Annotated in this window: 44 protein-coding genes (2 of these 44 only partly in view); 19 read left to right on the forward strand and 25 right to left on the reverse strand. The window is 66.2% G+C overall.

Going from position 1 to position 57671, the window contains the following annotated elements; all coding sequences use genetic code 11:
* Positions 1–640, forward strand: partial view of a glycosyltransferase family 2 protein gene (locus HV773_RS00250; protein ID WP_129561219.1) — the 3' portion only. Its footprint begins 155 nt before the window's first position; 640 of the gene's 795 nt are visible here — the last part of the coding sequence; its start codon lies beyond the left edge, outside the window; the stop codon is at positions 638–640.
* Between the two features lie 38 nt (positions 641–678).
* Here the strand turns inward: HV773_RS00250 and HV773_RS00255 are convergent, their stop codons facing one another.
* The 6 genes from HV773_RS00255 to HV773_RS00280 form a co-directional block, all read right to left on the reverse strand.
* On the reverse strand, positions 679–2013 hold the full coding sequence (locus HV773_RS00255) for a THUMP domain-containing class I SAM-dependent RNA methyltransferase (RefSeq protein ID WP_129561220.1): 1335 nt from the start codon (positions 2011–2013) through the stop codon (positions 679–681).
* 133 nt (positions 2014–2146) lie between these two features.
* Entirely contained in the window at positions 2147–4330 is a 2184-nt protein-coding gene (locus tag HV773_RS00260; RefSeq protein WP_129561221.1) for a site-specific recombinase, read from the reverse strand.
* Between the two features lie 234 nt (positions 4331–4564).
* Positions 4565–5311: a PqiC family protein gene (locus HV773_RS00265; RefSeq protein ID WP_129561222.1), complete on the reverse strand. Its 747-nt coding sequence runs from the start codon at positions 5309–5311 to the stop codon at positions 4565–4567.
* Complete coding sequence (locus HV773_RS00270; protein WP_129561223.1) at positions 5308–6945, reverse strand: PqiB family protein; 1638 nt, start codon at positions 6943–6945, stop codon at positions 5308–5310. Before HV773_RS00270 ends, HV773_RS00265 begins: the two co-directional genes overlap by 4 nt.
* Positions 6938–7600, reverse strand: coding sequence for a paraquat-inducible protein A (locus HV773_RS00275; protein ID WP_129561224.1), 663 nt, complete (start codon positions 7598–7600; stop codon positions 6938–6940). Before HV773_RS00275 ends, HV773_RS00270 begins: the two co-directional genes overlap by 8 nt.
* 34 nt (positions 7601–7634) lie before the next feature.
* Entirely contained in the window at positions 7635–8432 is a 798-nt protein-coding gene (locus tag HV773_RS00280) for a paraquat-inducible protein A (RefSeq protein WP_129561225.1), read from the reverse strand.
* Between the two features lie 576 nt (positions 8433–9008).
* On the opposite strand from HV773_RS00280, the gene HV773_RS00285 reads away from it, so the two are divergent.
* Positions 9009–9491 carry a YceI family protein gene (locus HV773_RS00285; RefSeq protein ID WP_227875390.1) on the forward strand — a complete coding sequence of 161 codons (483 nt, stop codon included), beginning with the start codon at positions 9009–9011 and terminating at the stop codon, positions 9489–9491.
* A 98-nt stretch (positions 9492–9589) separates the two neighbouring features.
* Here HV773_RS00285 and secF read toward each other — a convergent pair whose 3' ends face one another.
* The 5 genes from secF to queA all read right to left on the reverse strand — a co-directional run bounded on the left by secF (position 9590) and on the right by queA (position 15757).
* On the reverse strand, positions 9590–10540 hold the full coding sequence (gene secF, locus HV773_RS00290) for a protein translocase subunit SecF (protein WP_129561227.1): 951 nt from the start codon (positions 10538–10540) through the stop codon (positions 9590–9592).
* Between the two features lie 15 nt (positions 10541–10555).
* Positions 10556–12613, reverse strand: coding sequence for a protein translocase subunit SecD (gene secD, locus HV773_RS00295; protein ID WP_129561228.1), 2058 nt, complete (start codon positions 12611–12613; stop codon positions 10556–10558).
* A gap of 163 nt (positions 12614–12776) precedes the next feature.
* Positions 12777–13106: a preprotein translocase subunit YajC gene (yajC, locus tag HV773_RS00300; protein WP_129561229.1), complete on the reverse strand. Its 330-nt coding sequence runs from the start codon at positions 13104–13106 to the stop codon at positions 12777–12779.
* Between the two features lie 293 nt (positions 13107–13399).
* Complete coding sequence (gene tgt, locus HV773_RS00305; RefSeq protein ID WP_129561230.1) at positions 13400–14599, reverse strand: tRNA guanosine(34) transglycosylase Tgt; 1200 nt, start codon at positions 14597–14599, stop codon at positions 13400–13402.
* Positions 14600–14695: 96 nt separating this feature from the next.
* Positions 14696–15757 (reverse strand): tRNA preQ1(34) S-adenosylmethionine ribosyltransferase-isomerase QueA, encoded by a 1062-nt coding sequence (gene queA, locus HV773_RS00310; RefSeq protein WP_129561231.1) that lies wholly within the window; start codon positions 15755–15757, stop codon positions 14696–14698.
* A 225-nt stretch (positions 15758–15982) separates the two neighbouring features.
* Here queA and recG point away from each other — a divergent pair, with 225 nt between their 5' ends.
* The 7 genes from recG to ubiA all read left to right on the forward strand — a co-directional run bounded on the left by recG (position 15983) and on the right by ubiA (position 23122).
* On the forward strand, positions 15983–18346 hold the full coding sequence (gene recG, locus HV773_RS00315; protein WP_129561232.1) for an ATP-dependent DNA helicase RecG: 2364 nt from the start codon (positions 15983–15985) through the stop codon (positions 18344–18346).
* Positions 18347–18538: 192 nt separating this feature from the next.
* Complete coding sequence (locus HV773_RS00320) at positions 18539–19498, forward strand: hydrogen peroxide-inducible genes activator (RefSeq protein ID WP_129561233.1); 960 nt, start codon at positions 18539–18541, stop codon at positions 19496–19498.
* Positions 19499–19699: 201 nt separating this feature from the next.
* Entirely contained in the window at positions 19700–19822 is a 123-nt protein-coding gene (locus HV773_RS37215) for a hypothetical protein (protein ID WP_257791184.1), read from the forward strand.
* A 30-nt stretch (positions 19823–19852) separates the two neighbouring features.
* Positions 19853–21310, forward strand: coding sequence for a catalase (locus HV773_RS00325; RefSeq protein ID WP_129561234.1), 1458 nt, complete (start codon positions 19853–19855; stop codon positions 21308–21310).
* Between the two features lie 89 nt (positions 21311–21399).
* Complete coding sequence (locus tag HV773_RS00330; protein ID WP_129561235.1) at positions 21400–21585, forward strand: hypothetical protein; 186 nt, start codon at positions 21400–21402, stop codon at positions 21583–21585.
* 26 nt (positions 21586–21611) lie between these two features.
* Positions 21612–22100: a Dps family protein gene (locus tag HV773_RS00335; RefSeq protein ID WP_129561236.1), complete on the forward strand. Its 489-nt coding sequence runs from the start codon at positions 21612–21614 to the stop codon at positions 22098–22100.
* 155 nt (positions 22101–22255) lie between these two features.
* Positions 22256–23122, forward strand: a complete 867-nt coding sequence (gene ubiA / locus HV773_RS00340; protein ID WP_129561237.1) for a 4-hydroxybenzoate octaprenyltransferase — start codon at positions 22256–22258, stop codon at positions 23120–23122.
* 85 nt (positions 23123–23207) lie between these two features.
* On the opposite strand, the gene proC is transcribed toward ubiA, so the two are convergent.
* The 6 genes from proC to HV773_RS00370 all read right to left on the reverse strand — a co-directional run bounded on the left by proC (position 23208) and on the right by HV773_RS00370 (position 30430).
* On the reverse strand, positions 23208–24023 hold the full coding sequence (gene proC / locus HV773_RS00345; protein ID WP_129561238.1) for a pyrroline-5-carboxylate reductase: 816 nt from the start codon (positions 24021–24023) through the stop codon (positions 23208–23210).
* Between the two features lie 22 nt (positions 24024–24045).
* Positions 24046–24744, reverse strand: a complete 699-nt coding sequence (locus HV773_RS00350) for a YggS family pyridoxal phosphate-dependent enzyme (RefSeq protein ID WP_129563272.1) — start codon at positions 24742–24744, stop codon at positions 24046–24048.
* A gap of 198 nt (positions 24745–24942) precedes the next feature.
* Positions 24943–26172: a glycolate oxidase subunit GlcF gene (gene glcF, locus HV773_RS00355; RefSeq protein WP_129561239.1), complete on the reverse strand. Its 1230-nt coding sequence runs from the start codon at positions 26170–26172 to the stop codon at positions 24943–24945.
* 18 nt (positions 26173–26190) lie between these two features.
* A complete protein-coding gene (gene glcE / locus HV773_RS00360; protein WP_129563273.1) occupies positions 26191–27279 on the reverse strand; it encodes a glycolate oxidase subunit GlcE in 1089 nt (362 codons plus the stop codon).
* A gap of 189 nt (positions 27280–27468) precedes the next feature.
* Entirely contained in the window at positions 27469–28974 is a 1506-nt protein-coding gene (locus HV773_RS00365; RefSeq protein WP_129561240.1) for an FAD-linked oxidase C-terminal domain-containing protein, read from the reverse strand.
* 40 nt (positions 28975–29014) lie between these two features.
* On the reverse strand, positions 29015–30430 hold the full coding sequence (locus tag HV773_RS00370; protein ID WP_129561241.1) for an FAD-binding oxidoreductase: 1416 nt from the start codon (positions 30428–30430) through the stop codon (positions 29015–29017).
* A 207-nt stretch (positions 30431–30637) separates the two neighbouring features.
* Here HV773_RS00370 and HV773_RS00375 point away from each other — a divergent pair, with 207 nt between their 5' ends.
* Complete coding sequence (locus tag HV773_RS00375) at positions 30638–31276, forward strand: cob(I)yrinic acid a,c-diamide adenosyltransferase (RefSeq protein ID WP_129561242.1); 639 nt, start codon at positions 30638–30640, stop codon at positions 31274–31276.
* Positions 31277–31447: 171 nt separating this feature from the next.
* Positions 31448–32653, forward strand: a complete 1206-nt coding sequence (gene hmpA, locus HV773_RS00380; protein ID WP_129561243.1) for an NO-inducible flavohemoprotein — start codon at positions 31448–31450, stop codon at positions 32651–32653.
* 94 nt (positions 32654–32747) lie between these two features.
* Here the strand turns inward: hmpA and aroG are convergent, their stop codons facing one another.
* The 4 genes from aroG to HV773_RS00400 form a co-directional block, all read right to left on the reverse strand.
* Positions 32748–33821 carry a 3-deoxy-7-phosphoheptulonate synthase AroG gene (gene aroG / locus HV773_RS00385; RefSeq protein ID WP_129561244.1) on the reverse strand — a complete coding sequence of 358 codons (1074 nt, stop codon included), beginning with the start codon at positions 33819–33821 and terminating at the stop codon, positions 32748–32750.
* A 416-nt stretch (positions 33822–34237) separates the two neighbouring features.
* Positions 34238–35704: a metalloprotease TldD gene (gene tldD, locus HV773_RS00390; protein ID WP_129561245.1), complete on the reverse strand. Its 1467-nt coding sequence runs from the start codon at positions 35702–35704 to the stop codon at positions 34238–34240.
* A gap of 108 nt (positions 35705–35812) precedes the next feature.
* Positions 35813–36685: a carbon-nitrogen hydrolase family protein gene (locus HV773_RS00395; RefSeq protein ID WP_129561246.1), complete on the reverse strand. Its 873-nt coding sequence runs from the start codon at positions 36683–36685 to the stop codon at positions 35813–35815.
* Positions 36686–36764: 79 nt separating this feature from the next.
* Entirely contained in the window at positions 36765–41165 is a 4401-nt protein-coding gene (locus tag HV773_RS00400) for a YhdP family phospholipid transporter (RefSeq protein WP_129561247.1), read from the reverse strand.
* A gap of 220 nt (positions 41166–41385) precedes the next feature.
* On the opposite strand from HV773_RS00400, the gene glnE reads away from it, so the two are divergent.
* Complete coding sequence (glnE, locus tag HV773_RS00405; protein WP_129561248.1) at positions 41386–44229, forward strand: bifunctional [glutamate--ammonia ligase]-adenylyl-L-tyrosine phosphorylase/[glutamate--ammonia-ligase] adenylyltransferase; 2844 nt, start codon at positions 41386–41388, stop codon at positions 44227–44229.
* 38 nt (positions 44230–44267) lie between these two features.
* Here glnE and recN read toward each other — a convergent pair whose 3' ends face one another.
* The gene (gene recN / locus HV773_RS00410) at positions 44268–45947 is read right to left on the reverse strand and encodes a DNA repair protein RecN (protein WP_129561249.1); all 1680 of its coding nucleotides are present in this window, start codon (positions 45945–45947) and stop codon (positions 44268–44270) included.
* Positions 45948–45954: 7 nt separating this feature from the next.
* The gene (locus HV773_RS00415) at positions 45955–46866 is read right to left on the reverse strand and encodes an NAD kinase (RefSeq protein ID WP_129561250.1); all 912 of its coding nucleotides are present in this window, start codon (positions 46864–46866) and stop codon (positions 45955–45957) included.
* A 239-nt stretch (positions 46867–47105) separates the two neighbouring features.
* On the opposite strand from HV773_RS00415, the gene hrcA reads away from it, so the two are divergent.
* From hrcA to pabB, 7 genes are all read left to right on the forward strand, one after another.
* Positions 47106–48125: a heat-inducible transcriptional repressor HrcA gene (gene hrcA / locus HV773_RS00420; protein WP_129561251.1), complete on the forward strand. Its 1020-nt coding sequence runs from the start codon at positions 47106–47108 to the stop codon at positions 48123–48125.
* A gap of 224 nt (positions 48126–48349) precedes the next feature.
* Positions 48350–49417 (forward strand): ferrochelatase, encoded by a 1068-nt coding sequence (gene hemH, locus HV773_RS00425; RefSeq protein ID WP_175193979.1) that lies wholly within the window; start codon positions 48350–48352, stop codon positions 49415–49417.
* Positions 49418–49455: 38 nt separating this feature from the next.
* Complete coding sequence (locus HV773_RS00430; RefSeq protein ID WP_129561252.1) at positions 49456–49863, forward strand: RNA-binding S4 domain-containing protein; 408 nt, start codon at positions 49456–49458, stop codon at positions 49861–49863.
* A gap of 515 nt (positions 49864–50378) precedes the next feature.
* Complete coding sequence (grpE, locus tag HV773_RS00435; protein ID WP_129561253.1) at positions 50379–50951, forward strand: nucleotide exchange factor GrpE; 573 nt, start codon at positions 50379–50381, stop codon at positions 50949–50951.
* A 251-nt stretch (positions 50952–51202) separates the two neighbouring features.
* Positions 51203–53146: a molecular chaperone DnaK gene (dnaK, locus tag HV773_RS00440; RefSeq protein ID WP_129561254.1), complete on the forward strand. Its 1944-nt coding sequence runs from the start codon at positions 51203–51205 to the stop codon at positions 53144–53146.
* Positions 53147–53472: 326 nt separating this feature from the next.
* Positions 53473–54606 (forward strand): molecular chaperone DnaJ, encoded by a 1134-nt coding sequence (dnaJ, locus tag HV773_RS00445; RefSeq protein WP_129561255.1) that lies wholly within the window; start codon positions 53473–53475, stop codon positions 54604–54606.
* 58 nt (positions 54607–54664) lie between these two features.
* Entirely contained in the window at positions 54665–56584 is a 1920-nt protein-coding gene (gene pabB, locus HV773_RS00450) for an aminodeoxychorismate synthase component I (RefSeq protein WP_129561256.1), read from the forward strand.
* A 109-nt stretch (positions 56585–56693) separates the two neighbouring features.
* On the opposite strand, the gene panB is transcribed toward pabB, so the two are convergent.
* Together panB and HV773_RS00460 are read right to left on the reverse strand one after the other, a co-directional pair.
* Complete coding sequence (gene panB, locus HV773_RS00455; RefSeq protein WP_129561257.1) at positions 56694–57509, reverse strand: 3-methyl-2-oxobutanoate hydroxymethyltransferase; 816 nt, start codon at positions 57507–57509, stop codon at positions 56694–56696.
* A 58-nt stretch (positions 57510–57567) separates the two neighbouring features.
* A protein-coding gene (locus HV773_RS00460; RefSeq protein WP_129561258.1) for a deoxynucleoside kinase crosses the window boundary here: on the reverse strand, positions 57568–57671 show its 3' portion. It continues 580 nt past the right edge of the window; 104 of the gene's 684 nt are visible here — the last part of the coding sequence; the start codon falls outside the window, past its right edge — the gene reads right to left on this strand; the stop codon is at positions 57568–57570.

Below are 57671 nucleotides of genomic sequence, written 5' to 3' on the forward strand. Positions count from 1 at the left end.
TACCGACCCGCGCGTGCGCTACTACTGGTCGAAGACGCCCATGTCGATCGGCGCGAAGCGCAATTTCCTCGTGGGCGAGTCGCGCGGCGAGCTGATCGCCCATTTCGACGACGACGATCACTACGCCTCGCACTATCTCGCGACCATGGCACGGCTGCTGCGCGAAAGCGGCGCGCAGCTCATGAAGCTATCGACGTTCTGGATGTACGCGCCGCATACGCAGTTCCTGGGCTACATGGACCTGAATGCGCGTGTGGGCCTGCATTACGTGCTCAAGGGCAAGGAAGTGAGCACGGTGACCTTCCACGAGAAGATGCAGATCGGCGCCGATTTCATTCTTTTCTACGGCTTTGCGTACGTGTACCGCAAGGCGCTCTTCGATATCGCGCGCTTTGACGACGTCAATCTGTGCGAAGACGAGAGCTTCATCCGTCGCGTGGTGGAGTCGGGCCAGAAAGTGCTTGCGGCCGAGGACACGCAGGCGAGCTGCCTGCATCTGATTCACCCGGCTTCCACGTCGCGCTGCTTTTCGCGTCATTCGCTGCCGGTTTTCCTGCTGCCGAGGCTTTTTCCGGAGTACGAAGGATATCCGCTGCCCGTCGAGCCGGGCGGCGCGGCGGTTGGGCCTGCGCGCGTCTGAAGTACGGACGCGGCGCAGGGGGTGCATCGCGCAGTGGCCTAGCTGTTTTGGTCGGCGCTGCCCGGGTTCTTGCCGGCGGCGACGTCCTGGCCGGCGCTGGCAGGACGCTGGCGCACACTGCCCGCGATCAGGTCGAAGCGGAACAGGCGGCATTCGAGCGCGCCGTTGAAGAGCGGCGTCTTGGCCGCTTCGCGCAAACGCAACTGCCCCGGCAGCTTGCGGTCCGAAGTCAGGAAGAACGCGCGCCAGCCCGTGAAGCGCTGCTTGAGCGCGTCGCCGAGCGCCTGGAAGAATTCGGCGTCGGGCGCGTCGGTATGGACGCGGCGGAAGGCTTCCTGCTCTTCGTAGTCGTCCCGCATCTCGCGGGGCGCGCGCGCTTCGCCGCGTGCGTTGCGTCCGCGCACCTCGATACGCTCGCCGTACGGCGGATTCGCCACGAGGACGCCGTTGCCAACGGCTGGCGGCGTCATGTTGCGCGCATCGAGCTGCTTGAGCGGCACCTTGCCGAGACCCGCGCGCGCGAAGTTGGCGCGAGCCTTCTCGAGCATGACGTCGGAAATGTCGCTGCCGAAGATGTGCAGGTCCGTTGCGCGGCTCATGGCCGAGTTGCGCAAGGTGTTCGCTTCGCTCTTCAGATGGCGCCACGCGGCGGTGTCGGCCTGCTTCAGACGTTCGAAGCCGAAGCTGCGCGACAGCCCCGGCGCAATGTCGAGCGCGACCTGCGCCGCTTCCGCCAGAAACGTGCCGCTGCCGCACATCGGGTCATAGAGCGGCATCTCGGGCGTCCAGCCCGTGAGGCGCAGGATGCCGGCGGCAAGGTTCTCGCGCAGGGGCGCGGCGCCCTTGTCCAGACGCCAGCCGCGCTTGAAGAGCGGCTCGCCCGAGGTGTCGAGATAGAGCGTGCAGTCGTTCGCGGTGAGGAAGGCGAACACGCGCACGTCGGGATAGGCGGTATCGACGCTCGGACGCGCGCCGGCCTTGTCGCGCATGCGGTCGCAGATCGCGTCTTTCACGCGCAGCGTGGCGAATTCGAGGCTGCGCAGCGGCGACTTGATCGCGGTGATGTCGATACGGATGGTCTCGTTCGGCGAGAACCACTTTTCCCACTGCTGCTCGCGCGCGAGCGCATAGATGTCCTGCTCGCCGCGATAGGGCCGCTGGGCGATTTTCAGGAGCACGCGGCTGGCAATGCGCGAATGCAGGTTCGCGGCCATGCCGCCGGCCCAGTTGCCGCGAAAATGCACGCCGCCGGGCACGTCGGCGCCCAGCTGGAGCGCGCCGGGCGGCAGGCGCCGCTGCGCGATTTCGGCCAGTTCGGCGGCGAGCGGGGCTTCGAGGCCACGAGGGCAGGGAGCAAAGAAGTCGAAAGACATGAGAAGAGAGGGGACGCTGCGGGGAAGGCGCTATTGTACGCGGGTTAGGCCTGCCCCCCTCAAGCGGCTGGCCGTGCGAGCGGCCTGATTCTGGGGCGAGGCTGCTGGCGGGCCTGCCTGGGATCCCACTGGGTCAATCGTTTCCTTCAGGCATCTTCGCCCGCCGGATCGGCCACACCAGATCGATCGGATGCCGCGTCACGCGTCGCCAGAACGCGCGCATGAGTGGACGCACGTCCTGGCGCGCGAGGTCACGCGAGCGCACTGCCATGTGCAGCGCGAGCGCGAAGCTCACGGTCACGTTGAGCACGGCCATGCTCGCCACGCCGGCCACGGCCCACCAGAGCTCGCCGGTTTTGAGCGGAGCGGTGCCGAGCACGCCGAGCGCCACGCCGATCGAGCCCGCCGAGAGCGTTACGTGGCGCACTTCGAAGTGGAACGCGACGGCCGAGACAATCGCCGGCACGAGGCCGAGCATCATCCCCAGCACGAGGTTCCCCCACACGCCCGCCGCATTTACGCGGCAAAAGTGCGCGAGGCGCGCGGCGCCCGAGGCGCCCAGCGTCATGCGCAGGCGCCGGTTCCACGCGAGCGCGTCCTCGACGCGATGCAGCACGAACCAGTTGTCGGCCCAGCCCGCGAACAGACTCGACGCCCACAGCAGCACGCCGGTGAGCGCGGCGTAGAACGGCGTCGGGCCGATCAGCGAGAACGACTGGAGCGTCGCGTGCGCTTTCGCCGGCGTGATGAGGTTGGCGTGGAACAGCCAGCCGAACGCGAGCTGGATCGCGAGACAGGCCGGAAACACGAGCAGCACGTTGCCGAGCACGGCGGCGGCCTGGGTGCGGATCAGCGCCACCACTGACGACACGAAGCGCGCGCGCCCCGCGGGCTCGTTGGCGCCGTCGAGCTCGCGCGCGAGCGTAGGCGCGGTCATCGCGGGCTGCTTGGTCGCGAGCGAAAAGTGGCAGAAGTGCATGACGAGAAAGCTCAGCGCGTAGTTGATGCCCGCGACGAGCCCTTCGATCATCGAGGGCAAGTGCGCGCCCGTGATGCCGAATTTCACGTAGACCGTCACCGCCGTGACGAGGCCGCCACCGGCCGCCATGCGCAGCATCGTGAGGTATTCGGCGCGGTCGCGAGCGATGTAGTGCTCGCCCGTGTCGGCGGAGAGTTCCACCACCTTGCGCGAGAGCAGCGCGAAGTTGCTGCGCACGAGGTGCGCCATGCTCTGGCTTTTTTGGTTCGCGCGCACGAGATCGGCAACAAGGCGCGCTTGCGTCGCGGGATCGTCGGCGGCCATCCACGCGTCGAGCAGACGCTCCGCGCGCACGATGCGCATGCGCATGCGCTGGACCTGGAACACCGTGTCAACGCGCACGCCGTGGCGGTAGAGGTGCGCGAAGACGTCGTCGGTGGCCTTGCGGCAATCGTCGAGCAAGAGGCGCAGCCATGTCACTTCCTGCAGCAGGCGCGTGGGCTCGCCCGCGTCGCGCGCGCTTTCCACCGCGAGCATCGCGCGCGTGAGGCGGAAGAACGACAGCTTTTCGACGGCGACGCGCGCGTCTTCGTTCGAAAGGCGGCTGCGCACCGTCGGCGAGAGACCGGTCGAGCTGATCTGGCAGGTCAGGTTGTGCAGCGCTGTGAGCAGGCCCAGCGAGAACTCGTTGGGCAACCTCACCGAAGCGGCGGGGCGAGCGGCGGACGCGCTGTCTTCGTCGGAGGCGCGCGCGGGGACGGCGGCGGTAGGGTTGGCTGCAGCTACAGCGTCTGGCTGCACCGCGCCGGGCTCGGCGATCAAGGTCCGCAGCCGGGCGAGCAGGTCGCGCGGCAGCGTGGCGATCCACTCGGGGTCGTGAGTCGAAGGGAACATCAGCGTGAAGAGCGCCGCGAGATCGCGGCGGTTCGGCGCGGGCGGGATCAACTGCGCCTGCATCCGGCCCACGAGCGCGCCAAACAGGTTCGAGTGGACCGGCATGCCCGCGTCGCAGAGCAGGGTGAGGCTGTCGCTCTCGCGCAGCAGCTTGCGCACCATCGCGCCGACCTTGGCTTTCCATGCCGGATTGCGGTCCAGCACGTGCAGCAGGTAGCGCACGCGCGCATGCTCGGGCGGCGCGCGCAGCGGCGCATCGGACGCGGCGGCCTCGGCGTCGAGCTGGCCGCGCCGATGGATCCAGTGTGCGAGCTCGATCAGCCAGTCGCTGCGCTCCGCGTAGGGGGCGTCGGCATCGGCGATGGCGAGCAGCGCATCGAGTTGTTGGATGGCGCTGCGCGACGCGCGCCATTTTTTCCAGAGCGTCTTGAACGAACGAAACATACTAATGCGCCAAGCAATAGGGTAAAGCGGCATTATCGCGGCTCGCGCGGATTGGGCGGTTCGAGTTGGACAGCGAGGGCGCGGAAGGGCGTGTGGGAAGCCGGTCCGCAGGGGCGGCGGCGAAACCGGTGGGCGCCATGGCGTGACCATGACGCAGGGGAGCGTGTGAGGCGCGCAAGAGGCGCGATACGGACGCGGCGAACCGCGTCCGTCCTCAGTTGTCCGCGCAGGGACTCAGCCCGCCGTTGCGGCGGTGGACGCGGCCTGCGGGCAGGCGATGCTGGTCATGGGCGACATGTGCGTCGAGGTTTTCGCGCCGTTCTTCGCCGTGGTCTTCGTGCTGGCAGTCGCGCTCGCTTGCGGCGCGGCGGCGAGCGCGCGCACGCCGCTCGCGATGGCCTGCGAGAGCGCCGCCACCGCGCGCCGGTGACCGATCACGAGCGCATCATAGCCGTCGCCGACGGGCTCGTTGAGCACGCTGCGGCAGGTCATGACCGTCTGCGAGTCGAGCGCACGCACGCTCCAGACCGCGTCGATGAGGGCATGCGAGCCCGGCCACGATTCGAAGCGCTGAACGTTTACGCTCACGCGATAGACCGGCACGCCCTCGGGATGCGGCGAGCCGTACACGTCGATGGCGCCGAGCTGCTGCGTGAGATCGCCGGAGAGCGCGCGGCGAATCTCGTCGCCGGGCAGCGAAGCCCAGCGTTCCTGCTCGAGCACCTTGACCTGATTGGCGTTGTTCTGCACGACGAACTGCAGCTTTGCAACCTGCGGCGGCACGTCGACCGGCGCGAGTGCGATGAGCAAAGCCTGATTGCCCGTGGTCGAGGCGACGCTCGCATGCGCGGCATCGTCGGTGGGGCTTAGCGTGTAGAAGCGGCTGACGGGCGAGGCGCAGCCCGCGAGCGCCGCCACGAAGGCGAGCGCCGCGAGGGCCGGGGCTGCGGGGAGCCGCAGGGGGAGCCGGCGAAACGTCATGGCTTGTCTCCTGATTTGCCGCGCAGCAGCGATTCGGGATGGCGCTCCAGATAGTCGGAGAGCGCGTTGAGGGATTGCAGTGTGCGCGTGAGTTCCTGCAGCGCCTGATGCACGTCCGATTGCAGCGGCGAATCCTGCTGCAGCGTGGACTGCGCGGCGCTGAAGGTCTTCTGCGCCTGGTCGAGCGTGCCGCGCATCTGCGGCAGGATCTCGTCGTTGACCTTGCCGAACAACTGGTTCGCGTTCTTCAGCGAGTCGTTCAGGTTGTTGCCGATCTGATCGAACGGGATCTTGTCGAGCTTCTTCGCGATGTCGGCGACTTGTGCCTGCAGTTCCTCGAGGGAGTTCGGGATCGTCGGCAGTTCCATCGGGACGTGGTCGAAGTCCACCTTGGCGGCCGGCGCCTTCGGGAAGATATCGAGCGCGACGTAGAGCTGGCCGGTGATCAGGTTGCCGGTGCGCAACTGGCCACGCAGGCCGCGCGCGACCAGGCGCTTGACGAGCTCCTGGCCTTGCGGCGAACCCGGAATGGGCGCGTCGCCTCGCGTGCGGCGCGCGAGGCGCTGCGGATACAGGTCCATCGTCACCGGCATCGTGAAGTTGTGCTCCTTCGGGTCGTATTCGATGCCGATGCCTGTCACCTGGCCGAGCACGATGCCGCGGAAGTCGACCGGCGCGCCTACCGAGAGGCCGCGCAGCGACTGGTTGAAGTACATCACCACGCGCTGCGGCGCGCCGTCGGGCTCGCGCATGGCTTCAACCTCGTCGGTCGCGAGCGTGAAGGTGGAGTAGTCGGGCGCCTGCGGACCCATTGCCTGGCCAGGCGGCGCCTGGAATGCGAGGCCGCCCACGATGACGGTCGCGAGCGACTGCGTATTGACCTTGATGCCGTTCGAATCGAGTTGCACGTTCACGCCGCTCGCGTGCCACCAGCGCGTGTTGGTGCCCACGTACTGATCGTAGGGCGCGCTCACGAACACCTGCACGGTCACACCGTTGCCGTCCTTGTCGAGCGAGTAGCCCGTCACCTGGCCCACCTGGATGCGCCGGTAGAAAATGGGCGTGCCGATGTCGAGCGAGCCGAGCGCCTCGCTATGCAGCGTGTAGCGGTGGCCTTTTTCGTCGATGGTCACGGCGGGAGGCGTCTCGAGCCCGACGAAGTCGCTCGCGGTATCGCTCGAGCGGCCCGGGTCGGCGCCAATGTAGGAGCCCGAAAGCAGCGTGCCGAGACCCGAGACGCCGCTCGCGCCGATACGCGCGCGCACGACCCAGAAGTGGCTGTCCTTTTTGGCGAAATTTTCGGCGTCCTTGGTGAGTTCCACGGTCACGAGCACGCGTGAGAGATTCGGCGAAAGCTTGATGGCGCGCACCGAGCCGATATCGACGTCCTTGTATTTGACCTTGGTTTTGCCGGGTTCGAGTCCTTCGGCGCTCAGGAAGCTGATCGTGATGGTCGGGCCGCGCGAGGTCACCGATTTCACCACGAGCGCGATGCCGATCAAGGCCGCCACGAGCGGCACGATCCAGACGAGCGAAGGGAGCCAGCGCCTCGGCTTGACGATGTCCGGCTCGGGAAGGTCAGGCGGCAGCGAGCCGCCACCAGCGGGCGGGGTCGGTCCTTTCGGACTATTCATGAGGGCGATCCTGAGAGTGTTGCGATGGTTGCTGTTTATCTTCGTCTACCGGATCCCAGATGAGGCGCGGATCGAACTGCATCGACGCCAGCATCGTCAGGATCACGACCGAGCCGAACGCTATCGCGCCGGGCCCCGCCGTAATCACCGCAAGCGACTGGAAGCGTACCAGCGCGACGGTCAGTGTGACCACGAACACGTCCAGCATCGACCAGCGGCCGATGAACTCGACGAGCCTGTAGAGCTTGGTGCGTTCGGCGGGGCGCCACTTGGAGCGGCGCTGCGCCGTGGTGCAAAGCAGTGCGAGCACCGAGAGCTTGAGCATGGGCACGAGAATGCTCGCGATGAAGACGATCACCGCGAGCGGTGCGTCGCCCGAGGTCCAGAAGTAGGCGACGCCGCTCATGATGGTGTCGTCCTCGTCGCCGACGAGCGAAGCCGTGTGCATCACCGGCAGCAGATTCGCAGGGATGTACAGGATCGCAGCGGCGAACAGCAGCGCCCAGGTGCGCGTGAGGCTGTCGGGGTGGCGCACGTGCATCGGCGATTGGCAGCGTGCGCAGCGTGCATGAGCGGCCTCGCGCTCGCGCGGCTGCACGTGGCCGCAAGCGTGGCAGGAGACGAGGCCGGCGTCGGTGGCGGTGACAAATTTCATCGGATTGCCTCGGTGCACTGGAGGGGCGTTGGGTTCATCGCGGGCTCAAGCCAGAAGCGTCCGCGCTGCCGCCGTGCGGCTTCGGTGCGGCGGGATCGCGAATTTCGGGGCTGGCGAGCGGGTGGTTCGGTCCGCCCGGACTGTCCGGGCCGGTCTCGGGCCCGCCGCCCGAACCCGTCCCGCCGTCCGCCGGTCCGGCGCCGCCGAGCCGCGGGGCACGCTGGCGTTCGCGCAGGTCGTCGGCGATATCCCACAGCGTGCGTGCGTCGAAGGTCAGGACCACGGTGATCATGAGCGTGAGCGTGCCGAACGCGAACAGCGCGGTTTCCGGAATCACGCGGGCGAGGCTCACCATCTTCACAACGGTGATGAGCACGCCCAGCATGAAGACTTCGAGCATGCCCCAGGGGCGCACGAGCTGGATCGTGCGCAGCACGAGGTTGAATCCCGGTGGAATGACGCCGCGCCGGATCGGCAGGAGTACATAGAGCAGCGCGACCAATTCCGTGAGCGGGCAAAGGATCGTGGCGAAAAAGACCATCACCGCGACGATCTGCATGTTCTCGCCCCACAGCACCACGAGCGCGCCGAACAGGCTCGACTGCGACACGATCCCATTGGCATCGAGCTCGATGATGGGAAACGACTGGGCGATGATGAACGTGACGAGCGCGGCGACCGTGATTGCGCAAATGCGGTCGAGCTGCGAAGACGCGCTGTTATAGAGCGTTGCGCCGCAACGCGTGCAACGTGCGCTCTGTCGCCCGAGCAGGCGAGGCTTTTGGTAGAGCGCGTCGCATTCGTGACACGCGATCAGATTGTCCAGGGCCATGCGGGCAGAAGACGCAAAACGACGTGAAAGGAACGAAAGGCGCTGGCGCCGCAACGGCGCGGCATCGGCACTGCCGGCCATGTTACCAAAGGAGGCCGGCAATACGGGCTTCCTTCTGTGAGCGGACGCGGCGGGCCGCGGGTCCGGGTCGGGCCGCGTCACGGCCCGAACGGCGTGAGAGTGTGCCATGTTTGTTGCAACTGCGCGCGGCGTCTGTGCAACAGTCGTGCGTCGGCGCAGGCGGGCAAGCCGGCTTCGCGCCGCCGGCCTTGCCGCGTTCTCGTGTTGCGTCGCATCACGCTTGCGCCGCAACGCGCGATCCGCAGGTGCGCGCAGGCGTGCCGCCAGGTTATCTTTCATTCTGAGCGGCCGAGTTACCGGCCATCCCTCCAGGGAGCTCGCGCGGGCGGCGGGTACGATTGGCGGAGGTTCCCGGCGCCCGGGGTGGGGAAGAGCATGGAAGCATTGAACTCAATCGCGCGTTTGACTGGAGGCCGGGCGCGCGCCGTGTCCATCGTGACCCGCGTGCTCGTGGTGCCAGCGCTGCTGGCCACGAGCGGCGCGGCCTGGGCGCAAATGGACGCGGGCAAGAGCACGATCGTGGCGGTCTCGCGGCAAATGAGCGTGCCCGTGGAGGGCCGATTCATGAAGTTCGATGCGCAGATCAACTTCGATCCGGCGAAGCCGGCGGCGGGCACGGCGCGCCTGACGGTCGATACGGGCAGCTACGACCTCGGCGACCCGAGCTACAACGACTCGGTGCGCGGTCCCGAATGGTTCGATGCGAAGGCCTACCCGCAGGCCACCTTCGTCTCCACGTCGATCACACCGACGGGACCGAACCAGTACAGCGTGAGCGGCAACATGACGATCAAGGGGCACACCCAGCCCGTTGTGGCGCCGGTCGTGCTCACCCAGCAGGGCGCGACGCAGACCTTCGACGGCACGCTGCCCATTCATCGGCTCGCGTTCGATATCGGCACGGGAGAGTGGAAGGACACCTCGACCGTCGCGGACGAAGTGCTGATCAAGTTTCACATCGTCGTTACGCGCAAGTAGCGGGTAACTGGCGGGCAACACGCGAAAAAAAAGCCGGTTCGTGAGAGCCGGCTTTTTGCTTTTCATTGCGTTCGATCGTATTCGACGCAGCGCAGGGTTTAAACCTGGGCGCCCGCATTCGGATCGTTCGGGTCGTACTTGTCTTTCTTGTCCTTGATGAGGTCCTCGCGCTTCACACCGAGCCACATCGAGAGCGATGCGGCCACGAACACCGACGAGTAGATGCCGAACAGAATACCCACCGTCAGCGCGAGCGCGAAGTAGTGCAGCGTCGGGCCGCCGAAGAAGAACATCGAGAGCACCATCATTTCCGTACAGCCGTGGGTGATGATGGTCCGCGACATCGTGCTCGTGATCGCGTGGTTGATGACTTCCATGACGGTCATCTTGCGTTCGCGTTTGAAGGTCTCGCGAATCCGGTCGAAGATAACCACCGACTCGTTCACCGAATAGCCGAGCACCGCGAGCACCGCCGCGAGCACGGAGAGCGAGAACTCCCACTGGAAGAACGCGAAGAAGCCGAGAATGATCACCACGTCGTGCAGGTTCGCGATCACGCCGGCCACGGCGTACTTCCACTCGAAGCGGAACGACAGATAGATGATGATGCCGGCGACCACGCACGCGAGCGCCATCAGTCCATCCGTGGCGAGTTCCTTGCCGACCTGCGGGCCGACGAACTCCACGCGCTGCAACTGCACCTGCGCGTTGTCGGCCTTGAGCGTGGACATCACCTGGTCGCTTTGCTGCGCCGAGGAGAGGCCCTGCTTGATCGGCAGGCGGATCAGCACGTCGCGCGAGGTGCCGAAGTTCTGCACCTGGGCGTCGCTGTAGCCGATCTTCGTGAGCGAATCGCGCACGGGTTCGAGCGGGACCGCCTGCGGGTACTGCACCTCGATGACCGTGCCGCCCGTGAACTCGATCGACAAATGCAGGCCGCGGTGAAACAGGAAGAACACCGCCGCGATGAACGTGATGAAGGAAATCGCGTTGAAGATCAACGCGTGCTTCATGAACGGGATGTCTTTGCGGATGCGGAAAAATTCCATGTTCTTGACTCCGTATCAGCGCGACGAGCCCGGGGTGCCGGGGTCGCCTGGGTTGTTGCGGCGGCGCACGACCGGCTTGGCGCGGGTGGTGCCCTTGGCGCCGGCCTTCGCACTGGCCTTTTCGGTTTCGCGAGGCTTCGCGGCCGACGCCATGGCGCGGCCCAGATCCGTGTCGGTGTCGGACGCGCCCAGTGCGAGCGCACCGGCTTCCGGCTCCGGACGCCACACCTGGCCCACGGCCAGCGACTTGAGCTTCTTCTTGCCGCCGTACCAGAGATTCACGATCCCGCGCGAGAAGAACACGGCCGAGAACATCGAGGTCAGAATGCCGATGCAGTGCACGATCGCAAAGCCGCGCACCGGGCCCGAGCCAAACGCGAGCAACGCGAGACCGGCGATGAGCGTGGTCACGTTCGAGTCGAGAATCGTGGCCCAGGCGTGCGCGTAGCCGTTCTGGATGGCCAGTTGCGGTGGCGCGCCGTGGCGCAATTCTTCGCGCACGCGCTCGTTAATAAGCACGTTCGCGTCGATCGCCATACCGAGCGCGAGCGCGATAGCCGCGATGCCCGGCAGCGTGAGCGTGGCCTGCAGCATCGAGAGCACGGCCACCAGCAGCAGCAGGTTCACCGAGAGGCCGATCATCGAGATCAGGCCGAACAGCATGTAGTAGCAGACCATGAACACGGCGATCGCGGCGAAGCCGTAGACCACCGAGTCGAAACCCTTGCGGATGTTGTCCGCACCAAGGCTCGGGCCGACCGTGCGTTCCTCGATGATGTCCATGGGCGCGGCGAGCGAGCCCGCGCGCAGTAGCAGCGCGAGGTCGGCGGCGGCCTGCGGCGTGGGCTGGCCCGTGATCTGGAAGCGGTCGCCGAGTTCCGACTGGATCGTGGCCACCGTCAGCACTTCGCCCTTGCCCTTCTCGAACAGCACCATCGCCATCGGCTTGCCGATGTTGTCGCGCGAGACGCTGCGCACCGAGCGCCCACCCGCCGAGTCGAGGCGGATGTTGACCGACGGACGGTTGTGCTCGTCGAAGCCCGCCGAAGCGTCGATGATGCGGTCGCCCGTGAAGATCACCTGCTTGCGCAGCAGCACGGGACCGACGTTGCCTTGCGTGAAGAGCTCGTCGCCGGGCGGCACCGGGTCGGACGGGTTCGGATGCAAGCCGTTCGGGTCGGCGAGGCGCGCTTCGAGCGTGGCCGTGCGGCCGATGATGTCCTTCGCCTTCGCGGTGTCCTGCACGCCGGGCAGCTCGACCACGATGCGGTCGTCGCCTTGCTGCTGGATCACGGGCTCGGCCACGCCGAGTTCGTTCACGCGGTTATGCAGCGTGGTGATGTTCTGCTTGAGCGCGGCGTCCTGCACCGACTTCTTCACGGCCGGCGTGAAGGTGCCGACGAGCTGCACGCTGCCATCGGGCGCGTTCTGCGTGGCCCAGACGAGTTCGGCGACGCCGCTCGCGCCCGAGAGCACCTTGCGCGCCTGCTCGGCCACGGCCGGGTCGGCGAAGTTGATCACGACGCTCTGGTTGACGCGGTTCACGCCACCGTCGCGGATGTTGCGGTCGCGCAGGATCGTGCGTGCGTCCGAAGCGTCGGAGTCGAGCTTCTTGTTGAGCGCGCCGTTCATGTCGACCTGCAGCAGGAAGTGCACGCCGCCGCGCAGGTCCAGACCGAGGTACATCGGCAGCGCGTGCAGCGCCGTCAGCCAGCGGGGCGAGGCGCTTTGCAGGTTCAGCGCGACGATATAGCTCGGGTCGGTCGGGTCGGGGTTCAGCGTCTTCGCGAGCACGTCCTTCAGACGCAGCTGCGTGTCCGTGTCGGCGACGCGCACGCGGATGTTCGCGTTCAGCGACGAGTTGTCGAACGTGACTTCGTCGGCCTTGATGTTGTTCGCGGGGAGCGCGGCTTCGATCTGCGCGAGCGTGCCCGAGTCCAGCTTCACGGTGGCTTTGCCGCTCGATACCTGGACCGCCGGCGCTTCGCCGAAGAAATTGGGCAATGTGTACACGAGGCCGATGACGAGCGCCACCAGCATCACGACATATTTCCAGAGGGGGTAACGGTTCATTGCTTGGCCCAACGGGGGAGGGAAATGGCCTGCACGATGTGCATGCGTCCGACCGAGCCTTCACGATGCCTATGACGGGCGTGTCAGGGACACTTCAGGGGCGGGGCCGGACGCACAAGGCCGCCGGTTTGGCAGCAGCCTGGAGAAGACAATCGCTGGAGGCTTACAGCGACTTGATCGTGCCCTTCGGCAGGATGGTCGAGACCGACGACTTCTGCACGGTGATTTCCGTGCCGTCCGAGATTTCGACGCCGACGTAGGCTTCGCTAACCTTGGTCACCTTGCCGACGATGCCGCCGCTCGTGATGACTTCGTCGCCCTTGGCCATGGCGGCGAGCATGTTGCGGTGTTCCTTCTGGCGCTTCATCTGCGGACGAATCATGATGAAGTACAGCACGGCGAACATCAGAATGAGCGGCAGGAAGCTCATGAGGCTCGATTCTGCGCTGCCGACTGCGGAGCCTTGGGCGAAGGCATTGGAAATGAACGACACGTTGGTCTCTCCGTTTATACGATCACTACGATCAAAGATACGATCAAAAAGCGAGCCGGTTATTCTACCACCGGCAAGATACGCGACGAGGGCGCAAAATGGGCTTTCCGATCAAGCTGTTATCACGTATTTGCCCGCCTGGGCGGGATACGACGCGATGGACCGGGCAGGAAAGCACCCAAGAAGCGCCGACGAGCGAAAGGCGATTGTAAAGTCTGGCGGCGCCCGCCGTATTCCGATATCGGAAAGCTTCGAAAGCGCCACCTCGTTTCGAGATGCTTGGGGCGCAGCGCTCAATCCACGCCGCGCGCGCGATTTTCGGCAAAACGCTTCCTGAACGCCTCGAACGTCCTGGTTTCGATGGCGGTGCGCATTTCGTTCATCAGTTCGAGGTAGTAGTGCAGGTTGTGAATCGTGTTGAGCTGCGCGCCGAGGATCTCGCCCACGCGGTGCAGATGGTGCAGATAGCCGCGCGTGAAGTTGCGGCAGGTGTAGCAGCCGCATTGCTCGTCGAGCGGGCGCAGCGAGTTGCGGTGCACGGCGTTGCGGATCTTGATGTCGCCAAAGCGCGTGAAGATCCAGCCGTTGCGCGCGTTGCGCGTGGGCATCACGCAGTCGAACATGTCGACGCCCGAGGCCACGCCCGCCACCAGGTCTTCCGGCGTGCCCACGCCCATCAGGTAATGCGGCTTGTCGGCGGGCAGCTTCGGCGCGATGTATTCGAGCACGCGCATCATGTCTTCCTTGGGCTCGCCCACCGAAAGGCCGCCGATCGCATAGCCGTGGAACGGCATCTGCGCGAGGCCGGCGAGCGATTCGTCGCGCAGGTCCTCGAACATGCCGCCCTGCACGATGCCAAACAGCGCATTCGGATTGCCAAGACGGTTGAACTCGTCGATCGAGCGCTGCGCCCAGCGCATCGACATGCGCATGGAGTCGGCCGCTTCCTTGTGCGTGGTCGGCACGCCGTTGGTCGCGTAGGGCGTGCACTCGTCGAACTGCATGACGATGTCCGAGTTCAGCACCTTCTGGATCTGCATCGACACTTCGGGCGAGAGGAACAGCTTGTCGCCGTTCACGGGCGAGGCGAAGCGCACGCCGTCTTCCGAGATCTTGCGCAGGTCGCCGAGCGAGAACACCTGGAAGCCGCCCGAATCGGTGAGGATCGGCCGGTTCCAGCCCATGAAGCGATGCAGGCCGCCGTGCGCCTCGATCGTTTCCAGACCGGGGCGTAGCCACAGGTGGAAGGTGTTGCCGAGGATGATCTTCGCCTGCATCTCCTCGAGTTCGCGCGGCTGGGTGGCCTTCACGGTGCCGTAGGTGCCCACCGGCATGAAGATCGGCGTTTCGACCACGCCGTGATTAAGCGTGACGCGGCCGCGCCGCGCCTGGCCGTCGGTGCCGAGCAGTTCGAATTTCAGGCCGTTTTGCGGGCGTTCGCCCAGATAGGCGCCGTGTTCGGCGCGTGCGTTGTTTTGATGACCGTCGGTCATGCGGTAACTCCTGTGCTACCGGAAAACAGTCCGGCGCAGATGGTGAAACGCCGCCGCGCGTTTGCATGTCGCGCGGCGGCAGGAAAGCGGTGCGTCTTACTTGTTGAGTGCGTCTTCAGTTCTCGTGAGCAGCATCGCGTCACCATAGCTGAAGAAGCGATAGCGCTCTTCGATCGCGTGACGGTACGCGGCGCGAATCGTCTCGATGCCCGCGAACGCCGAAACCAGCATCAGGAGCGTCGATTTCGGCAGGTGAAAGTTCGTGACGAGCCGGTCCACCACACGGAATTTGTATCCCGGCGTGATGAAGATGTCGGTCTCGGCGGACGTGGCGGCGAGTTCGCGGCCCGCGTTCGCGGCGTCGCGCGCGGCGGCTTCGAGCGCGCGCATCGAGGTGGTGCCCACCGCGATCACGCGACCGCCGCGTGCGCGCGTGGCCGCGATCTTGTCGACGAGCGATTGCGGCAGCTGATACCACTCGCTGTGCATCGTGTGATCGGCGATGTTCTCCACGCGCACCGGCTGGAACGTGCCCGCGCCCACGTGCAGCGTGAGCGTCGCGCGCTCCACGCCTTGCGCGTCGAGCTGTGCGAGGAGCGCGTCGTCGAAATGCAGGCCCGCCGTGGGCGCGGCCACCGCGCCCGGATTTTGCGCGAACACGGTCTGGTAACGCGTTTCGTCGTTCGCGTCGGCGTCGTGCGTGATATAGGGCGGTAGCGGCAGGCGGCCGAATTGCTCGATCAGCGTGAGGCAGTCGTCGGGGAAGTGCAGCGTGTAGAACGGCTCCACGCGCTCGCCCACGGTGACGTCGAACGCATCGGCCAGACGCAGCACCGTGCCGGGCCCCGGGCTCTTGCTCGCGCGGATCTGCGCGAGTGCCGTGCGCGCGCCGGTCAGGCGCTCGACGAGCACCTCGATCTTGCCCCCGCTGGCCTTCTGGCCGAAGAAGCGCGCCTTGAGCACCTTGGTATCGTTGAACACGAGCAGGTCGCCGGGCGCGATGCATGCGGGCAGCTCCGCGAAGCGGCGGTCGGTGAGGCGCGCGGGTTGCGTGGTGTTATTAACCTCCAGCAGACGGCTCGCGCTGCGCTCGGGCAGGGCGGCTTGCGCGATCAGTTCGGGAGGAAGATCGAAGTCGAAATCGGAAAGCTTGAACATACGGCCTGATGAAACGGAAATACGGCTTGAGACCCGGCGCGCGCTGCTTTTGAGCCGATGAACCGTCGGGCGATGGCCCGCGGTTGCGCCCCAAAATACGGCCGCAATGGCCGCCTGCGCACAGTGAGCGGCTATGATTGCGGGACATGCCCGTCTGGAGCGGGCTGCCGCGCGCTGCGCACTGCGCCTTGCCGGAAAGCCGATATTGTACTTGCGAAGCTGCTCATGCCCTCGTCCGTTAGCCGATTGATTTCCAAAGCCGATGCCACGAGCGAAGCGCACGACGACGTGCGCGAGCCAGCCAGGGCGCGTGCGGCCCCGGATGCGACCGCGCCCGAGGACGGCAGCGAGCCGCAGGCGCCGAAGGCCACAGCGCCGCGCAAACGCGCAGCCGGCAAGCCATCGGCCGACAAAGCCACGGACAACGCCACGGACAAAGCCGCAGTCAAAGGCGGCGACGGCGCCACGGCCAAAGACAAGCCCAAGCTCGCCAAAACCGCCGACCGCCTTGCCAAACTCGGCCTGCGCAGCGACATCGATCTGGTGCTGCATCTGCCGATGCGCTACGAGGACGAGACCACGCTCACGCCCATCGGCGAACTGCTGCCGGGCGGCATGGCGCAGACCGAAGGCGTGGTGTTCGACAACGAGATCGCTTATCGCCCGCGCCGCCAGTTGCTCGTGAAGCTGCAGGATCACAACGGCGACGAACTCCACTTGCGCTTCCTGAACTTCTACGGCTCGCAGGTCACGCAGATGGCGATCGGCAAGCGCTTGCGCGTGCGCGGCGATGTGCGCGGCGGCTTTTTCGGCATGGAGATGGTGCATCCGGCGGTGAAGGTTGTCGAAGGCGACACGCCACTGCCGCAGGCGCTCACACCGGTGTATCCGTCGACGGCGGGCGTGAGCCAGGCGTATCTGCGCAAGGCGATCGACAATGCGCTCGCGCGTGCGCATCTGCCCGAGCTTCTGCCCGATACGGTGGCGCACGAGTTCATGGAGCCGCTGAACCTGCCGCCTTTGATGGAGGCAGTGAACACGCTGCACCATCCGCCCATTGATGCCGACGAGCACGAGTTTATCGACGGCACGCACCCCGCGTGGACGCGCATCAAGTTCGACGAACTGCTCGCGCAGCAGCTTTCGCTCAAGCGCGCGCACGAGGAGCGCCGCACGCGCGCCGCGCCCGCGATGACGCGTCACGTGGCCGGACGCGATTCGAGCACGGCGCTGCTCGCGCGCTTGCGCGCGGCGCTGCCCTTTACGCTAACCGGGGCACAGGAGCGCGTGGTCGAGGAGATCGCGCGCGACCTCGAACAGCCGCACCCGATGCAGCGTCTTTTGCAAGGCGACGTGGGCAGCGGCAAGACCGTGGTGGCGGCGCTCGCCGCCGCGCAGGCCATCGACGCCGGCTATCAGGCCGCGCTCATGGCGCCCACCGAAATTCTCGCGGAGCAGCACGCGCGCAAGCTGCGCGGCTGGCTCGAGCCGCTCGGCGTGCAGGTGGCCTGGCTCTCGGGCAGCCTCAAGGCGAAGGAAAAGCGCGCCGCGCTCGAAGCCGCGGCGCTGGGCACGGCGCAGCTCGTGATCGGCACGCACGCGATCATTCAGGACGCCGTGGAATTCGCGCGGCTCGGTCTCGTGATCGTCGACGAACAGCATCGCTTCGGCGTCGAGCAGCGCCTCGCGCTGCGCGCCAAGGCCCAAAACGCGAAGACGCCTGAGCAAACCACGGCGGCGGCTACTGCCACGGCGGCGCGCGAGTTCCAGCCGCACCAGTTGATGATGTCGGCGACGCCCATTCCGCGCACGCTCGCCATGACGTACTACGCGGACCTCGATGTCTCCACCATCGACGAGTTGCCGCCCGGCCGCACGCCGATTCTCACGAAGCTGATCTCCGACGCGCGCCGCGAAGAGGTGATCGCGCGGGTGCGCGCGGCGGCGCTCACGGGGCGCCAGGTGTACTGGGTGTGCCCGCTGATCGAGGAAAGCGAGACGCTGCAGCTGCAGACCGCGGTGGAGACCTACGAAACGCTCGTGGCCGCGCTTCCCGAGCTCACGGTCGGGCTCGTGCACGGACGTCTTGCGTCGGCGGACAAGGCCGCCGTGATGGACGCGTTTTCACGCAACGAAGTGCAATTGCTGGTCGCGACTACGGTGATCGAAGTGGGTGTGGACGTGCCCAACGCCTCGCTGATGGTGATCGAGCACGCCGAGCGCTTCGGGCTCGCGCAGTTGCATCAATTGCGGGGGCGGGTGGGGCGCGGCAGTGCGGCGTCGGTCTGCCTGCTGCTCTATAGCGGACCGCTCTCGCTCACGGGGCGCGCGCGGCTGCAGACCATGCGCGAGACCACCGACGGCTTCGAGATCGCGCGCCGCGATCTCGAGATTCGCGGCCCCGGCGAGTTCCTCGGCGCACGCCAGTCGGGCGCGGCCATGCTGCGCTTCGCGAGTCTCGAAAACGACGCCTGGCTGATCGACCCCGCGCGAGACGCGGCGGAGTGCCTGCTGCGCGAGTGGCCGCACGTCGTCACGCAGCATCTGAACCGCTGGCTTGGCGCGCGCGAGCAGTATCTGAAGGCCTGATGTAGGTCCAGGGGCTGATCACGGACATCGTCGCCAGCGAAATTTCGCACGCGCGGAACCCGCGCGCCGCCGCGCCGTCTGAGCGTTCATGTGATCCCGCCCCGCATAGGGGTGTTGATTATTGGCGAATGGTCGCCATAGGTGTATAAGTACAAACTATTGATTCACCTCTTTTGATTGGTCCCCAAAGAAATGACGCTCACAGAATTGAAATACATCGTCGCTGTTGCCCGCGAGCGCCATTTTGGACGGGCCGCCGAGGCGTGCTTCGTGAGCCAGCCGACCTTGTCGGTTGCGATCAAGAAGCTCGAAGACGAGTTGAACGTGCAGATTTTCGAGCGCGGCACGAGCGAAGTGAGCGTGACGCCGATTGGCGAGCAGATCGTGACGCAGGCGCAGCGCGTGCTCGAACAGACGCTCGCGATCAAGGAAATCGCCAAGCAGGGCAAGGATCCGCTCGTCGGTCCGCTGCGTCTGGGCGTGATCTATACGATCGGGCCGTACCTGCTGCCCACGCTCGTCAAGCAGATGATCAAGCGGGTCCCGCAGATGCCGCTGATGCTCCAGGAGAACTACACGCTCAAGCTGATCGAGTTGCTCAAGCAGGGTGAGATCGACGTGGCGATCATGGCGCTGCCGTTTCCCGAAACCGGGCTCACGCTGCGCGCGCTCTACGACGAGCCGTTCGTGGTCGCGCTGCCCTCGGGCCATGCGTGGGAGCAGCGCGAGAAGATCGACCCCGACGACCTCAAGCAGGAAACCATGCTGCTGCTCGGCAGCGGCCATTGCTTCCGGGACCACGTGCTGGGCGTCTGTCCCGAGCTGATGCGTTTTTCGCAGAACGCCGACGGCATCCAGAAGACCTTCGAAGGCTCGTCGCTGGAGACGATCCGCCATATGGTGGCGAGCGGCGTGGGGATCACGGTGCTGCCGCGCATGTCGGTCACCGAAGTGAAGCCGCATGCGGGTGGCGTGGATTCGGGCCTGCTTTCTTACGTGCCGTTCGACGAGCCGGTGCCGGATCGCCGTGTCGTGATCGCCTGGCGCAAGAGCTTTACGCGCATGCCGGCGATCGAGGCTATCGTCGATGCAATTCACGCCTGCGAACTGCCGGGCGTGAAGCGGGTTGAAGCGCCTGCCGAGGCCGCTTGAAGTCCGCCTGAAGTTTTATCGCCCCGCGCGTCAGGTGCGCGTGGGGCATGCTCTCCCGCCTGACTTTCCCCCTTCGCTTTCTATCGTGTGACCCCAATAAGTCACGTCTATTAGATAGATAAAATTAATTAAATTTCAAATATCAATAGTGCTTGATACAGTTCTTTTCACTGATCCACTCAGGACGAACTGGAGAAAGCGATGCAAACCAACGTTCCGAACCCCGCCGCCGCAACGGTTCAAGCGTCCGCCCCAACGAGCGTCATCGCGGGCCTGCGCACTGTCGCGTTTTCGTTGCTCGTCGACCGGGCGCTCTCCGCCTGACCGATTCCCCGCACTTATCAGGAGTCCAGAATGACCGACCGTACCCTTACCTCCGCCGCAGGCGCACCCGTCGTCGACAATCAGAACTCGCTCACCGCGGGCCCGCGCGGCCCGGTGCTGTTGCAGGACGTGTGGCTGATCGAAAAGCTCGCGCACTTCGACCGCGAAGTGATTCCCGAGCGCCGCGTGCATGCAAAGGGTTCGGGCGCGTTCGGCACGCTCAAGGTCACGCACGACATCTCGCGCTACACGAAAGCCAAAGTGTTCAGCGAAGTCGGCAAGGAAACGCCGCTTTTCATGCGCTTTTCGACGGTCGCGGGCGAGCGCGGCGCCGCCGATGCAGAACGCGACGTGCGTGGCTTCTCGATCAAGTTCTACACGGAAGAGGGCAACTGGGACGTCGTCGGCAACAACACGCCGGTGTTCTTTATTCGCGATCCGCTCAAGTTCCCGGACTTCATCCACACGCAAAAGCGCGATCCGCGCACGAATCTGCGCAGCAACGTCGCGGCGTGGGACTTCTGGTCGCGTCATCCGGAGTCGCTGCATCAGGTCACGATCGTCATGAGCGATCGCGGCATTCCGAAGAACTATCGGCAGCAGCACGGCTTCGGCTCGCACACGTTCTCGTTCATCAACGCGAACAACGAGCGCTTCTACGTGAAGTTCCACTTCAAGTCGGCGCAGGGCGTGGAGAACTACACCGATGCCGAAGCGGCGCAGGTGGTCGCGCAGGACCGCGAGTCGGCGCAGCGCGATCTCTACAACGAGATCGAGAAGCGCAATTTCCCGAAGTGGCATTTCCGCATTCAGGTGATGCCCGAGGCCGATACCGCCAAGGTGCCGTACAACCCGTTCGACATCACGAAGGTGTGGCCGCACAAGGATTACCCGTTGATCGACGTGGGCACGATCGAGCTCAATCGCAACCCGGAGAACTATTTCGCCGATGTCGAGCAGGCTGCGTTCACGCCTGCCAACGTGGTGCCGGGCATCGGCTTCTCGCCGGACCGCTTGTTGCAGGGGCGTTTGTTTTCGTATGGCGACACGCAGCGTTATCGCCTCGGCATCAACCATCACCAGATTCCGGTGAATGCGCCGCGCTGCCCGTTCCACTCGTTTCACCGTGACGGCGCGCTGCGCAGTGACGGCAATCTCGGCGGTACGGTGAACTACGAGCCTAGCCGCGCAGGTGAATTCGTGCAGCGCCCGCAGGCCGGCGAGCCGGCGCTCGCGGCCGGAGCGGTCGATCACTACGATCACCGCGAGGACGATGACTACTACAGCCAGCCAGGCGCGCTGTTCCGCCTGTTCGATGCGGGGCAGCGCGAACGGCTCTTCGGCAATATCGCGCGAGCCATCGAGGGCGTGCCCGACGACATCGTGCAACGGCAGATCGAGCATTTCCGACGCGCCGATCCGGCTTACGCGCAAGGCGTGATCGAGGCGATTGCCGCACTCGCCGAGGCGCGCAAGGCGGCGCGGTAGTCGCGAAACATAGAGAGAAAGGGGGCGGCGTGGCGTTGCATTGGGCGCCCGCCGCTGCCTGTAAGGCAAGACGTCACAGGAGCACGATCATGACCAGGACGATGACGATGACACTCAAGGCTGTGGGCCCGGGCCGCGGGGCCGCAATGGCGCGCACACGTGCCGAGGGTACGCAGACGGTGCGCCGCGCCGTGGGCTTTGCGATCGTGGCGAGCGGCTTCGTGGCGCTCGCCGCGCAAGGGCTCGCGCATCTTGTCCCCTTGATGGGCCACTGAGCCCGAACAACAAAAATGGAGTTCTCATGGCTAAGAAACCTGTTGTGCAGCACGTGAACATCGGCATTAGCGACAAGGATCGCAAGAAGATCGCGCAGGGGCTCTCTCATCTGCTCGCGGACACCTACACGCTGTATCTGAAGACGCACAATTTCCACTGGAACGTTACGGGGCCGATGTTCAACACGCTCCATCTGATGTTCGAGACGCAGTACAACGAACTGGCGCTGGCCGTGGATGCCATCGCCGAGCGCATCCGCGCGCTGGGCGTGCACGCGCCGGGCAGCTACAAGGATTTCGCGAAGCTCTCGTCGATTCCGGAAGCCGATGGCGTGCCGGCCGCCGAGGACATGATTCGCCAGCTCGTGGAGGGCCAGGAAGCCGTGGTGCGTACCGCGCGCGCGATCTTCCCGGCGACGGAGGCCGCTAACGACGAGCCGACCGCTGACCTGCTCACGCAGCGCATGCAGACGCACGAGAAGACGGCGTGGATGCTGCGCTCGATGCTGGCCTGATTCTGGGTTCGGTGCCGGGCGCGATGTTGGGCACGATGTCGGGCACGATGCGGGCGGCCCCGGGTAGCGCGGGATGCGGAGCCCGATGATGGGCGGGCGGCGAGGCATCGCCGCTCTCGCCTACAATAGACGGCATTGTTTTCCCCGTTCCCATCATGTTCGCCCGACTCCCGCTCTATCTGCGGCTCGTCCGCATGGACAAGCCGATCGGCAGCCTGCTGCTGCTGTGGCCGACGCTCAACGCACTGTGGATCGCCTCGAATGGCCATCCTTCGCTGTCGCTGCTCGTTATTTTCACGGTGGGCACGGTGCTCATGCGCTCGGCGGGCTGCGCGATCAACGATTACGCCGACCGCGACTTCGACCGCCATGTGAAGCGCACGGCCGAGCGACCCATTACGTCGGGCCGCATTCACGCATGGGAAGCGGTGGCGATTGCGGTCGTGCTCGCGTTTGTCTCGTTCCTCCTGATCCTGCCGCTCAACGCGCTTACCAAGCAGCTTTCGGTGGTGGCGCTGTTCGTGGCGGGTTCGTATCCGTTCACGAAGCGCTTTTTCGCGATTCCGCAGGCGTATCTGGGCATCGCGTTCGGCTTTGGCATTCCGATGGCGTTCGCCGCCATCCAGGATCAGGTGCCGATGCTCGCGTGGATCATGCTCATCGCGAATGTGTTCTGGTCGGTGGCCTACGACACCGAATACGCGATGGTCGACCGCGACGACGACATCAAGATCGGCATCCGCACCTCGGCGCTCACGTTTGGCCGCTTCGACGTGCTCGCGGTCATGCTCTGCTATGCGGCCACGCTCGGCATCTATGTGTGGGTGGGCGTGACGCAGCACTTCGGCGCGCTGTACTGGCTCGGCTGGGCTGCAGCGGCGGGCTGCGCGGTCTACCATTACACGCTGATCAAAGACCGCGAGCGCATGCCGTGCTTCGCGGCGTTCCGCCATAACAACTGGCTGGGCGGCGCGCTGTTTGCGGGGATCGCGGCGCACTACGCCGCTGCGAGCATCATGTGATGCGATCCGGTTTCGCCCGGACCGACGTAAAAAAAGCGCCCGTGGGCGCTTTTTTTACGTGTGCCAGCCTGGTTGGCCAGGCGGGTTACTGCTTGCCGAACTCTTCGCCCATCTCCTTCGCACGCGCGTCGGCGGCCAGCGCGCCGCGCACGATCGCGTCCTTGATGGCCGACGCGTCGAACGACGCGAGCGCCGCGGCGGTGGTGCCGCCCTTCGACGTCACGCGCTCGCGCAGCACGGCGGGCGGCTCATCCGACTGCAGCGCAAGCTGCGCCGCGCCCGTGAAGGTCGCGATGGCGAGCGCGCGGCCTTGTTGCTCATCCATGCCGAGCTCGCGGGCCGCGGCTTCGAGCGCTTCGATGAAATAGAACACGTAGGCCGGGCCGCTGCCCGAGATGGCCGTGACGGCGTCGATCTTGCTTTCGTCATCGAACCAGACGGTCTGGCTGACCGCGCCGAGCACGTTCGACGCCAGTTCGCGGCCTGCCGCGTCGACGCCGCTGCCGGCGCAGAGGCCGGTCGCGCCCATGCCGATCAGCGCGGGCGTGTTGGGCATCGTGCGCACGACGCGCGCGTGGCCGCCCAGCCAGCGCGAGAGATCCTCGATGCGGATGCCCGCCATGATGCTGATCACGACCTGATGCGCGCCCAGATGCGGCGCGAGCGATTGCGCCACGGCCTTGGCGATCTGCGGCTTCACCGCGAGCAGGACCGCGTCGTATTCGGCGAGCGCGGCGTCGGCGGCCGCGCCGGTGCGGATGCCGAACTGATCCGTGCTGCGCTTGCGCGCGTCTTCGTTGGGATCGATCGCGTACAGGTCGCTGGCGGACACGCCCTTGCGGATCAAGCCGCCGATGATTGCAGCGGCCATGTTGCCGCCGCCGATGAAGGCAATTTTCATGGTGATGGTGAGCGTCAGTGAATCAGTGAGAGTAATCGCGCGTGCCGAAGATGGCGGTGCCGACGCGCACGATGGTCGCGCCTTCGAGCACGGCGGCTTCGAGATCCGCCGACATGCCCATCGAGAGCGTGTCGAGCGTAAGGCCATCGGCTCGCAATGAATTGAATAGCTCGCGCAACTGCCGATGCGGCGCGCGTTGCGCATCGAGCGTGGCTTCGGGCTCGGGAATCGACATCAGCCCGCGCAAACGCAGATTCGGCAACGCGGCGATCGCATGCGCGACCTGCGCGGCTTCCTGCGGCGCGACGCCGCTCTTGGTGGCCTCGCCGCTCACGTTCACCTGCAAGCAGACGTTGAGCGGCGCCATGCCTGCCGGGCGCTGTTCGGACAGGCGCTGCGCAATCTTGAGGCGGTCGACGGAATGTACCCAGTCGTAACGCTCGGCCACGAGGCGTGTCTTGTTCGACTGCAATGGTCCGATGAAATGCCATTCGAGACTGGCGCGCAGGTCGGCGAGCGCCTCGATCTTGTCGACGGATTCCTGCACGTAGTTTTCGCCGAAAGCGCGCTGGCCCGCTGCGTGCGCGGCGCGCACGTCTTGTGCCGGAAAGGTCTTCGATACGGCGAGCAGCGCGACCGATTCCGGCGCGCGGCCGGCATTGTGCGCGGCGGCCGCGATGCGCTGGCGGACGGCTTCGAGATTGTGGGCGAAATCGGTCATCGGCATGGAGGCTGGCTGCGCAGGCGTTGCTCAGCCGCAAGTGGCGCACGGGTGCGAAAGGGCAATTATACGGACCATTCAGACGGCACCCGGTGCGTGAAATCTGCTTTACGGTCCGCCGAAAGCCCTATGCCGAATGGCCGACTGTTGGCGTGAGCGGCGTCTCGCTATGCTGGATCGTCATCGAAATCGCGGGATTCAATTGGCTGCCAGCATATGTTCCACAAGTTCGATCCAGTGCGTGACCGGAATGGTCGTGCCGCTTTGCAGATGCGCGATGCAGCCGATGTTCGCCGAAACGATCAATTGCGGCTCCAGCGCCTTGAGCCGCTCCACCTTCTGATTGCGCAGCGTGTAGGACAGACGCGGCTGCGTAATCGAATACGTACCTGCGGAGCCGCAGCACAGGTGGCTGTCCACGGGCAGCCGCACGTCGATACCCAGCGCGGCGAGCACCTTCTCCACGCCGCCGCGCAGTTGCTGGCCGTGCTGCAGCGTGCAGGGCGGGTGATACGCCACGGTGTGAATGCCGCGCCGGCGCGTGGCGGAGAGAAGCTGGTCCTGGAACGCGGGCAGGATCTCAGAGAGATCGCGCGTGAGCCCGGCAATGCGCTGCGCTTTCTCCGCATAGGCCGGGTCGTTGCGCAGCAGGTGCGCGTATTCCTTGACCGTCGCGCCGCAGCCCGAGGCGTTCATGACGATCGCTTCCACGCCTTGCTCGACGTAGGGCCACCAGGCGTCGATGTTCGCGCGCACGTCGTGAAGCGCGTCGTCCACGTAACCCAGATGCAGGCGGATCGCGCCACAGCAACCGGCTTGAGGCGCCACCACGGTTTCGATGCCGAGCGCGTCGAGCACGCGCGCCGTGGCCGCGTTGATGTTCGGCATCATCGAAGGCTGCACGCATCCCGCGAGCATCAGCATCTTGCGCGCGTGCTTCGTGGTGGGCCATGCGAGCGGGCGCTGGCGCACCGGCACCTTGTCGCGCAGGCGGCGCGGCAGCAGTGCGCGCACTTGCTGGGCGACGCGCATGGTGGGCGAGAACAGCATGCGGTTCGGCAGGAAACCCGCGAGGAAGCGGCGCACGAGGCGCTGGCGCAACGGGCGCGACACCATCTGTTCGGCGTGCTTGCGGCCCACTTCCACGAGCCGGCCGTATTGCACGCCGGAAGGGCAGGTGGTTTCGCAGCTGCGGCAGGTCAGGCAGCGGTCCAGGTGCGTGAGTGTGCTCTTTGTGACGGGTGCGCCTTCCACCATCTGTTTCATCAGATAGATGCGCCCGCGCGGGCCGTCGAGCTCGTCGCCGAGCAACTGGTAGGTCGGGCAGGTCGCGGTACAGAAGCCGCAGTGCACGCACTTGCGCAGGATCGCGTCGGCTTCGTCGCCGTCGGGAGTGTTGCGAATGAAGTCCGCGAGGTTCGTCTGCATTGCGGCGTGAGGGTCTTGTCAGAAGTCGGAATAAAGGCGCCCGCGATTGAAGATGCGGGCCGGGTCGAACGCAGCCTTCAGGCCGCGGTGGATCTTCATGAGCGGCGCGGGCAGGGGCGTGAATACGCCGGCGCTGCGGTCGTAGTTGTTGCCCGTGCGGAACATCGTGGCATGGCCGCCGGCCTGCTTCGCGCTGATGCGCACCGTTTGCGCGTCGGTTTCGGTAATCCACCAGCGCTGCGCGCCGCCCCATTCCATCAATTGTGTGCCCGGCAGCTGCAGCGGTTCGGCAATCGAGGGCAGGGCGAGACGCCACAGCGCGGCGTCCGGCGCGATCGAGGCGAAGAACGGGTCGGTCTGCTCGCGCAGTCCCGCCCAGAAGCGCTCGGCTTCCACGGCGTCCACGACTTCGCCGCCCAGCAGGGTGCGCGCGGCCTTCACGCCGGCCTCCGCGCCCGCAAGGCGCACGGCCAGCGTGCCATTGCGCCAGGCGCTCGCGGTCATCGGCAGCGGCCGGCCGCCCCATTCGTTGAGCTTGCGCACGGCGTCCGTGCCGTTCATGTCGAACTTGAGCGTGGTCTCGGCCTGCGCAACGGGCAGTACCTTCACCGAGAGCTCGAGAATCAGGCCGAGCGTGCCGAGCGAGCCCGCCATCAGCCGCGCGACGTCGTATCCGGCCACGTTCTTCACGACTTGGCCTCCGAAGTGCAGCACCTCGCCGTGGCCGTTCATGACGACCGCACCCAGCACGAAGTCGCGCGCGGCGCCCGCGCTCGCGCGGCGCGGCCCGGCAATGCCGGCGGCGACGCAGCCGCCGAAGGTGGCCTGCGGGCCGAAGTGGGGCGGCTCGAAGGGGAGCATCTGGCCGTGCGCCGCGAGCGCATGCTCGATCTCGATCAGCGGCGTGCCGCCGCGCGCGGTGATGACGAGCTCGGCTGGGTCGTAAGAAACGATGCCCCGGTGCGAGCGCGTGTCCAGAACCTCGCCTTCGAGTGTCTGGCCATACCAGTCTTTCGTGCCGCCGCCGCGTATGCGCAGCGTGCGTCCGTCCGCGGTGGCCGCGCGAATGCGCTCGGACCAGGTCGCGACGATATCGTCCTCTTCCATGATTTCCATGGCGCGTTTGTCGTTGTGGTTCGCTCGATTGTACTGACGCGCCTCACTCTGGCAACCCGGGGCAGGCCCGCATGGATCATGCGTCCTGCATTTCGGCGTGCGCACCGGCTCGCGGCGCGCACGCCGGGCACGCAAGTGCGGCTTGCAAGTGCGGCTCGGGGTGCGGTTCAGAAGCGCAGTTTAGAAGCGCGGCAGATCCGGATGCGGCAGCAGGTTTCCACGCACGTGCATCCTGCCGTATTCGGCGCAGCGCGCACGCGTGGGGATGCCCTTGTCGGGATTGAGCAGGCCGGCTGGATCGAACGCATGCTTCACGGCGTGAAACGCATCGCGCTCCTCGCGCGAAAACTGCACGCACATCGAATTGATCTTCTCGATGCCCACGCCATGCTCACCCGTGACTGTGCCGCCCAGTTCCACGCAGGCTTCGAGGATGTCCGCGCCGAACGCCTCGGCGCGGTGCCACTCGTCGAGATCGTTGCCGTTGAAGAGGATGAGCGGGTGCATGTTGCCGTCGCCCGCATGGAACACATTGATGCAGCGCAGCCGGTATTGCGTTTCCATTTCGTGGATGCGCGCGAGCAGCGTCCCGATCGCGCGGCGCGGCACGGTGCCGTCCATGCAGTAGTAGTCGGGAGAAATGCGGCCCGCCGCCGGAAACGCGTTCTTGCGGCCGGACCAGAACCGCAGCCGCTCTTCCTCGGTGCGCGAAATCTGGATGCGCGTCGCGCCGTGCTCGCGCAGCACGACCGTCATGCGCGCGATCTCCTCGGCGACTTCCTCGGGCGTGCCGTCGGATTCGCACAGCAGGATCGCGGCGGCGTCGAGGTCGTAGCCCGCGTTGACGAACTCTTCCACCGCGCGCGTGGCGGGCTTGTCCATCATCTCGAGGCCCGCGGGAATGATGCCCGCAGCAACGATGCCCGCCACCGCGTCGCCGCCTTTCACGACGTCGTCGAAGCTTGCCATGATGACTTGTGCCGTCTGCGGACGCGGAATCAGCTTGACCGTGACCTCGGTGACGATGGCGAACATGCCCTCGCTGCCGATCATCACCGCGAGCAGATCGAGGCCTGGCGCGTCGGGGGCGAGCGAGCCGAATTCCACGATCTCGGCATCCATTGTCACCGCGCGCACGCGCAGCACGTTGTGCACCGTGAGGCCGTACTTGAGGCAATGCACGCCGCCCGAATTTTCGGAGACGTTGCCGCCGATCGTGCACGCGATCTGCGACGACGGGTCGGGCGCGTAATAGAGGCCGTAAGGCGCGGCCGCGTCGGACACTGCGAGGTTGCGCACGCCGGGCTGCACGGTGGCCGTGCGCGCATAGGGATCGACTTCGAGAATGCGCTTGAAGCGCGCGAGCGAAAGCACGATGCCGTGGCGGATCGGCATGGCGCCGCCCGAGAGGCCCGTGCCCGCGCCGCGCGGCACGACGGGCACGTCGAGGCGCCGGCAGATCTGCACGATGCGCTGCACCTGCGATTCCGTTTCCGGCAGCGCCACCGCGAGCGGCAGGCGCCGGTACGCGGCGAGCCCGTCGCATTCATAGGCGACCGTGTCTTCTTCACGGTGCAGCAGGCAGTGCGCCGGCAGCACCGCCATCAACGCCTGAACCACTTCGCGCTGTCGTTGCGCGAGCACTTCCGGCGTGAACTCCGGCGAATTCGCCTCCGGTGCGTTCATGTCTCCTCCACTCCCATGCAGGATGATTGCTGTCCGCGCCTCATGCCGCCCAGCTGAAGATCTTGCCGGGGTTCATCAGATTGTGCGGATCGAGCGCGTGCTTGATGGCGCGCATCGTGTCGACCGTGTCGGCGCCGTGCTCCTCCACGAGGAAGTCCATTTTGTGCAGCCCCACGCCGTGCTCGCCCGTGCAGGTGCCGTCCATCCTGATCGCGCGCTGCACGATCAGGTGGTTCAGCCGCTCGGCTTCCTCGATTTCCTCGGGCTTGTCGGGATCGATCAGGATCGCGACATGGAAGTTGCCGTCGCCCACGTGGCCTACGATCGGGCAGGGCAGCGGCGAGGCCTTGAGGTCGGCCTCCGTTTCCACCACGCATTCGGCGAGGCGCGAGATCGGCACGCATACGTCGGTTGTTACGGCGCGGCAACCGGGCCTCAGTTGCAGCATCGCGAAGTAGGCGCTGTGCCGCGCGTTCCACAGGCGGCTGCGGTCTTCGGGGCGGGTCGCCCATTCGAAGCCCTCGCCACCGTTTTGCGCGGCCAGTTCCTGCACGAGCTGCGCCTGTTCCGCGACGCCCGCTTCGGTGCCATGGAACTCGAAGAAAAGCGTGTGCTTTTCGCGCAGCGTCAGGTTCGAGTGGCGATTGATCGCGCGCACCGCGAGCGAGTCGATGAATTCCACGCGCGCGATCGGCACGCCCATCTGGATGGTTTCGATGACCGTGCGCACGGCTTCGGCCATGGAAGGAAACGCGCACACCGCGGCCGACACCGCTTCGGGCTGAGGATACAGTCGCACGGTGATTTCGGTGATCACGCCGAGCGTGCCTTCGGAGCCCACGAAGAGGCGCGTGAGGTCATACCCCGCCGACGACTTGCGCGCGCGCGTGCCGGTCTTGATGACGCGGCCATCCGCGAGCACGGCGGTGAGGCCCAGTACGTTCTCGCGCATCGTGCCGTAGCGCACGGCGTTGGTGCCGGAGGCGCGCGTCGCCGACATGCCGCCGATGCTCGCATCCGCGCCCGGGTCGATCGGGAAGAACAGGCCGGTGTCGCGCAGCGCTTCATTGAGCGCCTTGCGCGAGATGCCGGGCTCCACGGTGACGGTGAGGTCTTCTGCGTTGATCGAGAGCACGCGGTTCATCTGCGAGAGGTCGATCGAGACGCCGCCCTGGACCGCGAGCAGGTGGCCTTCGAGCGACGAGCCGTTGCCGTAGGGAATGATCGGCACGCCATATTGCGCGCACAGCTTCACGATCGACTGGACTTCTTCGGTGTTCTGCGCGAACACGACGGCGTCGGGCAGTTGCGGGTCGAAGCGCGATTCGTCGCGGCCATGATGCGCGCGCACGGCTTCGGACGTGGAAACGCGGTCGCCGAACGCGCTGCGCAGCTTGTCGAGGAGATCAGTGGGGAACGGGCGGCGTGCAAGAGCCGGCGGCGCGGGATGATTCACGCGGGGTCTCCTTCATTTGAACGTAACGCATGGTGGAATTCGGAGCGCGGTTCATTTTACGCCCAACGTTTGCGGCCGCGTCCCGCCATCCACGCCACGTTGGGGATTAGCCTGAGAATGAGTACGGAACCTGGCCCATGCAGGCCGGGTTCGGCACAATTGCGCTTCAATCAGCTTCAACCAGTTTGTTATTCGGAGAGACATACCATGGGCAATCGCCTGAGCAAGATCGTCACGCGCACCGGCGACGACGGCACGACGGGCCTCGGCGACGGCAGCCGCGTGCGCAAGGACGACGCGCGCATTGCTGCGATCGGCGAGGTCGACGAACTGAATTCGCACATCGGCGTGTTGCTGTGCGAGACGCTGCCCGACGACGTGCGCGCCGCGCTTACGGCCATCCAGCATGATTTGTTCGACCTGGGCGGCGAGCTGTGCATGCCCGGGCACACCATCGTCACGGACGCGCATCTCGAGCGCCTCGATGGCTGGCTTGCCGAGTACAACGCCACGCTGCCGCCGCTCAAGGAGTTCATCTTGCCTGGGGGCTCGCGCGCGGCGGCGCTCGCGCATGTCTGCCGCACCGTGTGCCGGCGCGCGGAGCGCCTGATCGTCACGCTCGGCGCCGCGCAGGACGCGAGCGCGGCGGGTTCGGCGGGCGTAGCGGCTGCGCCGCTCGCGCAAACGCCGCGCCGCTATGTGAACCGGCTCTCCGACCTGATGTTCGTGCTCGCGCGCGTGCTCAACCGCGCGGCCGGCGGCGCCGATGTGCTCTGGCGTCATGACCGCGGCGCAGCGTCGGGTGAATCATCGGATGAATCGGGCGGCGAGCCCGACAGCGAATAAGACGCGACCGAAGCGCAGGCATGGAACACGGGCGGGCGGCCTGCAAAGCCGGACCGCCCAGGCAGCAAGCATCCGGCAATCCGGAAAATGCTGTGGTGCGACAAAATGCCTGGGGCGGCATGTCTCATTAAACATGTATCGTAGTTGCATGTTTAACAAGGAGAAGCCTCAATGACTGCGCTCACCGCCGACCAGATCGCCCGCGTCAAGGCCACCGCGCCCGTTTTTGCCGAACACGGCACCACCATCACGAAGCACTTCTACACGCGGATGTTCAATGCGCATCCGGAACTGAAGAACCTTTTCAACCAGACGCACCAGAAGAGCGGCAGCCAGCCTGAGACGCTCGCGCGCGCGGTCTATGCCTACGCCGCGAACATCGACAACCTCGGGGCGCTCGGCGGCGCGGTCTCGCACATCGCGAACAAGCATGCGAGCCTGAACATCCGTCCGGAGCACTATCCGATCGTCGGGCGGCATTTGCTGGGAGCGGTGGTGGACGTGCTGGGCGACGCCGTCGATCAACCGACGCTCGAGGCGTGGGCGGTGGCTTACGAGCAGCTCGCGAACATCATGATCGGCGCCGAGGCGAAGCTCTATGAAGCGGCGCCGTGGAGCGGCTTCCGTCCGTTCAAGGTGATGCGCAAGCACGTCGAAAGCGACGAGATCACCTCGTTCTACCTCGCGCCCTCGGACGGCGCGCCGGCGGGCGGCTTCGAGCCGGGCCAGTACGTGAGCGTGACGCGCTATGTCGACAAGCTGGGCGTCGACCAGCCGCGCCAGTACAGCCTCTCGGACGCGCCGCACGGCCGCTGGCTGCGCATCTCGGTCAAGCGCGAAGATGGCCGCGGCGAAGTCGAGCCGGGCCACGTCTCGAACCTGCTGCACGACGGCGTGGAGGAAGGCGCGGTGGTTCACGTGAGCGCGCCGATGGGCGAATTCAAGCTCGATCGCAAGAAGACCACGCCGGTTGTGCTGATGAGCGGCGGCGTGGGCATCACGCCGATGGCGTCGATGCTCGCCACGCTGCTGGCCGAGCGCAGCGAGCGCAAGGTGACCTTTGTGCACGCCTGCCGCAACCGTAGCGTGCATGCGTTCGGCGAGTGGATGCGCCGTGCCGCGGCCGAGCATCCCAACTTGAAGGTCGCGGTGTTCTACGAGGAAGTGGGCGCGCAGGACCGCGTGGGCATCGATTACGATTTCGAAGGCCGTGCCGAACTCGACCGCATCGCCGCCGACGCGATCCTGCCGGATGCCGACTACTATGTTTGCGGCCCGGTCGCGTTCATGCGTGCGCAGCGCGACGCGCTGGTCGCTCGCGGCGTCGATCCCGCGCGCATCTACACGGAGATCTTCGGTTCGGGCATGCTCGACTGAGGTTCTGCGGTGTCGGCAGTCATGTAAAAAACGCCCCGGTTTGGCCGGGGCGTTTTTCATTGCAGCGCGATAAAGCGATAACGCGATAAACGGCTCAGTTGCCGCTGCCGCGCGCGACGCGGCGCTGCTTGACCGCTTCGGCGAGTCCTTCGAGCACACCGACGCTTTCGTCCCAGCCGATGCAGGCATCGGTGATGCTCTGGCCGTAGGTCAGCTCGCAGCCTTCTTTGAGATCCTGGCGGCCCGCCACGAGGTGCGACTCCACCATCACGCCGACGATGCGCTCGTCGCCGGCGGCGACCTGGCGGCCGATGTCGGCGCACACGGGAATCTGGTTCTCGTGCTTCTTCGAGCTGTTCGCGTGGCTAGCGTCGATCATCAGGCGCGCCGCGAGACCCGCCTTGCCGATGTCGCTGCACGCGACGTCCACGCTTTGCGCGTCGTAGTTCGGCGTCTTGCCGCCGCGCAGGATCACGTGGCAGTCCTCGTTACCGGCCGTCGAGACGATGGCCGAATGGCCGCCCTTCGTCACCGAGAGGAAATGGTGCGGCTGCGAGGCGGCCTTGATCGCGTCCACGGCGATCTTCACGTTGCCGTCGGTGCCGTTCTTGAAGCCGACCGGGCACGAGAGGCCCGAGGCCAGCTCGCGGTGCACCTGCGACTCGGTCGTGCGCGCGCCGATCGCGCCCCACGAAACCAGATCGGCGATGTACTGCGGGCTGATCATGTCGAGGTACTCGGTGCCCGCAGGCAGGCCCAGTTCGTTGATCGAGACGAGCAGCTCGCGCGCGGTGCGCAGGCCGTCATTGATCTTGAAGCTGTTGTCCATGTACGGGTCGTTGATGAGGCCTTTCCAGCCCACCGTCGTGCGCGGCTTTTCGAAGTACACGCGCATCACGATCTCGAGTTCGTTCTTGAAGCGCTCGCGCTGCTCCACGAGCTTGTTCGCGTATTCGAGCGCGGCCTTGGTGTCGTGAATCGAGCACGGGCCGACGATCACGATCAGGCGGTCGTCCATGCCGTGCAGGATGCGGTGCAGGGCGCGGCGCGACTCGAAGATCAGCGTGGAGGCGGCTTCCGAGCACGGGAATTCGCGGATCAGGTGTGCGGGCGGCGTGAGTTCCTTGAGTTCGCGGATGCGGACGTCGTCGGTATTGTGCGGGGGCATGTGGTTTCTCCTGATCCTGTGTAGCGTGCAACGCGCGGGTGCTGCGTCGAAATTCGGTTAGATGAAAGCTGGGTTCTTCAAAAGGCTCAAAACTGTGGGGCGAAAAAAAACCGCCAGGCTTGGCTGGCGGTTTTTCGTGTATTCGGGTTCCTGCACGTACTGTCAACCCTCTCGATCCGCCAGCGGTCTGAGATACCAAAAGAAGTAAAAATAAAACTTCGTGGCGAACATGGCGGGTTGCTGTCTGCTATGTCGAAAAGGGTGACTACCTTTATAACCCGAGCTTCTCGTGGCTGGCAAGCTGGGTTGTGAAAAAATGCGGATTATCCGCGAACTGCCTATTTCATATGCAGAAAATCCGCGCGGCGATGCGGTTTTTCCGCATCGCCGCGCATGAATCCTGCAGTTCCGGGCGCTTAGACCGTGCCGCCCACCGTCATGCGGTCGATGCGCAGCGTCGGCTGGCCCACGCCCACCGGCACGCTCTGGCCTTCCTTGCCGCACACGCCCACGCCCGAGTCGAGCTTCATGTCGTTGCCGATCATGCTCACATACTTGAGCGATTCCGGGCCGCTGCCGATCAGCGTCGCGCCCTTCACCGGGTAGGTGATCTTGCCGTCCTCGATCATGTAGGCCTCGGAGGCCGAGAAAACGAACTTGCCGTTGGTGATGTCGACCTGGCCGCCGCCGAAGTTCACCGCATAGAGCCCGTTCTTCACCGAAGCGATGATCTCCTGCGGATCCTTGTCGCCGTTGAGCATGTAGGTGTTGGTCATGCGCGGCATCGGCAGCGCGGCGTACGACTCGCGGCGCGCGTTGCCGGTCACGGGCATCTTCATGAGGCGCGCGTTGAGCGAGTCCTGGATGTAGCCCTTGAGGATGCCGTCCTCGATCAGCGTCGTGCACTGCGTGGGGTTGCCTTCGTCGTCGATATTGAGCGAGCCGCGGCGGTTGGGCAGCGTGCCGTCGTCGACCACCGTGACGCCCTTGGCCGCGACGCGCTGGCCGATCTGGCCCGCGAACGCCGACGAGCCCTTGCGGTTGAAGTCGCCTTCGAGACCATGGCCGATGGCTTCGTGCAGCAGCACGCCGGGCCAGCCCGGGCCGAGCACCACCGACATCGCGCCAGCCGGGGCCGGGCGCGCTTCCAGGTTGACGAGTGCCGCGTGCACGGCATCGTCGACGTACTTCGAGAGCACCTCGTCGGTGAAATACGCATAGTCGAAGCGGCCGCCGCCGCCGCCGCTGCCGATTTCGCGGCGGCCGTTCTGCTCCGCGATCACCGTGACCGAGACGCGCACGAGCGGGCGGATGTCGGCGGCGATCGCGCCGTCGCTGCGCGCGACCAGCACCACGTCGTATTCGCCTGCGAGTGCGGCCATCACCTGGCTGATGCGCGGATCGCGCCCACGCGCCATCTGCTCGATGCGCTCGAGCAGCTTGACCTTCTCGGTGGCGTCGAGCGAGTTGAGCGGATCGGCGGGCAGATAGAGGTCGCGGCCCGCGATGCCCTTGAGCGAGGTGGCCACCTGGATCTTCTGCTTGCCGCCGCCGGCCTGCGCGATCGAGCGCGTGGCGATGGCGGCCTGGCGGATCGCCTCGGGCGAGAGGTCGTCGGAGTAGGCGAAGGCGGTGCGCTCGCCGGACACGGCGCGCACGCCCACGCCCTGATCGATGCTGAAGCTGCCCGACTTGACGATGCCTTCTTCCAGGCTCCAGGCCTCGCTGCGCGTGGTCTGGAAGTAGAGGTCGGCGTAGTCGACGCGGTGCGTGAAAATCTCGCCGAGCGTGCGCGTGAGCACTGCCTCGTCGAGGCCGTAGGGCGTAAGGAGCAGGTCCTTCGCGGTCGCCAGATTGCGGATGCCGGGTTCGATGATGTTCATGCGCTCAGTAAGCTTGGTTAGCAATCTCGGTTAGCAGTGTCTGTCGGAATAGATTCGGGTGAAACGCACTGAATTCAAGCGCTTCGGTTACGGTTCGTGGATGGCGTGTCAGGGGCAGTCCAGCACGCGATGCCGCCACGCGGGCAGGCTCGCGCGCACGGCGGCCATACGTTCGAGGTCGATGTCGCCGATCACCACGCCGGGATTATCGTCGCGCACGTCGACGATCTCGCCCCACGGGTCGATCAGCATGCTATGGCCCCACGTACGGCGGCCGTTCTCGTGCTGGCCGCCTTGCGCCGCTGCGAGCACGTAGCACTGATTCTCGACCGCGCGGGCGCGCAGCAGCGTCTCCCAGTGCGCGCGGCCGGTGGTGTAGGTGAACGCCGATGGCACCACCATCAGCGCGCAGTCGCCCATGCGACGGTACAGCTCGGGAAAGCGCAGATCGTAGCAGACCGACAGGCCGACGCGGCCGAACGGCGCGTCGAAGGTGTGCACCTCGGCGCCGGGGCGGATCGTGCGCGCCTCGTCGAACGATTCGGCGCCTTTTTCGAAGCTGAAGAGGTGAATCTTGTCGTAGCGCGCGCGCTCCGCGCCGCTGGGGTCGAACACGAGCGTGGTGTTCAGCACGCGGGTTTCCTCGGGCGCTTTCAGGGGCAGCGTGCCGCCGATGACCCAGACGCCATGACGCTTCGCGGCAGCGGCGAGAAAACGCTGGATCGGGCCGTCCTGGTAGGCTTCGCGGATGGCGAGCTTGTCGGTGTCCTTGTGGCCCATGAAGCAGAAGTATTCCGGCAGCAGCACGAGGCGCGCGCCTTGGCCCGCGGCCTGGGCGATCAGACCCTCGGCGTCGGCCAGGTTGCGCTCGCGATCGGGCGTGCTGACCATCTGCAACGCGGCGACGCGAAACGGCGTGCTGCTCGAATCACGGGGCGAATCACTGGTGATGGGCGTTGCAGGAGAGGGGGAATTGCTCATCGACGGCTCTTGAGAAGAGAGGCGGGAGGTTCCGGTTGCGGTGCATGGCACGAAGGCGCGCGGCAAGCCGATGCGTCGCTCAATGCGCTGCCGCCGGAGCCGGCGTGTTCATCTTACCCTGAACGTCCGGCAGTCGCTCGACGTGCGGTTTGGACCATGAGCCCGTGATCGCGTAGGTGCGCGCGAACGCCGTTTCGACGGTGTGCAGGAGCGCGATATCGGCGATCAGCGCACCAAGGCCGAAGAGCGGATTGATGATCGTCGCGGCGATCACGCCCGCGCCGGCGCTCACCGTGGGCACGACGTGCACGCGCAGGTCCTGGGTCTTATGGGCGAGGTCGATGGTGCCGGTCATCTGCGCGCGGCCCGGCGCGGTCACGAGCTTGAAGTCGTCGGTGCGGCCGACGCCGTTCTGGATCTGTCCGCTGCCCGTCACGCTCGTGAACGGCAGGCCGGGTCCGAACACGTCGCGGAAGTCCATCTCGGGATAGTGCGCGAGGCTTTGCAGGCTCAGCACGCCGAGCAGCGACGCCATGCCCGGGTTGATCTTGAGGATTTGGCCGTGGTGCAGGTCGAGCGCGAGGTTGCCGTCGAGCGTAGGGTAGTCGAGCGCCATCGGGCCGCCGCGCCACGCCAGCTTGCCGGTCAGCGTGCCTTGCCCGCCCTTGATCACATGGGCCACGCCCGCGCGTTCGAGCAGCGAGCCTGCGTCCTTGATGTCGAGGTGGAAGTCGAGCGCGGTGCGGCGCGGCGTTTCGCCGGCGCCGCCTGCCGTGTCGGCGGGCGGTGCTTCGTCGCCGACGGCGCGCCAGCTCTCGGTCGCGGTGAAGTGCGCGTCCGGGTTGGTGATGTCGAGATTGTCGAGTTGCCAGACCGGCACGCCGTTGTCGACGTAGTTGTGCGCGTTCATTTGCAGGCGGCCGAAGTCGTGATCGCGCACGATGAGCTGGTTCACAACGAGGTCGATCGACGGCATGTTCTGGGCGCGCTGCGACATGGCCTGGCCGAGCAGATCGTTCTCGGTCGCGGCGGGCACGACGAGGCGGGCGAGCTGCGCTTCGAGCGTGCCCGGCGAGCCAGCCACGGGGCCGGGTTTCCACGAGACGTGGCCCGAGACCTGATTCGACGCGACGTTGGCCTGCCACTCCTTGCCGGTGCGCGTAGCGCCCACGATCACGTTTTCCCAGTGACGCTTGAGCAGCGTGAGCGTGCCGACGTGGACGGCGAAGCGCGAGGGCAGGAACGGCGCGAATGCGCTACCGGGGACGGGCGCGGCGGCTGTATTCGCTGCGCTGGCGGCGTTGGTTGTGCTTGCGGCGCTCCCGGCGTTCGCCGGCGCTTGCGATGCGGCTGCCGGCGGGCTGGCGTTTGTGGTTGGCTGCGATGCGGGCTGCGCCGCTGCGGTTACGACCGCCGCGGCTTCGCTTGCCGCCGCGGTGCCGCGCAGCTCCTGCGCGACGCGGCGCCATGCATCGGCGTTGAAAGTGGGTACGTCGACCACCGCGACCACGCCTTCGCTGGGCAGATCGGCGGGCCGGTTCATGGCGATCACGCCGCGCACCACGCCCGGCACGTGGCCCGGATTGCGGCGCAGCACGTAGCGCGCGGCGAGCGGCCCGAGCGCGAGATCGGCATGTTCGTACAGCGGAGTGCCGGTGGCGGTGGTGGCCATCGTCCCGGTAGTCTCTGTGTCGCTGCCGTCGCCGGCGCCGGGCTGCAGCTCGAAGCGCAGCGGCATGGGCGTGCCCGCGGTCTTGCCGAACGGCGCGGGCAGGTCGATTGCGAGATCGGTCAGATCCGAGTGCGCCTTCACGTCGGGCAGATGGCCGCGCTCGCCCGCCACCGAGAGCGACCAGGGCGCCGAGCCCGAGAAGCGGCCGAGCACCGCTGCCGCCGTGCCATGCAGGTTCAGCCCGCGCGCTGCATCGACAGCCACGTTGCCGGCGACGTTCACGTTATAGCGGCCGTCATCGCTCAAGCCGCCGTTCGCGCGCACTTCGCCGCCGAGGAAGCGCCCCGTGAGCCGCTCTACCAGCGCATTGCGGTTCGAGAAGCGCACCTTGCCGTTGAGGCCGGACAGCGGTGGCACGTTATTGACGGTGAGCGTGTCGTTCTCGAAGCCGACGGCGCCCGCCACCTTCACCTTGGGCATCGGCTTGCGCGGAATCGTGAGCTTGAGCGCGAGCGTGGCCGGCCCTTGCGCTTGGACCTTCCCGGTCGCGTGCTTCGTCATTGCGCCGATCGAGCTGTTGTCCGCATAGTCGAGCAGATCCGCGAGCGGCCCGCGCCCCGCGCCCTCGATCACGATATCGGAGCCCTTGATGCCGAGCTCGTCGATGCGCCCGATCACGTCGCTCAGCACGAAGCCGCGGTAATGGCCGCGCGCCACGTCGAAGCGCAGTTTGTTCTCGTGAAGCTGGAACACGCCGTCGATGCCGTCGAACGCGGGCCAGACGTTCGGTGCGCCGTTGCGCAGATTGCGCGGCGGAAACGGCGTCGGGTCGAAGCGCCCATTCTTGAATGGCGCGACGATGCGGAACTGGCCCGCATCCGGATCGCGCGAGTACGGGAATTTGGTGAGGTCGCCATGAATCTCGATCGTCCCGCCCTTCGAGATCCCCGCTTGCAGCCCGTGGCCCAGATAGTTGCGGGTCTTCTCCGGGATGCTGGTGGGCAGATAGCGCGGGATGGCCTTGACTTGCGCCGTATCGAATTTGGCGACGAGGTCGAGCGCGCCGCGCCCGTGGCCGGGATTCGTGTAGTGCGCGGTCATGCTCGCGTGCGCGTCGGCGTTTTGTACACCCAGCTCGCTCACGTCGACCGCGAACGCCTTGAGCTTGTCGCCGGACTGGCGCTGCGCGGCGATCGTCCAGGACATCGCGCCCCACAGGCGGTCGAACTTCAGGCGCGGATCGTCGAATACGCCCGGCAGCGTGAGTGTGCTCGCGGCCGTGTCGAGGTGGAGCGAGCCGTGCGATTCGTCGGCGTCGATTTTCCCCCAGAGGTTCTCGATGCCCGGCAGCCCTGCGCGCGGATGGCCGCGCGGCGTGAGGCCGGGCCCCGGTTCCTGGGCCGCCACGCTGATGCCTTGCAGGTCGCCCTTGAAGCGATAGTGGACGATGGGCTCGACGCTCATGTCGCGCTGCTGGGCGGCCGCTTCGCCGCCTTCGGGTTTGGCGCGCTCCAGCGCGAGTTCGTAATTGGCGATCACGCCTTGCGGATTGAAGCGCACGAGCGAGTTCTGCACGCGCCCCGGCAACGGCAGCGCGCGCATGAATTCGGTGAGGATGCCCAAGTCAATGCGGTCGCCGTTCACCGAGAGGAGCTGGCCGTGCTGCAGCGACTGCTGGCGCATACGTCCGTCCAGCGTCGTGAACGCAAGCGAGCGCGTGAGCGGCGTGCCGTCGTCGAGCGGCGGCTGTCCGAGCTCGGCGTGGAAATCGCGCATCTGCAGGGTGTAGTCGCCGGGCTCGATGCCGAGGCGCCAACTGAACTGCGCGACCGGCAGGTCGAGGCGCGGCTGGGTCGCTTTCGTGCGCAGCGCGATGTCGTTGCCGCTCAGCACGCCGTCAGCGGACTTGATGCGGCCCGTCTCGAAGTGCGCCCAGATCGCGTTGTTGATGCGCCCTGCATAGGTGGTGAGCGGCAAGTCGATGTAGCGCGCGAGCGTGGGCAGGTCCACGGGGCCGGTCGAAATGTAGGCGTCGCCGCTCCAGTCGAGCGGTTTGCCCGCCTGCGCGTTGCGCGCGTGCCTGAAGTGTGCGCGGAAGTCGAGCGGCCCGTGCAGCACCGTGCCTTCGGCGGGCGCCTGGAGCGCGACGCGGTGATCGTAGCCGTCGTTGAGGATCGCGAGGCGAATGTCCGAGAGCTTGAGTTCGGGCGCGTCGCGCGTGGCGTCGTGCCAGCGCAGCGTGCCGCCGCGCAGCACGATGGCCTGCTGGCGCATGAGCCAGGTCGTGAAGGTGGCGTTGCCCGTGTGCGCGGTGGGCACCGGCACGCCGGCGACCATGAGCATGCCGTCGTCCTCGCGCGCGATCAGCACGTCGGGGCGTTCGACCACGACGCTCGAGAGCAACAGTTCGAAGCTCACGAGCGAACGCCAGGAAACCGCCGCCGTGGCGTGCGGCACATTCAGCGCGAGGTTGCCGTGGCGGTCGCGGATCGTCAGGCCCGCGACGTCGATGCCGGGCTGGAAGCCCGACCAGTGCGGCGAGAGCTTGCCGATGCGGAATTCGGCGTGGATCTTCTCGGAGACGAGCTTTTCGATGCGCGGACGAAAATCGTCCACGTAAGGCAGCACGACGTAGCGCAGGCCGAGCAGCAGCACCGCGACGATGAAGTAAAGGACGAGCGCGATGCCGGCCAGCACGCGGAACGTGTGGCGCAGGACAGGGTGATGGTGCTGTGAGCCCACGCCTGCATTTTCCGGGCTGGCAGGTCCGGTTTGATGCTGGCCCGCGGGGTCGTTACGCTCGGACATGCTGCGGCGGGTGGGGTATGGTAGCGTTGCGTTCTGACGTCGAAATGTATCACAGGGGGCCATGGGGCCGGCCATCCGGGGAAGCCGGGATGGCTTGTCGCGCGCTCGTGCACGGGGTTTTTGGCACGGCGGCGGGGCGGCCGAAGCAGTCGATGCTGCTGCAACAATGCCGACGCGTGCCCATCCCACCCCCCGCTCAACGAGCCGGGCAAGATCCTTCATGACTGACATTCCCCTTCTGAGTTCCAATTATTCGCGCTATGCGGCGCGCGCCTACGCCGCTCGCCCAGGCCTCGCGGATCAGGTACAGGCGCTGGCCGCCGCGCCGCTCGCGCGCGCGGCGCTGTCCGCGCGGCTCGATGCGTTGTGCGACGAGGCGCGTGGCGGCGCAGGCAATCCCGGCAATGCGGGTAACGCCAACCCCGCCGCCACGCCACTCACCGACGAGCAGTTGAAAAGGGCGCTGCGCCAGTTGCGCGCCGAGGTCATCTGCGCGGTGATGGAGCGCGACCTTGCCGGCGCGGCCGATGTCGTCGAAGTCACCGGCGCCATGACCGATCTCGCCGAGCTGACGATCCAGCGCGCGCTGGCGGTCGTGAGCGCGGATCTCGAAGCGGTGTTCGGCGAGCCGCGCGGGCCGAACGGCGAGCGCCTGACGCTGGGCGTAGTGGGCATGGGCAAGCTCGGCGGGCGCGAGCTCAATGTGTCGTCGGACATCGACCTGATCTTCGTCTACGAGGACGACGGCGAGACCACGGGCGCTCAGCGCTCGCCCATCGCCACCCAGGACTTCTTCGCGCGCGTGGGCAAGCGCCTCATCGGTGCGCTTTCGGACGTGACGGCGGATGGTTTCGTGTTCCGCGTCGACATGCGGCTGCGCCCCAACGGCGACTCGGGCCCGCTCGTGTGCAGCCTCGGCATGCTCGAGGAGTACTTCTACGTGCAGGGCCGCGAATGGGAGCGTTACGCGTGGATCAAGGGGCGTCTGGTGACGGAAACGGCGAGCGAGAGCGCGCTGCGCCTCGCCTCGCAGCTCGAAGGCCTCGTCAAGCCGTTCGTCTACCGGCGCTATCTGGACTTCGGCGTGATCAGCGCGATCCGCTCGCTGCATATGCAGATCCGTCATGAAGCGCAGCGCCGCGCCTCCATGCGCCCCGACAAGGCCGACGACATCAAGCTCGGGCGCGGCGGCATCCGCGAGATCGAATTCAGCGCGCAGGTGTTCCAGTTGATTCGTGGTGGCCAGGATGCGGGCTTCCGGGTGCGCCCGACGCTCGCGGTGCTCGGCTACGCGGCGGCGCGCGGACTGATCGCGCCCGAGGTCTGCGGCGAACTCACGAGCGCCTACAACTTCCTGCGCGAACTCGAACACCGGCTGCAATACCGCGACGACGCGCAGACCCACGCGATGCCCGTCGATCCCGAAGAGCGCGCGGCGCTCGCGAAGTCGATGGGCTTTGACAACTACGCCGCGCTGATGGCGGTGCTCGACGCGCATCGCGAAAAGGTCGAGCACCAGTTCGACCAGATCTTCTCCGACAAAGTAGGCGGCGATGGCGGCTGCGGCGCGCCCGAGGACGGCGCGGCCGCCTGGGTCTGGAGCGATGCGCTAACCGAGGAGGGCGCCGACGGCACGCTGCTCGAGCGTCTCGCGGAGCTCGGCATCGACGACCCGGCGCCGCTGCTCGCGCGCCTGCGCGGGCTGTGGCAGTCGTCGCGCTATACGGGCCTGCCCGAGAAGAGCCGCGAGCGCTTCGACAGCGTCGCGCAGCGTGCGCTCGAAGCGGCGCGCACGCTGGAACCGCGCGCGCGGCGCGGCGACACGCTCGCGCGCACGTTCGACCTGCTTGAAGCCGTGATCCGGCGCGGCGCGTATCTCGCGCTGCTCACCGAATATCCGGATGCGCTCAACCGCGTGCTCAAGGTGCTGGGCGCGTCGCGCTGGGCGGCGGGCTACCTTGTCCGCCATCCGCAACTGCTCGACGAGTTGCTCGACGACGAAGCCGTCGCCACGCCGTTCGACTGGCCGGCGTTCTCGCGCCTGCTGCGCGCGCGCATGGCGGCGGCCGCCGACGTCGAGCAGCAGATGGATCTGCTGCGCCACGCGCACCAGGCCGAGGTGTTCCGCATCCTGCTCAACGACCTCGCGGGCCGGTTGTCGGTCGAGCACGTGAGCGACCTGCTCTCTGAACTCGCGGATGCGGTGCTCGATGTGACCATCGAAACCGTGTGGAAGCAGTTCGCGAAGCGTCACCGCGAGGTGCCGCGCTTCGCGGCGATCGCGTACGGCAAGCTCGGTGGCAAGGAGTTGGGCTACGCGTCGGACCTCGACCTCATCTTCCTCTACGACGATGAGGACGAGCGCGCCTCGGAGATTTACGCGACGTTCGCGCGACGCCTCATCACGTGGCTCACGACCTCCACGGGCGCGGGCACGCTGTTCGATGTCGACCTGCGCCTGCGGCCCAACGGCGAATCGGGGCTGCTCGTCACGGATCTCGGCTCGTTCCGGCGCTATCAACTGCGCGAGGGCGACGCCGCGAATACCGCATGGGTGTGGGAGCATCAGGCGCTCACGCGCGCACGCTTTTCGGCGGGCGACGCGGACATCGGCAACGCATTCGAGGCGATTCGCGTGCAGGTGCTCACGACGCCGCGCGATGCGCCGCCGCTTGCCAAAGAGATCGTCGAAATGCGCCAGCGCGTGGAAGACGGCCACCCGAACCGCACCGAGCTATTCGATCTGAAGCACGACTGCGGCGGCATGGTCGACATCGAATTCCTCGTGCAGTACTGCGTGCTGCTGCACGCGGCGCAGGACCCCGAGCTGATCCGCAATACCGGCAATATCGCGCTGCTGCGCGAGGTGTCGCGCTTCGGGCTGATGAGCGAGGAGGAAGCCGACACGATCGGTTCGGCATACCGGCTTTATCGCAAGCTCCAGCACCAGTTGCGGCTCGACGGCATGGAGGCGGCGCGTGTCGATCCCGCGCGGGTCGAGCACGAGCGCGAGGCCGTGCTGGCGCTCTGGAAGCGGGTGTTTGGGGAGCGGGGGACGGCGTAGCGCGTGTGCGACGAGTTCTGGCGGCGCATGAGGTGACCTCAAGCCGCCAGCATTTCCTTCGCGTGCCGGCGCGTGGTGGCCGTGATCTCCAGCCCGCCGAGCATGCGCGCGACTTCCTCCACGCGCCCGGGCCTGTCGAGTGGCGTGACGACCGAGACCGTGCCGCCGTTGCCGTCGCCGGACTTCGAGACCTGGAAGTGGTGGTCGCCGCGCGCGGCAACCTGCGGCAGGTGCGTGACGCACAGCACCTGGCGCTGACGGCCGAGCTGATGCAGCAAGCGGCCGACCACCTCGGCGACGCCGCCGCCGATGCCGGTGTCCACTTCGTCGAAGATCAGCGTGGGCGTGGGGCTCGCGGCGCTCGCGATCACGGCCAGCGCGAGGCTAATGCGCGCGAGCTCGCCGCCCGAGGCGATCTTTGCGAGCGGGCGCAGCGGCACGCCCGCGTGACCGGCCACGCGAAATTCGATCTGCTCTAGACCGTGTGCGCCGCCGATCGGCTCGCCGTTCGCGCTGTTGCCGAGCGGCACTAGCGCGACCTCGAAGCTGCCGCCCGCCATCGACAATTCCTGCATGCCTTGCGTGACCGCCGCGCCAAGCGCCTTGGCGGCTTTGGCGCGCGCCGTCGAAAGCTGGCGGGCCTCGGTGAGATACGCCTCGTGCGCCTTGTCGGCGGCGGCGCGCAGTACGTCGAGATCGGAGGCGGCGTCGAGCGCCGCAAGCTGGGCGCGGCGCGCCGCATGTTCCTCGGGCAGCGATTCCGCGTGCAGGCGGAACTTGCGCGCCGCCGAGTGCAGCGCGTCAAGCCGGTGCTCGACTTGCGCGAGCCGCTGCGGATCGAGATCGAACCGCTGGGCGTAATGGGAGAGCGAGTAGGCCGCTTCCTGCAGCTGGATTGCAGCGGGCTCGAGCGCGGCGAGCGCGTCGCCGAGCGCGGGATCGACTTCGGCGAGATCGCGCAGCTTCGACAGGATCGAGTTCAGATGCGAGATCATCGCCTCGTCGGATTCGGAGAGCGCAGCAAGGGCGCCTTGCACGCCTTCGATCAGATTCGCCGAATTCGCGAGCCGCACGTGTTCGGCGTTCACTTCTTCCCACTCGCCCGGCTGTGGCGCGAGTTTGTCGAGCTCGGCGAGCTGCCAGGCAAGGCGCTCGCGCTCGAGCTGGAGTTCCCGGTCACGCGACATCGCGGTTTGCACGGCGAGGCGCGCGTCGCGGGCAATGCGCCACGCGCGCGTGACAGCGGCGGCCGTGTCGATCAGGCCCGCGTGCGTGTCGAACAGCTCGCGCTGCGCGTCGGGGCGCATGAGCAGCTGATGCGCGTGCTGGCCGTGAATGTCGACGAGGCGCTCGCCCACTTCGCGCAACTGCGCGAGCGTGGCCGGCGTGCCGTTGATGAACGCGCGCGAGCGCCCGCCGCTGTCGACCACGCGGCGCAGCATCACGGTGTCCTCGCCGTCGGGCGTGGCGAGCGCCTGCTCGTCGAGCCACTGCGCCACATGCGGCGGGGCGTCGAACTCGGCGGTGATGTCGGCGCGGCTTTCGCCCGTGCGCACCACGCTGGCGTCGGCGCGCGTACCGAGCGTGAGCGCGAGGGCGTCGATCAGGATCGACTTGCCCGCGCCAGTCTCACCGGAGAAGACGGAAAAGCCGTTGTCGAATTCAAGGTCGAGCGCGGCGACGATCACGAAGTCGCGGATCGAAAGATGGCGGAGCATGGCGGCCTCAGTCTTCCGGGTCGTCTTGTAGTGAGGGGTGTTCGTTCCAGTGCAGTTTCTGGCGCAGGGTCCGGAAGTAGCTGTAGCCGACCGGATGCAGGAAAGGCACGGTATGGCGCGAGCGGCGCACTTCGATCACGTCGTTGAGTTCGAGGGCCGTGAACGACTGCATGTCGAAGTTCACGTTGACGTCGCGTCCTGCGACGATCTGGATGCTGACCTTGCAGTCGTCGGGCAGCACGATCGGGCGGTTCGAGAGCGCGTGCGGCGCAATCGGCACGAGTACGATGCCCTGCAACTGCGGATGCAGCAGCGGCCCCTGCGAGGAGAGCGAATAGGCGGTCGAGCCCGTGGGCGTGGCGACGATCAGCCCGTCCGAGCGCTGGTTATACATGAAGCGGCCGTCCACGTGCACGCGCAATTCCGCCATGCCCGAAACGCCGCTGCGGTTCACCACCACGTCGTTGAACGCAAGCGCGTGGTAGATCGGGTCGCCGCCGCGCGTGATGCGCGACTCGAGCAGCGAGCGCTCTTCGCGCTCGAAGCTGCCCGCGAGCAGTTGCGGGACGACTTCCTGCATGTCTGCGAAGGGGATGTCCGTGATGAAGCCCAGACGCCCGTGGTTGATGCCGATGAGCGGCGTGCGGTAGGGCGCGAGCTGGCGGCCGGTGCCGAGCATCGTGCCGTCGCCGCCGAGCACCACGGCCACGTCCGCGCGCGCACCGATTTCGGCGATCTGCAGGGCCGGATAGCCGGTGGCGCCGATCTCCTGGGCCGTGCTCGCTTCGAACACCACGTCGAAGCCGCGCTGCGAAATCGTTTGGGCGAGCGCCATCAGCGGCTCGCCGATGCCTTGCGTATTGCTGCGCCCGACGAGCGCAACAGTTTTGAATTGGCTCTGGATCTTCTGGATCTGCATGCCGGCATTACACCATAGTCGAGTCTCGAAAAGAACCTGGTGCCCCTTGCCCACGGGGCGTGGGCGAGAGCTGCGCCCCTTTTTTGCAGGCGGGCGTGACACGGCGATGACACACCGCCCAAAACAGTGCACAGGCTACCGTGTTTCCATGCCGCCTGGGCCGCCTGGGCCGCCTGGGCCGCCGGCGCGAGCGCGGGCGGACTCGCCGCCAACCCTGCATTAGGCTAGAATTTTCAGTCATGCTAGACCCTCGCGCACAAACCCTCCTCAAAACGCTGATCGAGCGCTACATCGCCGAAGGTCAGCCGGTCGGCTCGCGCACGCTGTCGCGCTTTTCCGGCCTGGAGCTGAGCCCGGCGACGATCCGCAATGTGATGTCGGACCTGGAGGAGCTGGGGCTCGTGTCGAGCCCCCACACCTCGGCGGGGCGCGTGCCCACGCCGCGCGGCTATCGCCTGTTCGTCGACACCCTGCTCACCGCCGAGCCCGCGGCCGACGACGATGCGCTCACGCGCGCGGTCAAGACCACGCTGCGCCCCGGCGAGCCGCAGAAGGTGGTGGCGGCGGCGGCCAGCGTGCTCTCTAATCTTTCGCAGTTCGCGGGCGTGGTGCTCACGCCGCGGCGCACGCACGTGTTCAAGCAGGTCGAGTTCATGCGCCTGTCGGACAAGCGCATCCTGCTCATCATCGTGACGCCCGAAGGCGACGTGCAGAACCGCATCATGGCGACGCAGCGCGACTTCATGTCTTCCGAGCTCATCGAAGCCTCCAATTACATCAACGCGCACTTTGCCGGCCTCTCGTTCGACGAAGTGCGGCGGCGCTTGCGCGACGAGATCGATGCGCTGCGCGGCGACATGACCACGCTCATGCACGCCGCCGTGACCGCGAGCACCGACGAAACCGACACAGGCGAGACCGTGCTCATTTCCGGCGAGCGCAACCTGCTCGAAGTGGCCGATCTGTCGTCGGACATGGCGCGCCTGCGCAAGCTGTTCGACGTGTTCGACCAGAAAACGAGCCTCCTGCAACTGCTCGACGTGTCGAGCCACGCCCAGGGCGTGCAAATCTTCATTGGCGGCGAGTCGAACCTCGTGCCGATCGAGGAAATGAGCGTGGTGACGGCGCCCTACGAAGTGAACGGCAAGATCGTCGGCACGCTCGGCGTGATCGGTCCGACGCGCATGGCCTACAACCGCGTGATTCCGATCGTGGACATCACCGCGCGCCTGCTTTCGCTTACGCTCAGCCAGAACTGAACGCGCTTTTCTGGCGTTTGCCCGTGTTTCCATCATCGCTCGAGGGGGCGCGGCGCGCCATTGGCCGAATGGCCAGCGCTGCCGCTTTGGCGCGCGCCGTCGCCATGCCGCCAGCTTCCCTCGGGCAGGCCTTGGAGCCGGTCCGGCGCATCCAATCGCGCCCGCTATAATGCGCACTTGTACAACCCTTGCCGCGCGTTGAAGCGCGGCGTTCCTGATCGCCTATGCGTTTCGACCTGGAGCGGCCCCTGCAGTCCGCCGGCGCGCATCGTGTCGCGGTGCTGCTCATCAATCTGGGCACCCCCGACGCGCCCACGCCGCGCGCCGTGCGCCGCTATCTCGCGCAGTTCCTCTCCGATCCGCGCGTGGTCGAGATTCCCGCGCCCATCTGGCAGGTCATCCTGCGCGGGCTGATTCTGCCGTTTCGCGGTCGTTCGTCGGCGAAAAAGTATGCGGCAGTCTGGACGCCCGAAGGCTCCCCGCTGCGCGTGCACACGCAGAAGCAGGCCGACGGCCTGCGCCATCTGCTGCATCTGAACGACTACGCCGTGCTCGTGGACCATGCGATGCGTTACGGCACGCCCGGCATCGCGGCGATGCTCAGCCAGCTCAAGCTCGCCGGCGCGGAGCGCATTTTGCTGGTGCCGATGTATCCGCAATACTCCGCGTCGACCACGGCCACGGCTTTCGACGCTGCGTTCGCCAAGCTGCGGTGCATGCGCAACCAGCCGGAGATCCGTACGGTGCGCGCGTATCACGATCATCCGGCCTATATCGCGGCGCTCGCGACGCAGGTGCGGGAGTACTGGCAGGCGCACGGCCGTCCTGACTTCGCGGCCGGCGACCGCCTCGTGCTGAGTTTTCACGGCGTGCCGAGCCGCACGCTCGATCTCGGCGACCCGTACCACGATCAATGCCAGCAGACGGCCTCGCTCCTCATGCACGCGCTGGAGCTCACGCCGGTGGAATGCCGCGTCACGTTCCAGTCCCGCTTCGGGCGGGCACAGTGGCTGCAGCCCTATACCGCGCCGACGCTCAAGGAACTCGGGCAGGGCGGTGTGCGCCGCGCCGACGTGTTTTGTCCGGGTTTCACGGCGGACTGCCTCGAGACCATCGAGGAAATCGGCATGGAGGTCCGCGACGAGTTCCTGCATGGCGGCGGTAAGGAGTTCCACCGGATTCCGTGCCTGAACGCGTCGCCGGCGTGGATTGCGGCGCTTGGCGAAATCGTCGCGCAGCACCTGCAGGGCTGGCCGGTGCGCGCACAGGTTCCAGCCGGCGCGGCGGCCTGAGCGCAAGATATTAGCGGCGCTCAATCAGGAAGCCTCATATGAATTACAAGATCTCGACCGAACCCGGCGCGCGCTTGCGCATCGACAAATGGCTTTGGGCCGCGCGCTTTTTCAAGACGCGTTCGCAGGCGTCGGACGCCATCGGCAAAGGCCGCGTGCGGATCGGCGGCGATGTTGTGAAGGCGTCCCGGGACGTGCGCGTGGGTGACTTCGTGAAGATTGAGATCGATCACGCGGTATGGGAGGTGCAGGTGCTCGGCATCTGCGAGGTGCGCGGACCTGCGAGCATCGCCCAGACGCTCTATGCGGAGACAGAGGCCGGCCGTGCGCAGCGCACGGCCGAACACGAGCGGAGACGGCTCTTTCGCGAGCCCGCCGCCGTGCTGCACGGGAGGCCCACCAAGCGCGACCGTCGCACTATCGACAAACTTTCGCGTGAGGACTGAAGAGCGCTTCCATGGTGGCGTGGACGCCCCCGTATTCCGTCGTATTTTCGTTCACGACGCCGGACATGCAGATGGTGGTGGTCCCGGCGATGAGTACCAGAGCGACCACCGAGATGGCCAAGGTCAGTTTCACGGTACTCCCCAAGGGAAAAGCTGCAAAACGGCTAGTACGCGGGCCAGAGACGCAACAGCAGGGCCCATTCGGTGCGGTGCCAGGCTCAGGGTAAACGCCTTGTGAGCAGCACCTGTTCCTGAGTGTAGGTCAGGGTTGCCCCGTACTCAATTTCATTGTTGCGGCGCTGCGGTAATGGTTGTAACGAGCAATTTCGGCGGTTTGATCCATGTATAAAAAAACCGCGCGAGGCCCTTGAAATAAGTGATCCGGCACCCACGTGCTGTCCCAATGGACAAGGCAGCTGTCGCGCCGGCGCAACGCTCGCCGGCATGATGGATGAGGCGGGCAGGACGCCCGCGTTTTGTTTCCCCTTTTTTACTATTCAACGACGTTCAGCGACATGGAAAACACGCAAGAGAACCCGACGAGCCAGAACCCCACGCCCGCGGACGAGGCGTCGCAAGCCGCTGCTCAGCCGCAACAAGCCGCGGCTGAAGGCGCAGCGCAGGCGCCCGAAGGCGACGCGCAAGCAGCGCTGGCCGAGGCAGAGGCAAAGGTCGCCGAGCTGCAGGACGCATTCATCCGCGCCAAGGCCGAGACGGAAAACGTCCGCCGCCGCGGCCAGGAAGACGTCGCCAAGGCGCACAAGTTCGCCATCGAGAGCTTCGCCGAGCACCTGCTGCCGGTCATGGACAGCCTTGAAGCCGCGCTGACCCACGGCTCGGACGACCTCGCCAAGGTCAACGAAGGTGTCGAACTCACGCTCAAGCAACTGATCGGCGCGCTGGAAAAAGGCAAAGTCCTCCAGATCAATCCGGTTGGCGAGAAGTTCGATCCGCATCGCCATCAGGCTATCTCGATGGTGCCCTCGGAGCAGGAGGCGAACACGGTCGTCGCCGTGCTGCAGAAGGGCTACGTGATTGCCGACCGCGTGCTGCGCCCGGCGCTGGTCACGGTTTCGCAGCCGAAGTAACGCTCTTCGGACGAGCGTTCCGCAGCGGTTTTGTAAGGTATTGGAAAGATTGGGCGGCATCGTTTAGAGCGACGCGCCGCCGATCGAAAAAAATTAACGAATACATAGCCCAAAGCTCTTGAAAACGCCCTTGCGGCACCTATTTGGGCAACAGTGAATTGAAACAAACCGAATTGAGCTGAGGCGAACGCCCCCGCACCACGCGAGAAGCGGCGAACGCGCAGCGATCAAAATCTGGAGATTTGGAAAAAATGGGCAAAATCATTGGTATCGACCTCGGCACCACCAATTCGTGTGTGGCGCTGATGGAAGGCAATCAGGTCAAGGTGATCGAGAACTCGGAAGGCGCTCGCACGACGCCGTCGATCATCGCCTACATGGACGACAACGAAGTGCTGGTCGGCGCGCCGGCCAAGCGCCAGTCGGTCACGAACCCGCGCAACACGCTGTACGCGGTCAAGCGCCTGATCGGCCGCCGCTTCGACGAAAAGGAAGTGCAGAAGGACATCAACCTGATGCCCTACAAGATCGTCAAGCACGACAACGGCGACGCATGGGTCGAAGCGCACGGCCAGAACCTGGCACCGTCGCAGGTTTCGGCTGAAGTCCTGCGCAAGATGAAGAAGACCGCTGAAGACTACCTCGGCGAGCCGGTCACCGAAGCCGTGATCACGGTTCCCGCGTACTTCAACGACAGCCAGCGTCAAGCCACCAAGGACGCCGGCCGCATCGCGGGTCTGGAAGTCAAGCGCATCATCAACGAGCCGACCGCAGCCGCACTCGCGTTCGGTCTGGACAAGGCTGAAAAGGGCGACCGCAAGATCGCCGTGTTCGACCTCGGCGGCGGCACGTTCGACATCTCGATCATCGAAATCGCAGATGTGGACGGCGAAATGCAGTTCGAAGTGCTCTCGACCAACGGCGACACGTTCCTCGGCGGCGAAGACTTCGACCAGCGCATCATCGATTACATCATCGGCGAGTTCAAGAAGGAGCAGGGCGTTGACCTCTCGAAGGACGTGCTCGCGCTGCAACGCCTGAAGGAAGCCGCTGAAAAGGCCAAGATCGAACTGTCGTCGGGCCAGCAGACCGAAATCAACCTGCCGTACATCACGGCAGACGCCTCGGGTCCGAAGCACTTGAACCTGAAGATCACGCGCGCCAAGCTGGAAGCGCTGGTCGAAGACCTGATCGAGCGCACCATCGAGCCGTGCCGCGTGGCGATCAAGGACGCAGGCGTGAAGGTCAGCGACATCGACGACGTGATTCTCGTCGGCGGCCAGACGCGCATGCCGAAGGTGCAGGAGAAGGTCAAGGAGTTCTTCGGCAAGGATCCGCGCCGTGACGTGAACCCGGACGAAGCCGTGGCCGTTGGCGCCGCGATTCAGGGCCAGGTTCTGTCGGGCGACCGCAAGGACGTGCTGCTGCTCGACGTCACCCCGCTCTCGCTCGGTATCGAGACGCTCGGCGGCGTGATGACGAAGATGATCAACAAGAACACCACGATCCCGACCAAGCACGCTCAGGTGTACTCGACGGCCGACGACAACCAGGGCGCCGTGACGATCAAGGTGTTCCAGGGCGAACGCGAAATGGCGGCTGGCAACAAGCTGCTGGGCGAGTTCAACCTCGAAGGCATTCCGCCCGCACCACGCGGCGTGCCGCAGATCGAAGTGAGCTTCGACATCGACGCGAACGGCATCCTGCACGTCGGTGCGAAGGACAAGGCGACCGGCAAGGAAAACCGCATCACCATCAAGGCGAACTCGGGTCTGTCGGAAGCCGAAATCGAGAAGATGGTGAAGGACGCCGAAGCAAACGCGGAAGAAGATCACCGTCTGCGTGAGCTGGCCGACGCGCGCAACCAGGGCGACGCGCTGGTTCACAGCACGAAGAAGGCCGTGGCCGAGTACGGCGACAAGATCGACGCTTCCGAGAAGGAAAAGATCGAAGCCGCGCTGAAGGAACTCGAAGATACGCTGAAGGACGCGTCGGCCGACAAGGCGACGATCGAAGCGAAGGTCGAGGCGCTGTCGGCAGCGTCGCAGAAGCTCGGCGAGAAGATGTACGCCGACATGCAGGCGGCGCAAGGCGCAGCGGGTGCGGCAGCAGGTGCAGCGGGCGCTGAAGCCAACCCGCAGCACGCCGCCGAAGACGTGGTCGACGCCGAGTTCAAGGAAGTCAAGAAGGACTAAGTCTGCTCGTTCAGGGTCAGGGCATCCGGCGCGGTTCGCGCCGGATGCTTCAAGAAGCGGCCCGGATCGAAAGGACTGAACAGACGACTGAGCAGACCCAAGCACGGCCGCATCGGTTACGATGCGGGTCGGCATTGCAGCGCCTGGCGGGCCTTTTGGCTCCCCGGGCACATTTGTTTTATGGAGGCCGTTCTCTTGCAGGGGCCGCCGGGGCGCGAAAGCGCCCTTGCGCGGAGGGTGCGAAGGAGCGGCAAACGGGTCACGAGATCCAGCATTCAAGAGGAGCCGGTGCGTGCCGCGAGGCATGCGGCTGGCGTTGAACCGATATGGCGAAACGGGATTACTACGAGGTTCTGGGCGTCGCGAAGAACGCGGGCGACGACGAAATCAAGAAGGCTTATCGCAAGCTTGCGATGAAGTATCACCCCGACCGTAATCCGGACAGCAAGGATGCGGAAGAGCATTTCAAGGAGGTGAAGGAAGCCTACGAGATGCTGTCGGACTCGCAAAAGCGCGCGGCTTACGACCAGTACGGCCATGCGGGTGTCGATCCCAACATGGGCGGCGCGGGTGCGCAGGGCTTCGGCGGTTTCGCGGACGCTTTCGGTGACATCTTCGGCGATATTTTCGGCCAGGCAGCCGGTGGCGGCCGTGGCGCACGTGGCGGCCCGCAGGTGTATCGCGGCGCGGACCTGCGCTACAGCATGGAAATCACGCTGGAGCAGGCTGCGCACGGCTACGAGACGCAGATTCGCGTGCCTGGCTGGAGCGGCTGTGAAGTCTGCCACGGCTCGGGCGCGAAGCCTGGCACCAAGCCCGAAACCTGCCCGACTTGTCACGGGGCGGGCCAGGTGCGCATGTCGCAGGGCTTTTTCAGTATCCAGCAGACCTGTCCGAAGTGCCACGGCACGGGCTCCTACATTCCCGAGCCCTGCACGAACTGCCACGGCGCGGGCAAGGTGAAGGAAACCAAGACGCTCGAAGTGAAGATTCCGGCGGGCATCGACGACGGCATGCGCATCCGCTCGGCCGGCAACGGCGAGCCGGGGGTCAACGGCGGGCCGTCGGGCGATCTCTATGTCGAGATCCACATCAAGCAGCACGCGGTGTTCGAGCGCGACGGCGACGACCTCCATTGCCAGATGCCGATCCCGTTCACCACGGCGGCGCTCGGCGGCGAGATCGAAGTGCCCACGCTGGCGGGCCGCGCGAGCTTCACGGTGCCCGAAGGCACGCAGTCGGGCAAGACTTTCCGTCTGCGCGGCAAGGGCATCAAGGGCCTGCGCTCGAGCATCGCCGGCGATCTGTACGTGCATGTGCAAGTCGAAACGCCGGTCAAGCTCACCGAGCAGCAGCGCGACTTGCTCCAGCAGTTCGAGAAGTCGCTCGTGGAAGGTGGTTCGCGCCACAGCCCGCAGAGCAAGAGCTGGTTCGATCGCGTGAAGAGCTTCTTCGATTGATGCACGCCCCAGGGCCTCGTGCGGTGTCCGTGCGGTAGCAAGCAGGCGGTAACGTTCAATGGCAGTGAATCAAGGCGGCGCGGTGGGTGATGCGATCTTCGCGCTGCTCGACGACGCAGACTCGACGGCGGTGAGCCGTTCGAGCCGTCTGTACACGGGGTTCGTGCGCGAGATCGCGTGCGAGCGCGCGGTGGATCTCGACGCGGCGTGCCGCGAAGTCAATGCAGCATTGGGCGCAGGAGCGGGCGTAGCCCTTCATGCGCTCGTGCTCGGCGACTACGAATTCGGGCGCGCGCTCGAATTCGCGAAGCGCGACGCCTCATCCAGCGAAACGCAGCACGGCCATGCCGCGCTGCGTTTTTTATTGTTCGCGCGCTGCGAACGGCTCGCGCGCGAGGAAGCCGACGCATGGCTCGCCGCGCGTGAGGGCAGCGAGGCCCCCGCGCCGGCTGGCATTGCCGGCGTGACGATGGGCGTCAACCGCGAGCGCTTCGAGCACGACATTGGCGCGGTGCAGGACGCGCTGCGTATCGGCGACTCGTATCAGATCAACTACACGTACCGGCTGGGCTTCGAGGCGTTCGGCGCGCCGGTGGCGTTGTATCGGCGTTTGCGTGAGCGCCAGCGCGTGCGCTACGGCGCGCTCATCGCGTTGCCGGGTGATCATTGGGTGCTCTCGTGCTCGCCGGAGCTGTTCGTCGAAAAGCACGGCGAAACGTTGCGCGCGAAGCCGATGAAAGGCACCACCGCGCGTCGCGCCGATGCGGCCGAGGATGCCGCTGCCGCGCAATTCCTCGCGAACGACCCCAAGAATCGCGCCGAAAACGTGATGATCGTCGACTTGCTGCGCAACGACGTGTCGCGCGTCGCGCAGACAGGATCGGTGCGCGTGCCTGCGCTTTTCAGCGTGGAGCCGTATGCCTCGGTCTGGCAGATGACCTCCACGGTGGAGGCGAAACTGCGTCCGGGCGCGAGCTTCGCCGACGCGATGCGTGCCCTGTTCCCGTGCGGCTCGATCACGGGCGCGCCCAAGCACCACACGATGGAGTTGATCGAGGCGCTCGAGCACGGCCCGCGCGGGCTCTATACGGGCACCATCGGCTGGCTGGATGCTCCTCGCGAAGGCGAGACCTGCGGCGACTTCTGCCTCTCGGTTGTGATCCGCACGCTTACGCTTGACGCGCCCAGCGCGGGCTCCGGCGTCAGCGAAGGCGCAATGCGGCGCGGCGAGATGGGCGTGGGCGCGGGCATTGTGCTGGACAGCGTGGCCGCCGACGAATACGAGGAGTGCCGATTGAAAGCGCGTTTTCTCACCGAGGCCGATCCCGGCATCGAACTCTTCGAAACGATGTACGCGACGCGCGCACAAGGCGTGCGTCACGTCGAGCGTCATCTCGCGCGGCTTGCGGCGGGCGCGGCGTGGTTGGGTTTTCCGTGCGATGTGGAAGCGTTGCGCGTGCGTCTCGTGCAAGCGTGTGCCGCGTTCACGGAAGGGGACGCACCGCATCGCCTACGGCTCGCGCTCGGCAAGAGCGGCGTGGCGACGCTGACCAGTGCGCCGCTTGCGCCGCTCGCGCACGACACCGTTGGCGTGCTGCTCGCGCCGGATCACGGCTTCGCGCCAGTTGCGTCAGGTGATGCGCTGCTGCTGCGCAAGTCGACGCGCCGCGTCGAGTTTGACCGCGCGTGGCGCGAAGCCGAAGCGCAAGGCGGCTTCGACATGCTGTTCTTCAACGAGCGCGACGAGCTGACCGAAGGCGGGCGCTCGAACGTGTTCGTGAAGCGCGACGGGCAGTGGTGGACGCCGCCGCTGACGTCGGGGCTTTTGCCCGGCGTGATGCGTGGCGTGATGCTCGACGATGTGGCGTTCGGAGCGCGCGAGCGCGTGCTCACGCGCGACGACGTGCTGAACGCCGAGGCGCTCATGCTGACCAATGCGCTGCGCGGGGCTGTGGCCGCGCGCTTGATCTGCATTTGATCTGCGCTTGATCCCGACGAGCGCGCGGTAGACGCATCGGCATAAAAAAAGCGCGTTCCGGTTGTGCAAACCGGAACGCGCTTTTTTGCTTTTGCGGCAGAGCCCGCTATCAGAATGCGTGCTCAGGCCCCGGGAACGTGCCTTCCTTCACAGCCTTCACATAGGCGCGCACGGCCGACTCGATATCGGGTTGTCCCTCCATGAAATCCTTCACGAAGCGCGGACGCTTGCCGGGGAAGATCCCGAGCATGTCGTGCAGCACGAGCACCTGGCCCGAGCAATCGAGACCCGCGCCAATGCCGATCGTCGGAATGCGCAGTTTCGCCGTGACTTGCGCGCCGAGCGTCGCCGGCACCGCTTCGATCACCACGAGCTGGGCGCCCGCAGCTTCGAGCGCCAGCGCGTCGCGCACGAGCTGCACGGCGGCCGCGTCGGTCTTGCCCTGCACCTTGAAGCCGCCGAACGCGTGCACCGATTGCGGTGTGAGGCCGATGTGCGCACACACCGGCACGGCGCGCTCGACCAGCATTTTCACCGTGGGTGCGAGCCATTCGCCGCCCTCGATTTTCACCATCTGCGCGCCCGCGCGCATGAGCTTCACCGAATTCGCGAAGGCGTCCTCGGGCGTGCCGAACGTGCCGAACGGCAGATCGGCGATGATCAGCGCCTTCGGCTGCGCGCGCGCGACGCAGGCCGTGTGATAGGCGATGTCGTCGATGGTGACGGGCAGCGTCGTGGTATGGCCCTGGAGCACATTGCCGAGGGAATCGCCGATCAGCACGGTGTCGACGCCCGCGCGGTCGCATAGTGCCGAGAAGCTCGCGTCGTAGCACGTGAGCATCGAGATCTTTTCGCCGGCGTCGCGCATTGCTTGGAGCTTGGGCACGGTGACCGCGCTGCGGCTCGTTTCCTGCAGGTAAGTCATGGGGAGTCCGAGAGTCCGTTAGTCCATCAGGGAGGGGAAGTGCCGGACGGCGCGCCGCTTAAAGCGACGTGCCCTTGACGAAGGATTCCTTGCGGCCGCGCATCGATTCGATACGCTCGACGATCAGCGCAAGGTCCGCGTCGGAGTCGAGCGGGTTCAGAT

Source organism: Paraburkholderia caffeinitolerans, from assembly GCF_902859945.1.
Lineage (GTDB): Bacteria > Pseudomonadota > Gammaproteobacteria > Burkholderiales > Burkholderiaceae > Paraburkholderia > Paraburkholderia caffeinitolerans.

What these genes read in the sequence shown, in the direction of transcription:
- tldD (WP_129561245.1), bottom strand. Translation starts at nt 35,704, where the DNA reads ATGAACATCATCGAACCCGGCATCCGCAATCTGGCGACCGCGAAGGAC.
- HV773_RS00325 (WP_129561234.1), top strand. Translation starts at nt 19,853, where the DNA reads ATGACCGACCGTACCCTTACCTCCGCCGCAGGCGCACCCGTCGTCGAC.
- HV773_RS00260 (WP_129561221.1), bottom strand. Translation starts at nt 4,330, where the DNA reads ATGTTTCGTTCGTTCAAGACGCTCTGGAAAAAATGGCGCGCGTCGCGC.
- queA (WP_129561231.1), bottom strand. Translation starts at nt 15,757, where the DNA reads ATGTTCAAGCTTTCCGATTTCGACTTCGATCTTCCTCCCGAACTGATC.
- hemH (WP_175193979.1), top strand. Translation starts at nt 48,350, where the DNA reads ATGCGTTTCGACCTGGAGCGGCCCCTGCAGTCCGCCGGCGCGCATCGT.
- secF (WP_129561227.1), bottom strand. Translation starts at nt 10,540, where the DNA reads ATGGAATTTTTCCGCATCCGCAAAGACATCCCGTTCATGAAGCACGCG.
- HV773_RS00285 (WP_227875390.1), top strand. Translation starts at nt 9,009, where the DNA reads ATGGACGCGGGCAAGAGCACGATCGTGGCGGTCTCGCGGCAAATGAGC.
- HV773_RS00330 (WP_129561235.1), top strand. Translation starts at nt 21,400, where the DNA reads ATGACCAGGACGATGACGATGACACTCAAGGCTGTGGGCCCGGGCCGC.
- HV773_RS37215 (WP_257791184.1), top strand. Translation starts at nt 19,700, where the DNA reads ATGCAAACCAACGTTCCGAACCCCGCCGCCGCAACGGTTCAAGCGTCC.
- aroG (WP_129561244.1), bottom strand. Translation starts at nt 33,821, where the DNA reads ATGCCCCCGCACAATACCGACGACGTCCGCATCCGCGAACTCAAGGAA.
- HV773_RS00335 (WP_129561236.1), top strand. Translation starts at nt 21,612, where the DNA reads ATGGCTAAGAAACCTGTTGTGCAGCACGTGAACATCGGCATTAGCGAC.
- HV773_RS00265 (WP_129561222.1), bottom strand. Translation starts at nt 5,311, where the DNA reads ATGACGTTTCGCCGGCTCCCCCTGCGGCTCCCCGCAGCCCCGGCCCTC.
- glcF (WP_129561239.1), bottom strand. Translation starts at nt 26,172, where the DNA reads ATGCAGACGAACCTCGCGGACTTCATTCGCAACACTCCCGACGGCGAC.
- recN (WP_129561249.1), bottom strand. Translation starts at nt 45,947, where the DNA reads ATGCTCCGCCATCTTTCGATCCGCGACTTCGTGATCGTCGCCGCGCTC.
- tgt (WP_129561230.1), bottom strand. Translation starts at nt 14,599, where the DNA reads ATGACCGACGGTCATCAAAACAACGCACGCGCCGAACACGGCGCCTAT.
- HV773_RS00255 (WP_129561220.1), bottom strand. Translation starts at nt 2,013, where the DNA reads ATGTCTTTCGACTTCTTTGCTCCCTGCCCTCGTGGCCTCGAAGCCCCG.
- panB (WP_129561257.1), bottom strand. Translation starts at nt 57,509, where the DNA reads ATGACTTACCTGCAGGAAACGAGCCGCAGCGCGGTCACCGTGCCCAAG.
- glnE (WP_129561248.1), top strand. Translation starts at nt 41,386, where the DNA reads ATGACTGACATTCCCCTTCTGAGTTCCAATTATTCGCGCTATGCGGCG.
- HV773_RS00350 (WP_129563272.1), bottom strand. Translation starts at nt 24,744, where the DNA reads ATGACCGATTTCGCCCACAATCTCGAAGCCGTCCGCCAGCGCATCGCG.
- HV773_RS00395 (WP_129561246.1), bottom strand. Translation starts at nt 36,685, where the DNA reads ATGAGCAATTCCCCCTCTCCTGCAACGCCCATCACCAGTGATTCGCCC.
- ubiA (WP_129561237.1), top strand. Translation starts at nt 22,256, where the DNA reads ATGTTCGCCCGACTCCCGCTCTATCTGCGGCTCGTCCGCATGGACAAG.
- HV773_RS00280 (WP_129561225.1), bottom strand. Translation starts at nt 8,432, where the DNA reads ATGGCCCTGGACAATCTGATCGCGTGTCACGAATGCGACGCGCTCTAC.
- HV773_RS00415 (WP_129561250.1), bottom strand. Translation starts at nt 46,866, where the DNA reads ATGCAGATCCAGAAGATCCAGAGCCAATTCAAAACTGTTGCGCTCGTC.
- hrcA (WP_129561251.1), top strand. Translation starts at nt 47,106, where the DNA reads ATGCTAGACCCTCGCGCACAAACCCTCCTCAAAACGCTGATCGAGCGC.
- hmpA (WP_129561243.1), top strand. Translation starts at nt 31,448, where the DNA reads ATGACTGCGCTCACCGCCGACCAGATCGCCCGCGTCAAGGCCACCGCG.
- secD (WP_129561228.1), bottom strand. Translation starts at nt 12,613, where the DNA reads ATGAACCGTTACCCCCTCTGGAAATATGTCGTGATGCTGGTGGCGCTC.
- HV773_RS00275 (WP_129561224.1), bottom strand. Translation starts at nt 7,600, where the DNA reads ATGAAATTTGTCACCGCCACCGACGCCGGCCTCGTCTCCTGCCACGCT.
- HV773_RS00430 (WP_129561252.1), top strand. Translation starts at nt 49,456, where the DNA reads ATGAATTACAAGATCTCGACCGAACCCGGCGCGCGCTTGCGCATCGAC.
- HV773_RS00270 (WP_129561223.1), bottom strand. Translation starts at nt 6,945, where the DNA reads ATGAATAGTCCGAAAGGACCGACCCCGCCCGCTGGTGGCGGCTCGCTG.
- glcE (WP_129563273.1), bottom strand. Translation starts at nt 27,279, where the DNA reads ATGGAAGAGGACGATATCGTCGCGACCTGGTCCGAGCGCATTCGCGCG.
- recG (WP_129561232.1), top strand. Translation starts at nt 15,983, where the DNA reads ATGCCCTCGTCCGTTAGCCGATTGATTTCCAAAGCCGATGCCACGAGC.
- pabB (WP_129561256.1), top strand. Translation starts at nt 54,665, where the DNA reads ATGGCAGTGAATCAAGGCGGCGCGGTGGGTGATGCGATCTTCGCGCTG.
- HV773_RS00320 (WP_129561233.1), top strand. Translation starts at nt 18,539, where the DNA reads ATGACGCTCACAGAATTGAAATACATCGTCGCTGTTGCCCGCGAGCGC.
- HV773_RS00400 (WP_129561247.1), bottom strand. Translation starts at nt 41,165, where the DNA reads ATGTCCGAGCGTAACGACCCCGCGGGCCAGCATCAAACCGGACCTGCC.
- HV773_RS00365 (WP_129561240.1), bottom strand. Translation starts at nt 28,974, where the DNA reads ATGAACGCACCGGAGGCGAATTCGCCGGAGTTCACGCCGGAAGTGCTC.
- dnaJ (WP_129561255.1), top strand. Translation starts at nt 53,473, where the DNA reads ATGGCGAAACGGGATTACTACGAGGTTCTGGGCGTCGCGAAGAACGCG.
- proC (WP_129561238.1), bottom strand. Translation starts at nt 24,023, where the DNA reads ATGAAAATTGCCTTCATCGGCGGCGGCAACATGGCCGCTGCAATCATC.
- dnaK (WP_129561254.1), top strand. Translation starts at nt 51,203, where the DNA reads ATGGGCAAAATCATTGGTATCGACCTCGGCACCACCAATTCGTGTGTG.
- grpE (WP_129561253.1), top strand. Translation starts at nt 50,379, where the DNA reads ATGGAAAACACGCAAGAGAACCCGACGAGCCAGAACCCCACGCCCGCG.
- HV773_RS00375 (WP_129561242.1), top strand. Translation starts at nt 30,638, where the DNA reads ATGGGCAATCGCCTGAGCAAGATCGTCACGCGCACCGGCGACGACGGC.